A 57,210-nucleotide genomic window follows, 5' to 3' on the forward strand; every position below is an offset into this window, starting at 1 on the left:
TGGGCGCGCCGGTGGGGGATACCATCGTGCACACCAAGACGGCTGACAAGGTCGAGCGCCTGCCGGGCTTCCAGAAGGTCAAGCCGCAGGTCTATGCCGGCATGTTCCCGATCAGCTCCGATGACTACGAGGACTTCCGTGACGCGCTGCAGAAGCTGGCGCTCAACGATGCCTCGCTGGACTACGAGCCGGAGAACTCCGACGCGCTGGGCTTCGGTTTCCGTGTCGGTTTCCTCGGTACCCTGCACATGGAGATCATCCAGGAACGTCTGGAGCGCGAGTACAATCTCGACCTGCTGACCACCGCGCCGACGGTGATCTATGAGGTGCTGATGGACAACGGCGATGTGCTGCCGGTGTCCAACCCTTCCAAGCTTCCGGACATGGCCAACGTCGATGAGCTGCGCGAGCCGATCTGCCGCGCTACCATCCTCGTGCCACAGGAATACGTCGGCAACGTCATCACCGAGTGCGTCAATCGTCGTGGCGTTCAGCTCGACATGCAGTTCCTGGGTAGCCAGATCCAGCTGATCTATGAACTGCCGATGGCAGAAGTGGTGATGGACTTCTTCGATCGCCTCAAGTCCATTTCCAAGGGCTATGCGTCACTGGATTACAGTTTCGAGCGCTTCGAGGCGGCCAAGCTGGTGCGTCTGGACGTGTTGATCAACGGCGATCGCGTCGATGCACTGGCGGCGATCATCCACCGTGATCACGCCCATGGTCGCGGCCGTCTGCTGGTCGAGAAGATGAAAGAGCTGATTCCGCGTCAGATGTTCGATGTGGCGATCCAGGCTGCCGTCGGTGGGCAGGTCGTGGCACGCTCCACCGTCAAGGCGCTGCGCAAGAACGTGACAGCCAAATGTTACGGCGGCGACGTTAGCCGCAAGAAGAAGCTGCTCGAGAAGCAGAAAGCGGGCAAGAAGCGCATGAAGCAGGTCGGCCGGGTGGAAATCCCCCAGGACGCCTTCCTTGCCGTGCTCAAGATGAACGACTGAGGCAGGCCGCCGTCTGGCGGCTTGCCACCAAGATCCAGGGCAGACAGGGACAACGATGGATTTCTCGCTAGTATTGGTGATTGCCGTAGCGGTAGCCGGCGTGGTGTGGTTGATAGACCTGGTTGCCCTGCGCAGTGCGCGCAAGGCGCGTGTGGCCAAGGCCGAGGCCTCCGTCGAAGGAGAACTGGACGCTGGCACGCGTGAGAAGCTGGCTCGTGACCCGTGGCCGGTGGACTATGCCAAGTCCTTCTTTCCGGTGCTGCTGCTGGTGCTGGTGGTGCGCTCCTTCGCGTTCGAGCCGTTCCAGATCCCGTCCGGCTCAATGCTGCCGACGCTCAAGATCGGCGACTTCATCCTGGTCAACAAGTATGACTATGGCCTGCGCCTGCCGGTGGTCGACACCAAGGTGCTGGAAGTCGGCGAGCCGGAGCGTGGCGATGTGATGGTGTTCCGTTTCCCGGAAGATCCGTCCACCAACTTCATCAAGCGCGTCGTCGGCCTGCCGGGCGATACCATTCGCTATGAGGGCAAGCAGCTCTACGTGAATGGTGAGGCCATCGACAAGACATTGAATGCGCGCAACTCCAGTGAACAGTCCGGTGAAGACCTGCTGGATGAGACACTGGGGAAACACGCGCATCAAATCTACAATAACCCTCAGGACCCCGGTCCGCAGATGCGTGAGGTCCGGGTGCCGGAAGGCATGTACTTCGTGATGGGTGACAATCGTGATCACTCCAACGACAGCCGCTACTGGGGCTTCGTGCCGGAAGAGAACATCGTCGGCAAGGCGGTGGCGGTGTGGATGCACTGGAAAGAAGGGTTCCCTGACTTTTCCTCGGTACGCCTGATTCATTGATCAGTGCATTGACCGGGCCGCCGAGAGGCGGCCCGGTCGTGTCTGGCAGGGCCGCATTGGTCCGCCGGCCTCATCAGTGCGGATTTTCGACATGGGACGATGCGTCGTGCCTGCCATGTCAACCTGCTGTTCATCATGTCGGACCCGCGGCCACAAGCCTGCGGGCAGCGCGGCTGACGAATATCGGATTGGGATGGTGGCAATCGGCAACTCCTCAAGCCGCGTAGGCTTCGGGCATCGCGAGACATGTCGAAGACGACAGGCATCAGCCAGCATGACTGATGCACCATTCGACAGGACGCCCGCGGGCGTCAGCGACAAAAAGAGAGTAGGGAGACCTGTGAGTAGCCCGCTGAATGCCTTTGTAAAGCGTATCGGCCACACCTTCGAGGATGCGAGCCTGCTGGAACTGGCTCTGACCCATCGAAGCTATGGTGGCCAGAACAATGAGCGTCTCGAATTCCTTGGCGATTCCATCGTCAACTTCGTGATCGCCGAAGCGCTGTTCCTGCGCTTCCCCCAGGCCCGCGAAGGCCAGCTGTCACGCCTGCGTGCGCGCCTGGTCAAGGGTCAGACCCTCGCGGAGCTGGCGCGTGAATTCAATCTCGGCGAGAACCTGCGTCTTGGCTCCGGCGAGATGAAAAGCGGCGGTCACCGTCGCGAGTCCATTCTGGCCGATGCCGTGGAAGCCGTGATCGGTGCCATCTACCTGGACGCCGGCATGCAGGTGGCGCGTGAACACGTACTGCGCTGGTACGCCACCCGTCTTGAAGCGCTGAATCTTCAGGACACCCAGAAAGACCCCAAGACGCGTCTGCAGGAATTCCTGCAATCGCGTCAGGCGGCACTGCCGCGTTATGAGGTGACCAGCGTCGAAGGCGAAGCGCATTCGCAGACCTTCAGCGTCGATTGCCACGTCGAGATGATCGACACCAAGACCACAGGCGTCGGCTCCAGCCGTCGTCATGCTGAACAGCAGGCGGCCGAGTTCGCGCTGCAACTGCTCGAACCTGCCCGCGGAGGCCGCTCATGAGCCATACCCCAGAAGACAACGTCACCCCGAGCGGCGACGCCCCTGATCACTCCACTGATAACGGCGCCGGCACGCCGGATGCGCTCGAGGGCATGCTGGCGGCCGCCGGTGTCAGCGATCAGCCGCTGCCGGACACCCGCTGTGGCTTCGTCGCCATCGTCGGTCGCCCGAATGTCGGCAAGTCGACGCTGATGAACCACATCCTGGGCCAGAAGGTCTCGATCACCTCGCGTCGCCCGCAGACCACGCGTCACCAGGTGATGGGTATCCACACCGAAGAGGGCACCCAGTGTGTCTTCGTCGACACCCCGGGGATCCACATCATGCAGCGCGATCGCAACAAGGCGATCAATCGCTTCATGAACCAGGCCGCCACCCAGGCGCTGCGTGACGTCGATGCCGTCGTCTTCATCGTCGACCGCACCCGCTGGATGGAAGAAGACCAGATCGTGCTCGAGAAGCTGGCCCACGTGAAGGCGCCGGTGATCCTGGTGGTCAACAAGATCGATTGGCTCAAGGACAAGACCACCCTCGCGCCCTGGCTGCAGAGCCTGCAGGAACGTCGCGACTTCGCGGCCATCATTCCGATGTCGGCCAAGAACGGCACCAACATCGATCTGCTGCTCGAGAACGTGATGAAGCGTCTGCCGCAGGGCGAGCACATGTTCGCGGACGACCAGATCACCAACAAGAGCTCTCGCTTCCTGGCCTCCGAGCTGGTGCGCGAGAAGGTGATGCGTCAGCTGGGCGACGAACTGCCCTACCAGATGACCGTCGAGATCGAGGAATTCAAGACCGATCAGCGCGGCACCCTGCACATCAGCGCGCTGATGATGGTCGAGCGTCAGGGCCAGAAGAAGATCCTGATCGGCGAGAACGGTGAGCGCATCAAGAACATCGGGCGTGAAGCGCGCCTCGAGATGGAGCGTGCCTTCGACGCCAAGGTCATGCTGAACCTGTGGGTCAAGGTCAAGCGTGGCTGGTCGGATGACGAGCGTGCCCTGAAGAGTCTGGGTTACACCCACGACAAGGACTGACGATGCCGCGCGAGCGGTACGGGTGGTGGCGATCCAGAAGGTTCGCGACTGCCGTGTGCCGCTCGCCGCTGATCCGATGTCCTCGCGGTCTCTGCCGCGCACCGCCTGGCCCTGTCCAGGCGGTCTCGTTTCTTGCCAGCCCCTCTGTCAGTCCTTCTGCCAGCTTTTTTTGCCAAGCCACCGTCTGACGTGAGCCTGCCTGATGACGCCGCAACCGGCCTTCCTGCTGCATCGCAAGCCTTACCGTGAAACCAGTGCCATCATCGAATTGCTGACCCTCGAACACGGACGGGTGCGCGCGGTGGCGCGCGGCGTTCAGCGTCCGGGTAGCAAGGCGCGGGCGCGCCTTCAACCGTTCACTCCTCTGCATGTCACCTGGCGTGGCGAGAGTGATCTCAAGACCCTCAACCTGATGGAGACCGGCGGCAGCGCCAGCCTGCTGGCGGGCGAGGGGCTGCTGTGCGGGTTCTACGCCAATGAGCTTTTGACCCGCACCCTGCCGGTGGAAATGCCGGTGCCGGAGCTGTTCGCGCTCTACTCGTTGACGTTGGACGAGGTGGCTCTGCCCGCCAGGCGCGCGCCCGCGCTCAGGCGACTGGAATACAGCCTGCTGGAAGCGCTGGAGCAACTGCCACAGTTTCGCGCCCTGGATGACAGCCCCTTGATGCCGGACGTGCGCTATGACTATGTGGTCAGTGAACGACGCTTTCAGGCGCAGCCGCCAGGCGCCGCGGGCATCGAAGGGCGGGCCCTGAAGTTGCTGGCCAGCGAAGACTGGGGCCACGCAGGACTCGCCCGCGAGAGCCTGTGGCTGGCGCGGCGTGCGCTGGCGCCGCTGCTGGGGGATCGTCCGCTGCGTTCGCGCGAGTTGATGATGCAGCTGACGGCCAGGCGGCGTCAGAGTCGCGAGTCCGACTGATTCCATCAGGCGTGCCGGCACTGTCCGGCTGCGGGGTGACGCATGATAGTATTGCGCGACATGTCTTCGGCATGGCCTTCGTCGCCATGCCTGTTCTCTTGTTCATCGTTAGGAGCTGATCATGCATCCGCTGCGCATCCTGCTCGGGGTCAACATCGACCACATCGCCACACTGCGTCAGGCGCGTGGTACCCGCTATCCGGACCCGGTCCAGGCCGCGCTGGTCGCGGAAGAGGCGGGTGCCGACGGCATCACCGTGCACCTGCGTGAAGATCGTCGCCACATCCAGGAGCGCGACGTGCGCATTCTGGCCGAGGTGCTCAACACGCGCATGAACCTCGAGATGGCCATCAGCGAAGAGATGCTGGCGCTGGCCGAGGAAGTCCAGCCGGCCAATGTGTGTCTGGTGCCGGAAAAGCGCGAAGAGCTGACCACTGAAGGCGGGCTGGATGTCGCCGGTGATCTGGCGCGCATCACCGCCGCTTGTGAGCGTCTGGCAGCGGCGGGCTGTGAAGTCTCGCTGTTCATCGACCCGGAGCCTGAGCAGATCCGTGCCGCCTTCGAGGCCGGTGCGCCGGTCATCGAGCTGCATACCGGTGCCTATGCCGATGCCATGGGCGAGACGGCGCGTGTCGAGTTCGAGCGTATCGCGGCCGCCGCGGAGCTGGCCAACGAGCTGGGGCTGGTGGTCAATGCCGGGCACGGCCTCAACTATCACAACGTCGAGGCGATCGCGGGTATCTCGGGGCTCAATGAGCTGAACATCGGTCACGCGATCATCGCGCGCGCCATGTTCGTCGGTCTGAAGGAGGCCGTCATCGAGATGAAGCGTCTGTGTATCGCAGGCCAGGAAGCGGGCCTGATGGCCGCGCTGGATGCGCACGATCATGACCATGACCACGAACACGGTGATGACCATGAGCATGTGCAGGGCTCAGGCTGCTGCGGATGATCGTCGGCATAGGCACGGACATCGCGCGTATCGAGCGCTTCGAGGCAGGCATGGCACGCCATGGCGAGCGTTTTGCACGCCGATTGCTGGGGGAAGAGGAGCTGGCGCGCTTTGCCGATCACTCTCATCCGGCGGCTTTTCTGGCCAAGCGTTTCGCGGCCAAGGAAGCCTTCGTCAAGGCGCTGGGCACCGGCCTGCGCCAGGGCATGCGCTTCACCCAGATTCAGGTGGTCAACGACGCCCTGGGCAAGCCCTCGCTCAAGCTGTCTGACGAGGCGGAAGCCCTAACCGCGCGGGCGGGTATCCGCCATCTGCACCTGTCGATCAGTGATGAGCGTGATCAGGCCATCGCCTTCGTGGTCTTGGAGCGTTAGCCTCATTGCTCTCGCGCTGAATCGCCTATTCTGAATACGGCGCTCGCAACGACAACGCCACCCCTGCCTTGCGGCAGCGGGTGGCGTTGTCGTCTGTGCAGGACTGGTTTTTCAGCGCTGGTTTTTGGGCTGGGGCTCGCTTGTCTGTGGCTTGCTTGTCTGTGGCTTGCTTGTCTGTGGATTGTTTACCGATGACGAGCCTGTGGCGGATGGCTCAGCGGGTGCATTCGAGGGCGCGGAGGAGGACGAGGGGGAGGTCTCGACAGGAGACGCTGTCGGCGTCTCAGGCGTCTCACCCGCGGGGCTGGCCGGCTCAAGCGGCGCGGCGAGCAGGGCCTTGGCTTCATCGCTGTGTGACCACTGGATCAGGCTGTCGATGGCCGCGAACAGGGCCTCGACATCCTCTTCCAGCCGCGACAGGCCGCTGACGCGGATGCGGGTCTCCAGCGCTTCCACCAGCAGTGCCAGACGCGGCACGCCACAGTAGCGGCAGGCGCCGTTGAGATAATGCATGCCATCGATCATCGCCTCGTTGTCACGCGCCTGCCAGGCGCGACGGATCCTGGCCTCGCTCTCCGGCAGACTCTCGATCAACAGCCCCAGCATCTCCAGCGCCAGGGCCTCGCGGCCACCGGCCATCTCCACGCCCAGTGCCATGTCGACCACCGGCAGGTCGGCGTCCTGTTCCAGGCTGAGCTGGTGCTTTGCGGCAGAGTGGGGCAGCGGCGCTGCCGGCGGCGAGGACTCGGCCTGGCTGGCAGCGTCTTTCACTCCCGGCGGCAAGGCAGATGTCGCCGGACTGCGAGCAGGGCTGCGCGTTTGGCTACGGGCAGGGCTATGCGATTGGCTGGACGTGCGCGCTGCCTGCGGTGGCGGGTTCAGCGAAATGCCCAGATGACGACTGAGCAGGTTGGCCAGCAGTCCCTCGTCGATGGGCTTGATCAAGTAGTCATCCATGCCTTCCGCCAGCAGCTCTCGCCGCTCGTGTGCCAATGCATGGGCGGTGAGGGCGATCACCGGCAGGTGACGGTTGCCCTCGCGCTGTTGATGACGCAGTGCCTTGGTGGCTTCCAGTCCGTTCATGCCCGGCATCTGGATATCCATCAGGACGGCATCCACGACCTGCTCCTGAGCCAGGGCCAGCGCCTCTTCGCCACTCTGGGCCGCCAGGGTGTCCAGCCCCATGTCGGTCAACAGCTCCTCGGCCAACAGTCGGTTGGAGGGGTTGTCATCGACCACCATCACGCACTTGCGAGGCTGTGCGGACGTTCCCTGACTCGCAGGCTGTGCGGTGAGCTCAGGCCCCGAGCCGGCCGGTGGCGTCTTGGCAGGCGTGGCGGTCGGCTTGGCGGCTTGCGCCGTGCTTGAGTTCTGCTCGCGTGTGGTCGGCTCGAAGGAGGTGAAGGTGTCGCTGCGCGGCGCCTGAGTCGGGTCGCGGTGAGGTGAATGCAGCAGATTGGCCAGCTTGTGGCGCATCTGCAGGCGTGTGACCGGCTTGCTGACCACCTCATCGATACCGTACTGCTGCAGGTTCTCGGCGTCGGCGGGCAAAGGGGCATTCAACAGGCCCAGCACGCGACACGGCAGATGCTTGAGACGCGCGCTCCATTCATCCAGCCGCTTGAGATCACGGCTCTCCAGCGCGACTACCACCAGGTCCGGCTGCTCTTCGATGCCGACCAGCGTCAGTGACCAGCGGGTCAGCAGGTAACTCAGGGCGCGACGGGTGGCCGAGTGTGGCTCGATCAGACAGATGCGTTGATGATCGAACACGACTTCGCGCGGGCGCTCCTCGATGCTGCTGACCGCTACGGGGACGCTGAACAGGAAGGTGGAGCCGTGGCCGGGCAGGCTGTCGACCTGGATCTCGCCGCCCATCTGCTCGACCAGTCGCTTGGAGATCATCAGCCCGAGGCCTGTGCCGCCGAACTGGCGTGCCCGTGAAGGATCTCCCTGCGAGAAGGCCTGGAACAGACGATTGCGCTGGGCGCTATCCATGCCGATGCCGGTGTCTGCCACCGCGATCTTGAGGCGGGTGTTGCTGCCGGACAGGTCGTCCACCATCACGCGCACGATGACTTCGCCGCGCTCGGTGAACTTGACGGCATTGGCGACCAGATTCGTCACTACCTGCTTGATGCGCAGCGGGTCGCCCTCGAAGCGCTGCGGCACGTCGTCATAGACAAGCCCGAGCAGATGCAGATGCTTGCGATGGGCCTCCGGGGCGTGCATGGCGAGCACTTCCTCGATCAGCGGCTCGATGTCCATCTGTACCTTCTCGAGCTCAAGCTTGCCGGCTTCGATCTTGGAGAAGTCGAGAATGTCATTGATCAATGACATCAGGCTCGAGGAGGCATTCTGCATGTGGCCCAGCCAGTCGCGCTGGCGGTTGTCCAGATCACTGCGCCCCAGCAGGTTGCTGAAGCCGATGATGCCGTTGAGCGGCGTGCGGATCTCATGGCTCATGTTGGCCAGGAATTCCGACTTGATGCGGTTGGCTTCCAACGCCTTGCGGCGCGCCATGTCGAGCTCGATGTTCTTGATCTCGACGGTTTCCATTGATTCGTGCAGGTCCTGGGTGGTCTGTTCGATCTGGTCCTGCATGTCCTCGCGGGCACGCTTGAGCTGCTCGACGCTGCGATTGTAGTTCTCGGCCAGCTCGCTGAGGTCGTCATTGCCTGCCACCGGCAGCTGGCGGTGAGTCTCGCCGCGCGCCAGACAGGTCATGGCCTCGCCCAGCTCATGCAGCGGCTGCAGCATGCGGCGCGAGCCATGGAAGGCCAGCAGCAGCAGCGCCAGTCCGAAGACCAGGTTGGCCAGCCCGTAGCCGACAAGCAGCTGGTAGCGGTGCAGCACCAGGCGGGTGTCGGAGGCCTCCAGCACCAGCCACGACATCTGCTCGCCGCGTTGTGTCTCGCGCCACGGGTCGATGACCGGCATCACCATCACCAGCGAGTCCGGGTCCGAGGGGTAGGTCTGACTCTCGACCAGCGCGCTGGTTTCCGGGCGCTGGCTGGGGCCGAGATGCAACAGGGCGCCGCCGTTGGCGGTGCGCAGCGTCAGGGCGCGCACGTCGCGCTGGTCGATCAGCATCTGGGCCTGCTCATGCAGACGCTGGTCGTCAGCGGCGAGGGCGGCGTTGGCCATGCCCGGCATGATGGCCTGCATGCTGGCCTGCAGGCGCTCCATCATGGCCAGGCGCTCACCGCTGATCTCGCGGTCCACCGCATACAGGCTGAACATCAGGCTGGTGGCGAGGGGCAGCAGCAAGAGGGCAAGCTGGAATCGGGTACGAAGCAGCATGGCAATCCATCGTCAAAGGGCGAACGAGCATCAGCGGCAAGCATACCTCGCGCTCATGAGCGAAGCGATGGCGAGCGCCCTGACAGGGCTGGGCGGGAGCGATATACTGCGCGCATCATCTACACCCCGACGCGGCCCCCCGTTCGTCCTTGGTCCCGATGCCAGCGCCTGACCGCTGTCATTCGGCTGTCCGGGCGCGGCGTCTCTGGAGTCTGCCTCTCATGTCTCATCTCAGCGAAACCCCCGGTGACGCCATCCCTGGCGCGTCCGATTATCCCAGTCTTGCAGATGTCGTCGGCAACACGCCGCTGGTGCGCCTGACGCGCATCACCGCGGGCCGCAACAATGTGCTGCTGGCCAAGCTGGAGGGTCACAACCCCGCCGGCTCGGTCAAGGATCGTCCGGCGCTTTCCATGTTCGAGGAGGCGGAAGCGCGCGGCGAGATCGCGCCCGGCGATACCCTGATCGAAGCGACCTCCGGCAATACCGGCATCGCGCTGGCCATGACGGCGGCCATCAAGGGCTACCGCATGGTGCTGGTGATGCCGGCCAGTGCCTCCAGCGAGCGCAAGCAGGCGATGGGTGCCTACGGGGCCACGCTGATCGAAGCCGATGGCATGGAGCATGCGCGGGACCTGGCCGAGGGGATGATCGCGCGTGGCGAGGGCAAGGCGCTGGATCAGTTCGCCAACCAGGACAATCCGCTGTCGCATTACCGCACCACCGGGCCGGAACTCTGGCAGCAGACCCACGGACGCATCACGCACTTCGTGTCCTCGATGGGTACCACCGGCACCATCATGGGCACCTCGCGCTATCTGAAGGAGCAGAATCCGGCCATCGAGATCGTCGGCCTGCAGCCTGCCGAAGGCGCCAACATCGCGGGTATCCGCCGCTGGCCTGCCGAATATCTGCCGCGGATCTTCGATGCCTCACGCATCGACCGCACGCTGGATATCGGTCAGCACGAAGCCGAAGTCTGCATGCGTCGTCTGGCACGGGAAGAAGGCATTCTGGCCGGTGTCTCCTCCGGTGGTGCGCTGGCAGGCGCGCTCAAGCTTGCCGAGCAGGTCGAGAATGCGGTCATCGTGTTCATCGTCTGTGACCGGGGAGACCGCTATCTCTCGACAGGCCTCTATACCCAGGACGACGACATGACTCAGCAGGGCACGCCCCACAATGAAGCCGTCGCAGGGGAGTGTTCCTGATGGCGCTGCTCGGACAGAAGCGACCGGCGCGCAAGCCGACCCGTCGCGAGAAGGAAGTGGCCAGTCGTGGCACTCGCAATGCCAGCGACGCCGACAGCCAGTGGCTGACGGTCGACCGCCTCGCCCATGACGGGCGCGGCATTGCCCATGACGAGAGCGGCAAGACCCAGTTCATCGATCAGGCCCTGCCCGGCGAGCGTGTGACGCTGGCCATCCACCGCACGCACAAGCGCTTCAATGAGGCGCATGTGCGTGCACGTGACAACGCGGCTGACAGTCGCGTGACGCCGCCCTGCGCCTATTTCGGCAGCTGTGGTGGCTGTGACCTGCAGCATATGGCGCTGGATGCCCAACGCACCCATAAGGTGCAGGTGCTGGGCGAACATGCGACACGCAATGGCGTGACGCTGCCCGAGATTCAGCCGCTGGGCAACGATGAGAGCCGTTATCGCCGCCGCGCGCGTATCGGCGTTCGCGTGACCGATGCCGGCGAATTGCAGTTCGGCTTCCGGGGGCGCGGCAGCAACCAGCTGGTCGACATCACCTCCTGCAGCGTGCTGGTACCGGAGCTGGACCGCCTGCTCGCGCCGCTGCGTGAGCTGATCGAAAGCCTCGAGGCGCCCAAGCGTCTGGGCCATCTGGAGCTGACCGCTGCCGAAGGGCAGGTCATCGTGGTGGTGCGCCAGCTCAAGGCGGTGCCGCGTGATGCCGAGCGCTGGCAGGCCTTCGCCGAGCAGCACGGCCTGGTGGTCGGTTGGCGGGTCGGGCGTGATCCGGTGGTGCTGGAGTGGCTGTCGGGTACGCCGAATGCCTTGTATTCACTGAGTGTCGGCGCAACGACGCTGCGCCTTGCCTTCTCGCCGGGCGACTTCGTACAGGTCAACGCGGCGCTCAATCAGCGCCTGATCGACACCGCCTTCGAATGGCTGGGCGATGTCAGTGGTCTCAAGGTGATGGATCTCTACGCCGGTGTCGGCAACCTGACCCTGGCGGCTGCCGCGGCCGGCGCCAGTGAGGTGACAGGCATCGAGGGCAGTCAGGGCATGGTCGATCAGCTGAGGGTCAATGCTGAAGCCAACGGACTGGCTCAGGTGAGCGCACGTCGAGCGGACCTGAGCAAGGCCCTGCCATCACTCGAGGGTATCGACCTTCTGGTACTAGACCCGCCGCGTGATGGCGCTCAGCCTCTCTGCGAGGAGCTGGCACGTGATCTGCATGCTGGGAGGGTCAGCCGAGTGCCGCAGCGTGTGCTGTACATCGCCTGTGACCCGACCACGCTGATGCGTGATGCACGGCTGTTGCAGGACGCCGGTTATCGCGTCACGCGTGCCCTGATGGCGGACATGTTCGTTCACACGGCACATCTGGAATCGATGTTGCTGCTGGAACGGGCGGAAGACTGAGGCGGTGCCCTCGGGCACTGTCATCAAGATAGCAAGATATTCAAGGACATAGGGTCATGGTCAAGGTGCGCGAAGATCAGCCGCTGACCGATAGCGGTGGTGTGGACATCCCGGTGTGGGTCGCGCGACTGCGCGAGGAAGTCCCGTCGGTGAATGCCGAGGTCATGGTGCAGGCCTGTGAATTGGCGCTCAAGGTGGCACGCGAGGCGGACGCCCGCGGTGACAAGCCGTGGCGCGAGCCGCTGCGCAGTTTCCGTTTCAGTCTCGAGATGGCCGACATCCTGTCGGAACTCAAGCTTGACCAACCGGCGCTGGTCGCGGCCGTGCTCTATCGCGCGGTACGTGAAGGGCATCTGGGGCTTGAGGCCATCGAGAAGCATTTCGGCAAGGAAGTGGCCCGCCTGATCGATGGCGTGCTCAACATGGCCGCCATCAGTCAGCTGCAGGCGCCGAGTCATGGCATGGCGCAGCATGACCAGCAGGACAACCTGCGCAAGATGCTGGTGTCGATGATCGATGACGTGCGCATCGCGCTGATCAAGATCGCCGAACGTACCGTTGCCCTGCGTCACGTCAAGGATGCTCCGCGCGAGAAGCGCATGCGCGTGGCCAGCGAAGTCTTCGACATCTACGGGCCGCTGGCGCACCGTCTGGGCATCGGTCAGCTCAAGTGGGAGCTGGAGGACCTGTCCTTCCGCTACCGCGAGGAGGATGAATACAAGACCATCGCCAGGCAGCTGTCCGAGAAGCGCCTGGAGCGTGAGCACTACATCGCCGATCTGCTGGTCGAGTTGCGCACTCTGATGAGCGAGCAGGGCATCAAGCACTTCGATGTCGCGGGCCGCGCCAAGCACATCTACTCCATCTGGCGGAAGATGAAGATCAAGCGCATCGCCTTCTCCCAGGTGTATGACGTGCGCGCGGTGCGGATTCTGGTCGGCACCGTCAGCGATTGCTACACGGCGCTGGGGATCGTCCACTCGCGCTGGCACCACGTGCCGCATGAGTTTGACGACTATATCGCCAACCCCAAGAAGAATGGCTACCAGTCGCTGCACACTGCGGTGGTGGGGCCGAGCAACAAGGTCATCGAGATCCAGATCCGTACCTTCGACATGCACGAGGAGGCGGAGCTGGGCGTATGCGCCCACTGGCGTTACAAGGGCCACGATGTCGGTCACAAGAGTCGCAGTTACGAAGACAAGATCGCCTGGTTGCGTCAGGTGCTCGAATGGCAGGACGAAGTCGGCGAGAACGGCGGCCAGGAGGCGATCCGTCAGGGGCTTAGCTCCGACGTCGCGCCGGACCGCATCTACGTCTTCACACCGGAGGGGCATGTCATCGACCTGCCCAAGATCGCCACGCCGATCGACTTCGCCTACCGCGTGCATACCGAGGTCGGCCATCGCTGTCGGGGGGCCAAGGTCGACGGTCGCATCGTGCCGCTGACCTACAAGCTCAAGACCGGCCAGCAGGTCGAGATCCTGACGGCCACCAAGGGCGGCCCGAGCCGTGACTGGCTCAACCCGAATCTGGGCTATGTGCGCACCTCGCGTGCCCGCGCCAAGATCCAGACCTGGTTCAAGCTGCAGGCACGTGACCAGAACGTCGATGAGGGCAAGGCGCTGCTCGAGAAGGAATTCTCGCGGCTGGCGCTGGAGAATCTCGACCGTGACAAGCTGGCCAACGCCGTCAATTACCCGACGCGTGATGACATGTATGCCGCCATCGGCGCAGGCGATCTGCGCGTCGGCCAGGTACTGCATCAGGCCCAGCAGCTGTTCGGCGATACGGATGATCAGGAGCAACTCGAGCGTCTGCTGCGCCAGCGCAAGCCGCAGGGCAAGGAAAAGCCTGACGCCGTCATGGTACTGGGGGTCGGCAATCTGAAGACCACCATGGCCAACTGCTGTCACCCGGTACCGGGCGATCAGATCGCCGGTTTCATCACCCAGGGGCGCGGCGTGACCGTGCACCGTCAGGACTGCCCGAACCTGATCCAGCTGCGCTCGGATGAGCCGCGTCGCATCGTCGATGTCGACTGGGGCCAGCGTTCGCGCAACCAGTATCCGGTGGATATCGAGATCCAGGCCTGGGACCGCTCCGGCCTGCTGCGTGATGTCACCAACGTGCTGAGCGGTGACAAGGTCAATGTGCTGTCGGTGAACACGCGCACCGATCAGCTCGACAACATCGCCACGCTCAAGATCACGCTGGAAGTCGAGAATCTCGACGTGCTGGGGCGCGTATTCGCCCGAATCCAGCAGCTGCCCAACATCATCGACGTCAAGCGGCTGCGGGTCGGGGGCGACAAGGCATGAGTCGCCGATTTGATGCCAGTGTCGATGTCGCTGCAGGCAGGCACGCCGATACGCGCTACACCCTCGATGACCTGCTGACCCTGATGGCCGTGCTGCGTGACCCGCAGTACGGCTGCCCGTGGGACAGCCGCCAGGATTACGCGAGTCTGGTGCCGCACACCCTGGAGGAGGCCTATGAGGTCGCCGATGTCATCGAGCGCGCCGCGGCCGATGCCAGCGTGCTCGAGGAGCTGCCGGCTGAACTGGGTGACCTGCTGTTTCAGGGCGTCTTCTACGCCCAGATCGCCAGTGAGCAGCAACGCTTCGATTTCCACGACGTGATCCATGTGCTGACCGAGAAGATGCTGCACCGCCATCCTCATGTCTTCCCGGGTGGCACCCTCGCGTCGCGCCGTGAGGGCATCGCCACTCATGAGGTCGATGAAGGCTCGCTCAATGCCCAGTGGGAGTCGCTCAAGCAGCAGGAGTCCGCTGAAGCGCCTGCCAGCCAGACTGCCGGCGACAGCGTGCTGGATGGCGTGCCACTTGGCCTGCCGGCGCTGACGCGGGCGGCCAAGCTCTCGAAGAAGGCCGCGCGTTCAGGCTTTGACTGGCCGGACACGAGTGGCGTGCTGGCCAAGATCCGTGAGGAGCTCGGCGAAGTCGAGGAAGCGCTGGCCGAGGGTGATACGGCCCATGCGCGAGAGGAGGTCGGGGACCTGCTGTTCGCGGTGGTCAATCTCGCGCGTACCCTCAAGGCGGACCCGGAGCAGATGCTGCGCGCTACCAATGCGCGCTTCGAATCACGCTTCCGCCATGTGGAAGCCGCGATCGCCGGGCAAGGGCGCACACTGGGTGAGGCGTCGCTCGCCGAGATGGATGCGCATTGGGGTGAGGCCAAGCGCCGAGAGCGTGCGGCTGAGCAGGCGCGACAGGGCGAGGGGGCGCTGTCAGCCGCGCGCCCGGTGACGCCGCTGGTTCGGTGAGGGAGCGTCGTCGCAGCGTATTTGGCAAAGGGCATTTGGAAAAATGTAGTAAGTTTACGCGATAGTCGGATTGTGGAGCCGAGGCCCGCGGTCGTATGCTGAGGGGAAGCGATCAGGACGCGAGTCTTGTCCTGCTTTCCGGTCTGCTGCGCCGCGGGTCTTTCCGTTTTGCGCCAGTGTCTTCACCAGCGCCAGGCCGGTGCCTTCCCTCAGCCGGTTGTCATCAGGTGTCTTTGCGCAATGAGGGAATCTGATGTCAGCTATCTGACTGTGTGCCCCTGGCGACAGGGGAAGATGACCGCGGCAGCACCGTCACTCCCAAGGAGGGTTTCATGAGTCACGACTTGCATGAATCGTTGCGCGATAACGTGCGTATTCTCGGTGACAACCTCGGCCAGACCATCGCGGCCGACCTCGGCGATGACTTCGTCGCACGCATCGAGCGCATCCGCGCCCTGGCCAAACAGGGCCAGCAGGGCGATCAGGCCGCCCGTCATGAGCTGATCGACTATCTGCGTGATCTGCCGGATGGTGATCTGCTGCCCGTCACCCGGGCGTTCAACCAGTTTCTGAATCTTTCCAACATCGCCGAGCAGCACTACCGTGGCCGCTTCAAGCGCGTCGAGGATTATCGTCCCGGCAGCCAGCCGGACCTCGGCGAGCTGATCACGCGCATTCGCGAGCGGGGCTTCAGCGCGCAGAAGATCGTCGAGGAGCTCTCGGCGATGCGTGTCGAGCTGGTGCTGACGGCGCACCCGACGGAAGTCATCCGCCGCACCCTGATCCAGAAATACGATGCCATCGAGGGCTGTCTGACCCAGATGGAAGGCGCCTGTGATCGCCCGGAACAGGCGACCCTCGCGCGTGCACGCCTGACCGAGCTGATCAGTCAGGCCTGGCACACCGATGAGATTCGCCACGAGCGTCCTACGCCGGTGGATGAGGCCAAGTGGGGCTTTGCCACCATCGAGAACTCGCTGTGGCAAGCGGTACCGGACTTCCACCGTCAGCTTGACGAGATGACGCTGGACGCCGCCGGTGAGCGTCTGCCGCTGGACGCCGCGCCGATCTGCTTCGCCTCCTGGATGGGGGGGGACCGCGACGGCAACCCCAATGTCACCGCCAGCGTGACGCGGACCGTGCTGCTGCTGGGCCGCTGGATGGCAGCGGACCTCTATCTGCGCGATCTCGAACAGCTCAAGTCGGAGCTGTCGATGTGGAAGTGCACGGCCGCTCTGCGTGCCGAGGCCGGCGATGTGGCTGAGCCCTATCGCGAGATCCTGCGCCGCCTGATCCTGCGCATGGAAAGCACCCGTGACTGGGCCAAGGCGGGCCTGGACGGCAAGCGCCACGAAGGTGTCGACATCATCGAGACTCGTGAGCAGCTGTATACGCCGCTGCTGGCCTGCTACCGCTCACTGTGCGACGTGGGGCTGGACACCATCGCCAATGGTGCACTGCTCGACACCCTGCGTCGCGTGGCCTGTTTCGGTGTCACCCTGACCAAGCTCGATATCCGCCAGGAAAGCACGCGTCACGCGCAGGTCTTCGATGAACTGAGCCAGACGCTGGGGCTGGGCAGCTATTTCGAATGGGACGAGCAGCAGCGCTGTGACTTCCTCACCAAGGAGTTGGCTGGCCGTCGCCCGCTGATCCCGCGCCATTGGGAATGTTCCACCGACACGCGCGAGGTGCTGGACACCTTCAAGGTCATCGCGCGCGAGCATCGCGAGGCGCTGGGCACCTACATCATCTCGATGGCCGGCCAGGCCTCCGATGTGCTGGCGGTGGCACTGTTGATGAAGGAGATCGGCGGTGATGTGCGCCTGCCGATCGCGCCGCTGTTCGAGACGCTGGATGATCTGGACCGCTCCGGTCCGGTCATCGACACGCTGCTGGGCATGCCGATCTATCGCGAGCAGGCCGGTGACCGTCAGGAAGTGATGATCGGTTACTCCGACTCCGCCAAGGACGCCGGTCAGCTGGCGGCCGCCTGGGCACAGTACCGCGCCCAGGAAACGCTGGTGGAAGTCACCAAGCGCCACGGTGTCGAACTGACCCTGTTCCACGGCCGCGGTGGTACGGTCGGTCGTGGCGGCGGCCCGGCGCATGCGGCGATCCTGTCCCAGCCGCCGGGCTCGGTGACCGGCTCGCTGCGCGTCACCGAGCAGGGTGAGATGATTCGCTTCAAGTTCGGCCTGCCGGACATCGCCAGTCGCTCGATGGAGATCTATGTCTGCGCGGTGCTGGAAGCCAGCATGCTGCCGCCGCCGGCGCCCAAGCAGCAATGGCGCGACGAGATGGATCGCCTGGCCGGTATCGCGCACAAGGCCTATGTGGGCGTGGTGCGTGAAGACCCGAACTTCGTGCCGTACTTCCGCTCGGTAACGCCGGAAACCGCACTGGCACGCCTGCCGCTGGGTTCGCGCCCCGCCAAGCGTCGTCAGGATGGTGGCGTCGAGACGCTGCGTGCGATCCCGTGGATCTTCGCCTGGACCCAGATTCGTCTGATGCTGCCCGCCTGGCTGGGCAGTGGCGAGGCCTTCGCCACGCGCATGCAGGAAGAGGGCGGCCTGGAAGTGCTGCGCGAGATGATGAATGACTGGCCGTTCTTCTCCACCTACGTCGACATGCTGGAAATGCTGCTCTCCAAGGCCGATCTCTCGACGGCGGCCTACTACGAGCAGCGACTGGTCGATGAGCCAGCCCTGAAAGAGCTGGGACAATCATTGCGTGATCGTCTCGAGCGCCTGGAGAAGGTGGTGCTGGAGATCCGTGATCAGCAGGCTCTGCTTGAGCATATGCCGTTGATCCGTCAGGCCATCGATGTGCGCAACCCCTATATCGACCCATTGCATGGTCTGCAGGCCGAGCTGCTGCAGCGTAACCGTGACGCCGATGGTGCCATCTCTGCCGAGCTGTCACGCGCGCTGATGGTGACCATGGCCGGTATCTCCGCCGGTCTGCGCAACACCGGTTGATCCGGCTGGCTCTGTCGATTGGCGCCTTGGTGTGAAGGGTTAGCCAGAGCCTATCGCTAAAACTAGAAAGCCCCGTCAGGCATGCCTGACGGGGCTTTCTGTTATCTTTCGGCCAACGCTGAGTGCTGGTTTGCGCGCTGATCAGTGATCAGAGCTCAGCCGTCAGTGACATGAGTACAGCGACATGCGGGGCTGCCATGACTCACAGCAGGCCGCTGGCGCGTTCGCCCACCAGGGGCATCAGGAAGCGTTCGCGCTGCCAGTCCTCATCCTGATCGAGCGCCACCAGATGCAGCAGTTTGGTGAAGGCCGCTTCCAGCGTCATGTCGTCGCCTGACAGCACGCCGACGGTGGCCAGTCCTGCACCGGCCGCATAGTGACCGATAGTGACCGGCCCATGCGGACATTGACTGATACCGGCCAGCAACTTGCCTTCGCCGCGTGCATCGGCCAATACCTCCAACAGCTCGCTGTCTTCCGGCAGATTGCCGCTGCCCCACAGCTCCAGCACGGCGCCCTTGGCCTCCGGGCGCATCAACTGCACACGCACGCTCTCGGCGCTGATGCCGGGGTAGAGCGGCAGGCGAATGATGCTGTCCTTGCCGAGGCGGGCATAGTCGGGCAGCTCGAAGGCGGGGCCTTGGTCATCCATCAGGCGGCCGGGGTAGAGCACGACACGGTCATCGACCCATTCGCCCAGCAGTGGCGCATTGGGCGTGGTGAAGCCGCGGTGGTCCTGGGTGTACCACTTGCGGGTGCACACGCCACGCAGCAACTGTCCGCCGAAGGCGACCACGACTTCATTGAGGGTCGGCTGGGCGGCGGCGGTGAGCGCCAGCTCGACATTGCCCAGCGCGTCACTGTGCTCGGCTTCCAGCGGCAACTGTGCACCACTGACGATCACCGGACGCGCGGTGCCCTTGAGCTGGAAGGCGAGGCTGGAGGCCGTCCAGGCCAGAGTGTCGGTGCCCTGCAGCACGACGAAGCCATCGAAGCTGTCGTAGGCATCCGCGATCTGGCTGGCGATGGTGTGCCAGTCCGCCGGTGTCGCGGAAGAGGAGTCGATCAGCTGCGGAAACTCGCGCAGGGTGAAGGCGGGCAGGCGGCCACGACGGCTGGGGGGCAGTTGTTCCAATGCTGCGCGCAGGCGTGCATCGAAGTCACCGGCAGGTACCAGTCCTTGCTCACTTTCCACCATGCCCAGCGTGCCGCCGGTATACAGCACCAGGATGTGCGTCTCGGGAGTCATCGTATCCACCTGCCAGAAATGGGAAAGCCGGCATTGTAACGCATGCCGGCTTGCAGGGGAGCTGTCGAAGTCGGGCGTTCAGTCGCGATGTGCGGGGGGCTCAGCTGATATTGCCACCGCCGATGCGCGCATCCTCCTGATGGGACATGGCGCTGATGCACATCACCCGTACGCCTTCGAGCATGCTTTCAAGACTCATGGTCGGCAGGCGGCCATCGACACTCTGCTCGGGCAGCGCCGGGATATGCACGAAGCCGGAGCGGACGGGGCTATCCGCCAGATGACGCTGCACCCCATAGAACAGATGGTTGCAGACGAAGGTGCCTGCCGTGTAGGAGACGCTGGCGGGAAGACCCGCTGCCTGGAGGTCGTTGACCATCGCCTTGATCGGCAGGGTGGTGAAGCAGCCATCCGGTCCGCCAGCTTCGATGGGCTCATCCACCGGTTGGTGGCCGCCGTTGTCCTTGATGCGATAGTCATCCAGGTTGATGGCGACCCGCTCCGGGGTGATGGCGCAGCGACCACTGGCCTGGCCGAGCATGATCACGGTGTCAGGGGCGTGCTGGCCGATGGCCTCGATGACGCTGTCAATCGCGGCGTAGCGTGTCACCGGCACCCGGCAGGTGATGATCTCGAAGCGCTCATCGGGCTGGTCGTGCATGGCCAGTGTCTGGCCATCCAGTTGCTCGATGATCTTGAGGGCAGGATTGACGCTATCCGTGCCGAAGGGCTCGAAGCCGCAGAGTAGCAGACGACGCATGATGAAATTCCTTGGCTGGCATCGATCTCCGCGGGTCGCTGCTGGCGGTGATCGATGCGCGGGTAAGAGTGGGAGATCAGAAGGCCAGCAGCAGCATCAGGCTGATGTTGGCGGCCAGCATGACCAGCGCAGGCAGTATCTGTGCGCGAATGATGTGGTAGCGGTTATCCAGTTCCAGCAGGGCGGCCGGCACGATGTTGAAGTTGGCGGCCATGGGCGTCATCAGCGTGCCGCAGTAGCCGGACAGCATGCCCAGCACGCCGACGATGGCCGGATTGCCGCCATGCAGCGCGATGACCAGCGGATAGCCGATGCCGGAGGTGATGACCGCAAAGGCCGCGAAGCCGTTGCCCATCAGCATGGTGAACACGGCCATGCCGACGCAGTAGGCAATCACGCAGGCGATCAGGCTGGTGTCCGGCACCACGCTCGAGACCAGCCCGGCGATGGTCTGGCCGACGCCGGCCTGATCGAACAGCAGGCCAAGGGCGGCCAGGAATTGCGGCAGGATGGCGGCCCAGCCGATGGCATCTGCCAGACGGCGACCTTCCTGCATGCCGGTCGCCGGGCTCTCGCGCAGCAGCAGCAATGCCACAGCAAAGGCCAGTACCGTCGCGACGCCCAGGCCGACCAGCGCACTCTGGCCTGTCGTGAGGGTGTAAAGGAAGGTACCGACCGGAATCACCAGCGCGGGGATGAACAGGCGTGACCCGAGACGCTTGCGGCGTGCCTGACGCGCCTCATCGCTCAACTGGCCGTAGTTGCCGAACCCGAGCTGGCCGGTGGCGGCCAGCAGAGCCAGCGCCAGCATGGCAATACCGACCACGACATCGGGTAGCCACTGGCCAAATGCCAGGCTGATGCCGAAGATCATCCAGAAGGCACTGGTGCCGAGTCGGCGCGGATGATCACGATCGGTGAGCGTCAGGACGGCAAAGGCCATGATGGCGAAGCCGGTAATCAGGTAGAGAGCGTCGATACCGTTCATGAGTGGCTCTCCGTCGCAGAAGTGGTGAAGGTATCCTTGCCCGGTGTCGCGTTGGCCTGGCCGGAGGGCTGAGGGTATTCCTCGCGCAGCAGTTGATGTTCACGGCGAATGCGCGCGTCCAGCCGGCGGCAGAGCACGAAGACCACCACCAGCGACACCAGCGCGGTAGGAATGGCATACAGCGCCATGTCGGCCAGGCTGACGCTGGCGCCGCTCTTGTCGAGCACGCTCTTGATCAGCAACAACCCGCCGGAAGCCACGAAGATCAGCTGACTGAAGAAGTTGCCGAAGTTCTCGCTGACGGCATTCAGAACGCGTATGCGCTGGCTCAGGGCCTTGAAGCGTGGCGAGCTCAGAGCCTCTTCGGGGAGATCACGTTCGGCGGCGCCGACTGACATCGGGGCGACCAGCGGTCGGATCATCGCCGGGTGGCCACCGAGCTGCAGGCCGAAGGCGTTGGTCGCCTTGCGCAGCACCAGGTAGCTGAAGGAGATGCGCCCGGCGCTGGCGGCCCGCAGTTTCTGGACCAGATGCTCGGCCTGATCGCGCAGGCCATTGCGCTCGAGCAGCCCGATCACCGGCAGGGTGATGATGAACAGCGAGACGGCGCGGTTGTCGGTAAAGGCCTGACCGAGCGCGGCAAGAATTTCAGTCGGTGACATGCCGGCCACCAGGCCGGAGGAGAAGCCTGCCACCAGCACCACCAGCAGCGCATTGAGGCGCAGTGCCAGGCCGATGACGATGATGGCAACGCCGATCAATGACAGCATGAGGTGTCTCCCGAGCAGGGGGAGGACAATCGGATCCTTTCGAAGGACATGAGCCTGTGCCTCTGGGTGTGAGCTTGTTGTTATGCGGGGCTCGTTGCGAAGCGGGTCGAACATTGCCTGGCCGGTTGACCATTGCCGAGCAGTTCGACATGGCGAGCTGTTCGAACATGGCGGGGCGCAATGTTCGTTGCTTTACAAAGAGAGCTCAAAGGGTAGAGCGACACCAGAGGAATCCAAATGAGACATTCGGAATATATAAATTTCAACGACAAGTAGTATCGAGAAAATCTATCATTCAGATATGCATGACAGATAATATTGATGCCTTCGTGGGGCTTGCTTCACTCCATGAGGAGAAGATGTCAGCCGTCGACCACTGCAGTGCTGCCATCCACGCGCAGGCAGATACGGCGGCATCTGCCGACCTGGAAGCCAAGCATGGCGGCGCTCAGCAGGATCAGCGCGAACAGCGACGCGATCACGCGCAGATCGGCCGTGATTTCCAGCAGGATGCCGACGGCGAGTGGCCCGAGGGCCGCCAGCATGTAGCCGGTGCCTTGTGCCATGCCGGAGAGGGCACCCGCCAGGCGTGCATCGGAGGTGCGCAGCACCAGCAGCGTCAATGCCATCGAGAAGCTGCCCCCCTGGCCGAAACCGAGCAGCACGGCGAACAGCCAGCGCAGTGACAGCGGCCCGATCATCAGTCCCAGCAGGCCGATGGCGGTACAGGACAGCAGCAGCAGGATGGCGGGGCGCTGGTCGCGCCCCATGCGGCCGATCACGGGGGCCAGCAGGGCGGTAAGCACCTGTGCCATCACCGAGGCGGCCATCAGCCAGCCGGATTCGATATCGCTCAGACCGCGTTGCTGGAGCAGGAAAGGTAACCAGCCAAAGACGATATAGGCCAGGGAGGACTGGCAGCCCATGAAGAAGGTGACCTGACGGGCCAACGGCAGGTGCCACAGGCGAGGGGTGGCCTGCTGATGGCGGGTCATCTTCTCTGGCCACGGATGGGGCATGCTCAGGCGCCAGGCGGGAAGCGCGATCACCACAAGCAGTGCCCAGCAGGCCAATGAGGCTTGCCAGCTGTCGAGAAGATTGGCCAGTGGCACGCTGAGTCCTGCGGCCAGCGCAGCACCAAGGCATAGCGCCATGGTGTACACGCCGGTGAACAGGTCGGCTCGCTCAGGATGCTCACGCTTGACGATGGCAGGCAGCAGGGTGCCGGCGACGCCGATGCTGCCGCCACATAACAGGGTGCCGAGATACAGCAGCAGTGCCATGTCACTGGCTCGCATCCACAGGGCGGTGCCGAGAGTGACCAGGGCAAGGCTGAGGGTGCGCTCTACTCCCAGGCGGCGGGCCAGGCGCGGTGCCAGTGGGGCGAACAGCCCCAGGCAGACGACGGGCAGGGTGGTGAGAAGGCCCGCTGCCAGCGTGCTCAGGCCCAGGTCCTGGGTGATGCGATCCAGCAGGGGGGCCAGGGATGACAGCGCCGGACGCAGGTTCAGGGCGACCAGAATCAGGATGAGCAGGAAAAGGGATGCTGGCATTCGGCGCATGAGGAAACCTGAACGAGAGGACAAGTCTGTGAGAATACCGGCATATGCTCAAGCTGTCTTGCCGCGAGCCGACTTGCCTCGAACCGGTGTTCCTCCAGCAGGTCTTCCTCCAGTAGGTTTTCCTCGAGCCGGGCCCTGGACAGCAGAACGCCCGGCAATTGCCGAGCGTTCTACCTCGATGCATCTTTCTAGATGCATCTGTCTTGGCTCAATGTTCTGGTTTCGACGCGGCGCTTGTCAGTGCATTGGTTCTCAGTACTTTGGTTCTCAGTACTTGGGCTCCAGCTCCAGCTCGCGTGTCGCGCTATCGCCCCTGCGTGCTGCCGCGCGTTGACGCGTTGTGGCGGCATCGGCATGCACGTCGTGACCGCGGGGGGCGACATTGCGCCATGCGGGCGTCTTCTGCCGGCGCTCGGCATTGGCGCGTGCCGTATTGGAGACTGGCTGGCGACTCGCCTTGGCGCGAATCAGGGTCATGTCCTCGGTGCTCAGCAGCATGCCCTGGGGCGTGCGCTCAAGCACGAGGTGGCCGCGGAAATGCCAGCAGCGCATGGGGGTATGCGCGACACGATAGCGATGGCCGGCCACCTCCAGCGAGATGGCTTCCTTCGGCTGGCAGCCAAGGGGGTGCAGAGTCACTTCCTCCAGCAGCACCAGACGATTGAAGTCGTCCGGCTGAAGTACCTGATTGCCATCATGCATGCGAACCGGGAAGGCATGGTTGTCGCGCTGCAGCTCACGCCGCTTGTGACTGACGCTGCCGTTGCCTTCCACGATGCCGGCACCACACACATGTACGAGCTCGCCATCAATCTGTTTGATGACGAGGACCTCGACGTGGCGCTGCTTGAAAAGATGATCACGCAGTGAGCGTAATGGCATGGCTGAAATCCTCGTCTACACCATCCGTTGGCTGAGTATATCCGTCAGAGCCCGAGTCATCTCTCTGACCGACAGGCGCTTCCCTGCTGCCTGCCAAGTGATATCTCGCGCTGATAGTCACATCATACGCCGTTTGTGAGTATTTTTCCCGAATCAAGCACCAGTCTGGGGATATACCATCTTGTCAAGGCGCGGCTTGATGACGCCTCTATCAGCCAGATGACTGAGGACGCTACCTACTCTTGTCGAGTCACTCGTACTTGCCCAGCACAGCCCGGCAGATATCAGCGAAATTGCGTGCTTCCGGCGGGTGTTCCAGATCGAGCCCCAGGGCCTTGCCGACGCGGGAGGCGGCGACCAGACCGCGCACGCTGGGCTTGCCATCGTCGCCCTGCTCGGTCACCAGCAGGTGGGATTCGCCGCTCTGACGCAGTGTCTCGACCAGGTCCCCGACGCGGGCGCGCTTGAGCACGGCGAGAGGAATGCCCTGCAGCTCCGCGCGAGGTATCTGCACCATGTCGGTAGTGACTTCGTCGCGCTGGACATTGAAGCGGGTCATGGCGCGCATCACGACTCGGCCACCCTGCAGCTCACGCGAAGTCACCACGCCGGTGAAGGTGCCATCATGATCGTGGACCAGCAGCAGGCGTACCCCCGCCTGCTTCATGGTCGCCAGTGCCTGGCCGATGGAGGCGCTGCCCTGAATGCTGCGACCGGCGGTGATGGCAAAGTCCGTCACCAGCTCACTGGCTGGGCTATCCATGGTGATGTCGCCGATCGGCTGCAAGGGCAGACGAGCGGAGGTGACATGAGAGAGCGTTTCGACGTCGAGGGTGTGGTAAGCCGACGGTGCAATGGCATTCATGGACTGACTCCTGTAACCAGATGACGAGCATGTTCTGGGTACTGTGAGTCAGGTGAAGGCCAGGAGTTTCATGCACGATGGGTAACCTCAGGTTGCTACTGCCGCAACAGTGACGCGGATCTTGATCTATCAGATCAATCTTCGATGCTATCTGTGCGAGATAGGAAATGGATGGATTCCATTTCGGAAACAAAGGCCCCGGCAGGCCGGCACTGGCATGAGCCAGCAGTTTCCTTGCCGCTGACAGCAATGATGCCCACTGCACGAGGCGAGTGGACATCATTGAGCCGATTCAGGGAGTTATCCCTTCATCAGGGGGCTGGCGACACGCCCGGGCGCATTACACCCACTGCTTGAGGTCGCCGCGTACGGCATCCAGGAAGGTGATGAAGTCCGTCTGGCCATCGGTGTCGCAACGGTCCACCTTGCAGGCCAGCTTCATCTTGGTGCCGGCGACGATTTCGTCATACACCTCGAGCGTGAGTTTCTCGACGCTGGCATCGGCGGGCTCCTGCTCGCCATCCATCAGGCTGAACGTCGTCATCAGCGTGCCGCGAAGACGCGTGGTGCCGCCTTCGGCGACCACGCGACGCACCTTGAGCCAGCCTTCGCGCACCATGATCTCACCCTGTGCATCGCGTTGCTTGTAGATGGTGCGATAACATGCATTCTCGGAAACGCCCTTGGCGGCCATGCTTTCATAGGCCTTGATCATGCGCGTCGCCATGGTGCCAGCTTCGGCGATCTTGCGGCGGGCAGCACGATGTTCACGTTCCAGGCGGTCTTGCTTGGAGAAACGCTGCCACAGGTGGAAGTCGCGTGTCAGAGTGGTCGCGTCCATTACAGTCTCTCTTCTCTAAAAACGGCGGGGAAAAGTGGGTGACGGCTACTGCCATGTCCAGGCGCTGATGGTGTCACGAAGGCGGGCGATTGTCTGCCCGGTTCTTGTCTCAGACGTCGAGGAGGGCCCGAGTGCCAGGTGGTCCGGGTCATGCAGGCTGGCGGCGAGATGTCAGCATTGCCATGCTCAAGAGTACCATTCACTGGTCACGGACTTTTTCCAGTCCGGTCATCATCACGACTGAATCTAGGGCTTAAATCCTCTCTGAACTACTCTGCAAGTCACCCACAAGGCCCACATTGTGAGAATCTTCGACTGCTGATCCTCGAGATTGCTGATGCTTCACGCTCAGGCTCCTGCTACGTGAGCCACGCCGCCGTGATGGGATTGCCAGTCTCGCAGGCGACGTCGTCTGGTACACGTGGATCACATGCCTGACTGCGCTGCATGCCTTGAGGGGTGCGCAATGAATGTGACCGTCACGTTTCATACAGCAGCGTGAGATAGAATAGGCAGGTAAAATCATCAGGTAGCGCGCAGCGGAGGCACACGGGAAGTGCCGTAAATGAGGAAGGAATCATGGCGAAAGCAGATCGCCGTCGCAAACCGGGAAGTCGGCAGGGTGTATTGCGCACGGTAAACATGAAGTGGCGATGGCCAGCTCCAGCGGGGCTGGCTGAGCGGCACCTCGTGCTTTATCAGTTGTTCATGTGGATCTATATCAGTGCGCTCGGCTGCCAGCTGGGCTATTTCGCTCTGCTGGGCCTGCAGCCTTATCCGCAGCCGGTGGTGATCAATGTCATCGGCGTCCTGCTCAATGTCTTGGCCATCATGTTCCACCGCAAGGGGCACATGAATTCCGCGTTGCTGTTGCTGGTGGTGCCGATGTCAGCCAAGGCGGCATGGTGGGAATACCAGTTCGGCGCCGAGGGAGGCTTCGAGTATTTCCATATCGTCGCCATCTTCTTCATCTGTATCGCGTCCCTGTCACGCATTCAACGGCTATTGTTCAGTGGTGTCCTGCTGCTGTTCTATATCGGTGCCCAATACCTCACCAGCCCGGTCTATATCGTCTCTTACGAGTTCATGTCGTTGGCCAGCATCGTCAATCTGGTGATTTCCGTCACCTTCATCGCGGTGGTGGCCGTGCAGATCGGGTGGGAAGCTGAGCAGCGCGAGAAGCGCTACCGCCGTGACTTGCGCCACGACCAGTTGACGGGGGCGCTGTCTCGTTTTGCCTTGCTGGAAGAGGGGCCGCGTCTGCTGAGTCGTGGTGGTCTGGGAGTGCTGATGATCGATGTCGATCACTTCAAGGCCATCAATGATACCCAAGGGCATGCGATTGGTGATGAGGTGCTGATAGAGCTGACGCAACGGCTGCGTCACCACCTGCGCGGCAGTGATCAGTTGTGCCGCCAGGGGGGAGAGGAGTTCGTGGCCCTGTGTCCGACGGAGGACAGAGAAGGGCTCGAGCACGCAGCCGAACGCTTGCTGCTCTCGATCAACAGTCGTGCCTTCACGCTGAGCAACGGCCAGCTGCTGCGGGTCACCATCAGTATCGGGGTGGCCCAGGGCGGACCGGCCGCTTGCGCGGAATCACTGTTGCCGGATCTGCTGCAGCGTGCCGATCAGGCCATGTACCGCGCCAAGCGCGAAGGGCGCGATCGGGTGGTCACCGCCTGGGATGCGTCCGATCACGGCGCAGCCAGTCTCGATCAGGTCGAGTCGTCTGATCATGACTACCGCCCCGACCACGGCCACAACCTCGACAGGCTGGCCATGCCTGACATGCCGCCACTGGACACTCCGGGCGATGGGGCAGGCGAAGCGGACTCGACCTCCAGCCGTCCTGATGACAGTCACCATGACGATGTGCAGGCCGCCGATGAGGTCTATCAGTGGAAGCGCTGACGCAAGGCTGATGGCTTTGCCATTTCACCTCATTGGGCGTGATATCCGTGAGTGATCCACGCTCTCACCAAGCGGAGAAACAAGTTGATGATGGATTCCTGTGGCAGCGTTTCACGCCGGGTGTCGCGCCGGCTCTTGCGGGGACTGCTGGTGACGGCGTTGATAAGCGGTATGCCGCTTGCGGCGGTTCAGGCGGAGGAGTCGTCGAATGCTGCAGCGTCTTCGAGTGACGGTCAGGCGCCCCGGGCGCAAGTGATTGCCGACCCGGCGACGCCCTCTCTGCCGCCTGCCGCCAAGGCCAGCAACAGCATCTTTCGTTGTATGCAGGCGGGGGTGCCCACCTGGCAGCAGCAGCCTTGTCAGCAGGGCGATGCCCCCGTCACGCTGGATGATTCGCTGACGGTGGTGCCCGCCGCTGACGTGGTAGAAGAGACTTCAGGCGAAGACCCGGCCGCACAGCGCCTGGCGCGTGAGAAGGAGCGTGCCCTGGCTGCACGTGAGGAGAGTCAGCGTCAGTACCGCATCCGTTCAGCGCTGGATGATGGCTATCTGGTGCAGGGCATGAGCGAGGCTCAGGCCATCTCGTTGCTGGGCAAGCCCAGTGATATCAGCGAGACGATCGCCGATGACACGTCCTGCCGTCTGCTGAATTGGTGGGAAGATGTCCGTGTGCAGTTCTGCAACGATGAAGCCGTGTCCATCACGGCCAATCAGCGGGACTGAGTGACTTGCGGTCTGGGCCCTGTTCGTTCCGTCCCCCTCACATAGCCCTGTTCGTTCTGTCCGACTCGTATAGTCCGAGTCAGCGCCAAGGCGGTGAGCGGGGTTTTCTCGCCGCATGCCTACTTGTCAAGAAATTGCTAATATAAGGCATGATCTAGCGTAAAAACCGGATTTTCCACGTCCGATGTTGCGAAATGGCGACGACCGGGTGGTGAAGTTGCCACATTACCGAGTTTATCGAACAGTGTTAGATTACTCTCCGAACGCAGCGGCAAGCCCCCCAGGTGTCATCCAGGGGCATGGCTGACTGGCCGACGAGCCAGGCTGCAACACTATTCGGTGAGGAGAACACGCATGAACAAGTCCATCCTGATTGGCGCGATCGTTGCTGCACTGGGCATTGGCGGTGGAGTGGCGATCGGCAGCTATACGGCCAGCAACTCAGGCCCTGAATATGCCGATATCGTGGCGGTGGATGCCGTGACGGAAACCGTGAGCACTCCGCGCGAGGTCTGTCACAACGAGACCGTGACGCATCAGGCGCCCAGCAAGGACACCCATAATGTCGTCGGCACGGCCGTCGGTGCGATCGTCGGCGGTGTGGTGGGCAATCAGTTTGGCGGTGGCAATGGCAAGAAGGTGTTGACAGCCGCGGGTGCCGTGGGCGGCGGTTATGCCGGCAACCAGATACAGAGCCAGATGAAGAAGGGCGATACCTACACCACGACCGAGCAGCGCTGCGAAACGGTGCAGGACGCGTCAGACAAGGTGGTCGGCTACGACGTCAAGGTCGACATGGGGGACGAGACCCGCACCGTGCGTCTCGAGGACAAGCCGGACGTGAAGCGCTTCGAGATCCGTGATGGTGAGCTGGTGCTGCCCCAGCAAGGCTGAGGCCAGATAGCCCCCAGACACGAAGCCCCCCGACGGAATCCGCCGGGGGGCTTCTTTTTGGACATCCAGCTTTCTGGGTATCTTACCGTGCTCTTTTCTCTTAGACCGTCGGGTCGTCAGCTGGCATCCGCCGTGGCGGGCAGTGCCTTGGCGATCTCACGCGCCAACTGCTCGCCGGTCACACGCCAGCCTTCGCCCAGACTATTGACCAGCGCTGGATAGCCGTCATCCGTCAGGGGAGTCAGCGTCTGGATGTCGCCTTCCTCCAGTACGCTGCCATCCACGCCGCGCAGGCGCCAGCGACCGGTGATGACGGACTGGCCATCATGGCGGCCGATGAAGCGATCCAGGCTTACGCTCAGGCGTGCGCCCTTGAGGCCGCTCAGGCTGGTATCCGCGATACGGTACTGGCTCAGCGGCTGGGCGGGGCTGGCCTTGAGCTGCGTCAGCAGCTGGCGGGTCAGCATGTCCTGCAGATCATCGGCCCACAGGTTCTGGCTGGCCTGTACCAGCGTGATGTCGTCTGTCTGATAGACCAGACTGCCGCCTTCCAGGTAGCTGGCCAGTTGCACCGGCATCACTTCCAGCAGGGGGGCATCTGCGGCAACACTGCGCTGGGCGGCACTCGCTTGGGTCGTTTGTGGCAGCAGGTAAGCGCCACCAGTGGCGGCGGTCGTGCAACCCGCCAGTGTGCCGAGCATCAACAGACCTGCCACCAGGCCGCCGAAGCGGCCCTTGTGCGACATTGAAGTGCGCGGCGAGGCAGACGCGCTGCAGGCTTGTGGCATGGCTGCCGTTCGGGTCGAGAGACTCATGGCTGTCGTCATCATTGGGCCCTTGGAATCGGATCGCGAGTGGTCGGCTTGTCGAAGATCAGGCTGGAGGGATTCTTCTCCAGCGTATCGAGCAGCGGTTCTGCCTTCTTGAGCACACGGTCCAGTCGTTCGAGATCGCCTTCCAGCTTGCGGTAGGCGGAAGAATCCGGCGTCAGGCCATCCAGGGTGCGATTGAGGTTGTCGATGCTGGTGCTGATATCGCTCGGCAGCTTCTGCACCTCGTCGGAACCCAACAGGGCATCGACATGGCCGGCGGTCTTGTCGAGACGCTTCACCAGGCTCTCTGAGGCCGACAGGGTCTTGTTGAGATTGCCCAGAACCGGCTCGATGTCCAGGCCATTGAGCTTGTCGAGCAGCGCATTGAGCTTGGCTTCCATCTGAGCTAGACCGCCGGAGACACTCGGCATGACCTCGATATCATCGAAGGTATCGGCCTTGTAGGGCGGCGGACTGTCATAGAAGTCGAGATCGACGAACAGCGCGCCGGTCAGCAGGTTGCCGGATTTCAGCGTCGCGCGCATGCCCCGCTTGAAGAGGCGCTCGAGGCGCTTCTTCCACTGCACCACGCCTTCATCATCCACTTGCCCCTCAAGGCGTTCGGGTTCGATGCGAATCAGCACCGGAATCTCGAAGCTCGACAGCGTCCGCACGCGCTGGTGGGTCAGGCGATAGGGCACGCTGACCACGGTGCCGAGGCGTACGCCGCGGTATTCCACCGGCGCGCCGCGCGACAGGCCACGCACGGTATCGTCGACCATGATCACGTAGTCGATGGCCTGATGGAAGCTGCCTTCACGGGCCTCTTCCTGGTCGGAATACAGCGTGAAGGACGTGTTCTCCACCACAGGGCGGCCACGCGGCAGGTCTTCGGGAATGCCGAAGGCGACGCCACCGCTCAGTACGCTTTCCAGTGACCCGACATCGACCTGCAAGCCCTGGGAATCCAGGCGCAGGCTGACCCCGCTGGTGGACCAGAAGCGCGTGGTGGAGGTCACCAGCTCGTTGTAAGGCGAGTCGATGTAGAGGGTGTAGTGCATCTCCTTCTCGCTGGGGCGGAACTCGCTGGATTCCACGCGCCCGACCACGAAGCCTTCGTAGGTGACGGGGTCGCCGTCCGAGAGCACGCTGCCATCGTTGCTGGTGAGGTCGATACGCAGCCCCTTGGCGTCCTGCGTCGTCACCGGCGGTTGCTCCAGCGCCACGAAGTAGTCCTCCTCATCACGACTGTCACCAGGCTGGAGCTGGATATAGGCACCTGACAGCACGGTGTTGAGGCCACTGATCCCCTCGCGACCGATGCGCGGTTTCACGACCCAGAGCCGCGAGTCGGCATTGAGCATGCGCTCGCTGTCCTTGGACATGCGCGCGGTGACGATGGTCTTGTCGAGGTTGTCCGACAGGCGCACGGATTCGACCTTGCCGACTTCGACGTTGCGGGTCTTGATCAGTGTCTTGCCCGCTTCGATGCCTTCCGCCGTCTCCATTTCGATCGTGATCAGCGGGCCACGGCTGGCGTAGTTGTGCCACACCATCCAGGCGCCGATCAGAAGAGCCACGATCGGGACTATCCAGATCGGAGAAAGGCGGCGTCGACTTTCACGACGTGCGCGAGAATCATCACTCATAAGTCATCCTGTGAGTCGGCAGCAGAAGGGGGATTGCGGGAGGCATTCGGGGTCGTGAATGGCGTCGTGAACGGAGGCGTGGCCTGCGAGGATGAGGCAAGAGACGCGGAGCCCGTCAGCGGTGTCAGCGGCAGATCACCGAACAGCGTGTTCGCCATCATTTTCTTCTCCGTCTCGGTGTCCCAGACAAGGCGCGGGTCGAAGCTCAACGCCGACAGCATCGTCAGCACCACCACGCAGGCAAAGGACAATGCCGCAGGCCCGGGGTGCACCGACATCAGCGCACCCAGCTGGATCAACGCGGCCAGCAGCGCCACCACGAAGACATCGACCATCGACCAGCGCCCGATATATTCGGTGATGCGGTACAGGGTCACCCGCGCTCGCGCATGTTGCACCTCGGGGCGCTGGGCGCTGATGCACAACCAGGCGATGGCGATCATCTTCGAGGCCGGCACCAGGATGCTGGCGATGAAGATGACCATCGCGATGGGCCAGTCGCCATGTGACCAGAGCACCACGATGCCACCGGCGATCGTCTGTGGGTCGTTTTCCCCGAGGCTGACCGTGGTCATGATCGGGAAGACATTGGCGGGGATGTACAGAATCGCCGCCGCGATCAGCCACGCCCAGGTGCGCTGAAGGCTCTGCGTCTTGCGCTGATGGACAGGGTCGCCACAGCGGCGACAGTGGGTGTGCGACTCCCGTTCGCCGCAGGCGTTGATCAGACCGCAGCTATGGCAACTGGCCAGTCCCTGCAAGGCGGCACCGATTCCCGGCAGCGTGCCGCTGGGGGCGGCTGGCTCGCCCGCCAGCGCGAACCACATGCGGTCCCCATCGATGCTGGCCAGCGTCTTGGTCATCAGCAGGGCGAAGGCGCAGAATGCCCAGAAGGAGGGCCCGAAGCTGATATCGGCCATGCCGGCGATCTTGACCAGGCTCACCATCACGCCGACCAGAAACACATCTGCCATCATCCACGGGCGCAGGTGGCTCAGGGTGCGCGCAATGCCGCGAATGCCCGGCAAGGGCAGTTTCAGCCCGATGGCCGCATGGGTGTAGATGACGCCAAGCAGGTAGAGCGCCGGCAACATCACGATGGTCAGGATCAGCAGCACGGCCAGAGAAGGATAGGACTCGGCCGTCAGGGCGGCTGGTGTATCGATCAGGCTTAGACTTGCCGAGATGCCACTGGTGGCAAAGGCGATGAACTCGAAGGGCAGCGTCAGCACCAGCATCACCAGGCACGCCATCGCCAGTGCCAGTGTGCGTTGCACGGCATGGGCGTGGCGCTGGGCGAACAGATGATCGCAACGCGGGCAGCGGGCGCGCTCGCCGGCCTTGAGCGCCGGCAATGCCACGACGAGGTCGCAGCACTCGCAGGCACGCATTCGCCGCCGTGATACGCCTGATGTGACAGGCGCGAACACCTGTGGCGGATCACGGGTTTCAAAGGTACGCCGGGTGTAGCGGCGCAGGGCAGCAAGGGGACGAGGCATGTCGCTCCAGCGGGATCGGGTGGTGTATAGCTGTGCCGTGCGTGTTCGGGCCATGCGTAGAGGCTTTGTCAGCCGCGGCTCGAACACGCCTGCGGCTGCGCTCTTGGGGAAGCGCTCTCGGGAATGCGCCGTCAGCTGGTCTGGCCTCATGCACACGCGGATCTGCGAAGATATAGGAGCTGTGAAAGCACCAGGCCTGCACAGGCAAACAGTGTTCGAGAGTAGCATGATGCCGCAAAAGGCTGATGGCACTCAATGCTTGCCGCGTGAGCGCGCCTTTCTTGCCAGGCCATAAACAGGCACGCCGCCCGGAGAGGGCGGCGTGCAGGGCCGTCACGCAATGTGACAGCAATGAGGCTTCTGTCGTGATCAGGGATCAGACAAGGTCATCCTCCTGGCGGGCCGCTTCGTGGGCTCGCTTGAGGTCCTTCGGCTCACCGAAGAGGCGGCGCACGACCACATAGCAGACCGGCACCAGGAAGATCGCCAGCACCGTGGCCGAGATCATCCCGCCGATCACGCCGTTGCCGATGGCGTGACGGCTGGCGGCACCCGCACCCGTCGAGATGGCCAGTGGTACGGCACCCAGGGTGAAGGCCAGCGAGGTCATCAGGATCGGGCGTAGACGCATGCGCACCGCTTCCATGGTGGCATCGATCAGCGAGCGACCCTGCACTTCAAGGTCCTTGGCGAATTCGACGATCAGGATCGCGTTCTTGGCCGAAAGCCCGATGGTCGTCACCAGGCCGACCTGGAAGTAGACGTCATTGTCGAGTCCGCGCATCCAGGTGGCGAGCAGGGCACCCAGTACCCCCAGCGGTACCACCAGCATGACGGAGAACGGAATGCTCCAGCTCTCATACAGCGCGGCCAGACACAGGAAGACGAAGACCAGCGAGATGGCATACAGATACGGTGCCATGCCGCCACTCTGGGATTCCTGCAGCGAGATGCCGGTCCATTCCAGCGCGACGCCATTGTTGAGCTGGCTGACCATCTCTTCCATGGCCTGCATGGCCTCACCGGTGGAATAACCCGGTGCCGCCTGCCCCAGCAGTTCCATCGAGGAGACGCCGTTGTAGCGTTCCAGCTGCGGCGACCCGTAGGTCCACTCGCCGTTGATGAAGGCGCTCAGCGGCACCATCTCGCCGGAGGTGTTGCGTACGTACCACTTCTTGAGGTCTTCCGGCTGCATGCGGGCACTGGCTTCCGCCTGCACATAGACCTTCTTGGTGCGGCCGTTGTCGAGGAAGTCATTGACGTAGGTCGAGCCCCACGCCGTGGAAAGCGTCGAGTAGACCTCTGACAGCGAGACACCCATCGCCGTCGCCTTGAGTTCGTCGATGTTGAGCGTGAACTGCGGGCTGTCTTCCAGGCCATTGGGGCGCAGGCCGGTCACGGCCGGATTCTGGCCCGCCATGCCCAGCAGCTGATTGCGCGCGTCGGTCAATGCCTTGTGGCCGATGCCGCCACGGTCGACCAGCATCATGTCGAAGCCGCTGGCGTTGCCCAGCTCCATGATCGGCGGCGGGTTGATGGCGAAGACCAGGGCTTCCTTCAAGGTGCTGAAGTAGCTCTGTGCTTCACTGACCACGCTGAAGGAATCGCTCTCGCGCTCATCCCACGGCTTCAGGTTGATGAAAGCCAGGCCCATGTTCTGACCGCGACCGGCGAAGCTGAAGCCGGCGACGTCGAACATTTCCTGAACCGCATCTTCCTGATCGACCAGGAAGTGATGCTCGACCTTTTCCAGCGTCTCGAGCGTCTGCTCCTGAGTAGAGCCCACCGGCAGGATGACCTGGTTGAACAGATAGCCCTGATCCTCATCCGGCAGGAAGCCGGTCGAGATGCGCGTGAATACCACGCCACAGCCGACGACGATCAATGCATAGACCAGCATCGAGCGACCGGTGCGCTTGAGCATGCCGCCAACGCCTTTCTGGTAACGCGCGTTGGAGCGATCGAAGACCCGGTTGAAGAGGCCGAAGAAGCCGGTGGTCTTCTCCTTGGTCGGCTTGAGCAGGGTAGCGCACAGGGCCGGCGTCAGGATCAATGCCACCAGTACGGACAGCGTCATCGCCGAGACGATGGTCACCGAGAACTGACGGAAGATCGCACCGGTGGTGCCGGGGAAGAAGGCCATCGGAATGAACACGGATGACAGCACCAGGCCGATACCCACCAGTGCGCCGGTGATCTGGCCCATCGACTTGCGAGTCGCTTCCAGTGGCGAGAGCTTCTCTTCGTGCATGACGCGTTCAACGTTTTCCACCACCACGATCGCATCGTCGACCAATAGCCCGATGGCGAGCACCATGGCGAACATCGTCAAGGTATTGATGGAGAAGCCCAGCACTTCCAGCACCCCGAAGGTGCCCAGCAGCACGACCGGTACCGCGATGGTCGGAATCAGGGTGGCTCGGAAGTTCTGCAGGAACAGCAGCATCACCAGGAAGACCAGTGCCACGGCTTCCAGTAGTGTCATCACCACTTCTTCGATGGAAATCTTGACGAAGGGCGAGGTGTCGTACGGGACCTTGAAGCTCATGCCCGGCGGGAAGTAGGCGGACAGTTCATCGAGGCGGTCCTTGACGGCCTGGACGGTGTCCAGCGCGTTGGCGCCCGAGGCCAGCTTGATCCCCAGGCCTGCAGCAGGCTTGCCGTTGTAGCGGCTGACGGTGCTGTAGGTCTCGGCGCCTTTCTCGACGCGGCCGACGTCACGCAGATAGACCTGAGAGCCATCTTCCTGGGTCTTGAGCAGGATGTTGCCGAACTGCTCCGGGGTTTCAAACAGGGTCTGCGCCACGATGGTGGCGTTGAGCTGCTGGCCTTCTTCCGCCGGCAGATTGCCCAGCTGGCCCGAGGCAATCTGGTTGTTCTGCGTGCTGATGGCCGTGGTGACGTCGCTGGTGGTCAGCTTGAAGTTGTTGAGCTTTTGCGGGTCGAGCCAGACTCGCATGGCCCCCGGCGCGCCGAACAGCTGTGTTTCGCCGACGCCCTGGACACGCGAGACCTCATCCTGGATGTCGGAGGCGACATAGTCGGTCAATTGCTGCTTGGTCATGCTGCCGTCGTCAGAGACGAAGGCCGCGACCATCAGGAAGCTGCCGGAGGACTTGGTGACCGAGACACCCTGGTTCTGTACGGATTGCGGCAGACGCGGAGTGGCCAGCTGCAGCTTGTTCTGTACCTGAACCTGAGCGATGTCGGGGTCGGTGCCGGTGTCAAAGCTCAGCTCGATGCTGGCGTTGCCCTGGGAGTCCGAGGTCGAGCTCATGTACAGCAGATTGTCGATGCCGTTCATCTGCTGCTCGATGACCTGGGTCACCGTGTCTTCCACCGTCTGGGCAGAGGCACCGGAGTAGGTGGCCTGAATGGTGATGCTGGTAGGGGCCAGCGAGGGGTACTGCTCGATCGGTAGCTTGAGGATACTGAAGATCCCCCCCAGCATCACGATGATGGCGAGCACCCAGGCAAAGATAGGGCGATCGATGAAAAATCTGGCCATGACGTTTGAGGCTCCTGGAACGTCGTTCGGGACGGTCGCCAGTCACACGAGAAGCGTCTCTCGTCTGGCTGGCGACAGTGGCGCGAAAAGCGGGGGCAGGCTTACTGGCTATCGCCGGTCCTGGTCTGTTCACTTTCCGAGGAGTCGCTGCTGGCAGCAGTCCGCGACTGAGGTGCGGCGTTCTGGTCAGTGCCTGTCTCATCCGAGGCGATCTCGACCGTGGCACCCGGCTTGATCTTCTGCAGACCGCTGACGATGACCTTGTCATTGCTGTCGAGGCCGCTGGTCACCAGCCACTGATTGTCGATGGCCTGACCGATCACGACCTGCTTGGCCTCGACCTTGTTCTCGGCATTGACTGTCATCACGCTGGCCTGGCCCGTGCTGTCACGGCTCACGGCCTTCTGCGGAATCAGGATGGCATCCTTGGCGACAGCTTCGGTCAGGCGGGCACGCACGAACATGCCCGGCAGCAGCAGCTCATCTTCGTTGGGGAACAGTGCGCGCAGCGTGACCATGCCGGTCCCCTGGTCGACAGTGACATCCGCGAACTGCAGCTTGCCCTTGGCGCCGTAGACGCTGCCGTCTTCCATCACCAGCTCGACTTCCGTCTGGACCGGAGCGGTGGCGGCATCGCGATTCTCGCCCAGCTCACGCTTGAGACGCAGCACTTCGGTGGCGGACTGGGTCAGATCGACATAGATGGGGTCCAGCTGCTGGACGGTGGCCAGGCTGGTTTCCTGGCTGGCCGTGACCAGCGCGCCCTTGGTGACGTTGGACTTGCCGATACGACCACTGATCGGTGAGGTGACCTTGGTGTAATCCAGGTTGATCTGCGCGCTGGATACCGCGGCCTTGGCCGAGGCGACATCGGCACGGTCTTCGCCGACGGTGGCCACGGCATCGTCGTAATCCTGCTGGCTGACCATCTTGCGCGCGACGAGGTTCTTGAAGCGCTTGGCCTTGAGGCTCGAGGTGTTGAGGCTGGCCTCGGCACGCGCCAGGCTCGCCTTGGCGCTCTCGACATCGGCGCGATAGGTGCGCGAATCGATGTGATAGAGCACCTGACCTTCCTCGACGTCACTGCCTTCGGTGAAGTCGCGCGATTCGATGATGCCGCCGACCTGCGGACGCACTTCCGCGATCTGATAGGCACGCGTGCGGCCCGGAAGTTCGGTGGTGAGTGGTACATCCTGGGCAGTGACGGTGACGACATCGACCTGAGCGGCCTGGCTGGCGCCTGCGGCGGGGCCTTGGCCAGCCTCCTCCTTGTCGCCGCTACAGCCGGCCAGCAGGGCACCGACCAGCAGCAGGCTTGCCGGAAGCAGGCCGAGGCGTCGGGCATTGAAAGCCAATGGGTGTCTCTGCAAGCGGGATTGACTGGGGGAAGTCGGGGCCATGGAGCGTCCTTTACGAAATTCAGGGGCTGAAGTGCACCATTATCGCCACATTGTGACTCACCGCAGGTGCGGCGCGTCAAAGCAACGATGTCATGAAGAGGAAGATATTTAGCCCGCTATTCTATCGGAATGGCGAGGCGACTGTATGGTTGTTTTGTGCAGTTATTGCGCACCCTGTTGCAACAGTTTGTTGCCATGTGAGCTGCATTCTGAACGTCATGGAGGGGGATGCAAGACGATGCAATTCGCTTGCCATGCCCGCAGGCGTGCACATGTCTCGCCTCACACAGGGGGCGTGCGCAAGTCAGGTGGGGCTAGGACAGTGATGGTGCATCAATATGCGCAAATTCTGAATAAGTTATCAGATCGAAGTGTCTGAATGATGAACTCCCCGGCCCTGTGCGCAAACGCATGTTGCCAGCACAGGGCGGATCAGCGGATCAGCGGATCAGCGTGAGGCCCGGAGAGCGGGAGGGTGAAAGAGCGGAAGCGCTGAGGATCTGAAGCACTATGGGATGAAGCGTAGGGCAGCCTCTCGAGTCATCTGGCGCGAGCAGCGCAACCGCAAGAGGGCGCGGCAGGGACGGGTGACCAGGGGCGGAACGCCGTGAATTGCACCACCAATGGGGCAAGGCTTGCGCGGTCCTCCGGCAGCTGTGGTTGGCGCAGCAGGCGCAGGCAGGGGCGATCAGCGAAGGCCTCCTCCAGTCTGGCGGCCCAGCGTTGCTGCTGTTCTCGCCAGGTCGCGACCCAGTCAGCCTGCGGCTCGTGGGTCGCTGAGAGAGTCTTGCCAGCCTCTTGCGCGGCGGGTTCCGGCAGGCACTGATTGATGATCAAGCCGCCGACGGCCAGGCCATGAGCTTCCAGCGCCTCTCGTGTTCGAGTTGTCTCCAGACACGGCAGCTTCTCTGGCGTGCTGACCAGAATCACGCGCGCCCGGCGGGTATCGCTCAAGCGCTCACGCAATGCTGCGTAGCGCGTACGGCGTTGCTCCAGCGCCTCGCTGATCGGGTCTTCCGGCGCTTCTTCGCCTGGCGTCTCTGACGCCTGCTGACTGTCCAGCCACAGGCTGCGTTCGGCGACGGCACGCCTGCGCTGACCCAGCATGCCCTCCAGCCAGCCGCCCAGTACTTCGGGCAGGCTGAGCAGGCGAATGGTATGCCCGCTGGGAGCCGTATCGAACAGGATGTGTCGATACGATGAGCTGTCCGGTGTCAGTGGGGTAGGCGGAGCAAGGATGATCCCGACCAGCGCATCGAAGAGTGCCGCTTCACTGGTGCCGGGAGCGTGGCGTGACAGTTCGAGCTGGCGCATCACCGTGGCACTGCGCTCGCCACTCACCAGGGGGGCGGTCCGCTGGCGGACCGCCTCCAGGTAGCGCTCGCATTCCCGCTCGGGGTCCAGTTCCATCACGTCGAGTCGCAGCGCGATGTTGCAGGGCTTGCCACCGACAGCACCGAACAGATCGCCGAGATTGTGCGCGGGGTCCGTCGATATCAGTAGGGTCGCTTCGCCTTTCTCCGCCAGTGCCAGCGCCTGCGCGGCCGCGCAGCTGGTCTTGCCGACACCGCCCTTGCCACCGAAGAACCAGATCTCGGGGGGCTCCGATTTCCCGGCTTGCCCCGGCGCTCGGCCAGGCTGAGGAGTGTGAGTCTCGTAAGTCTCGCGAGCCGCTGACGGCTGAGTGCCTGCCCAGACAGCCGTATCTTTCGCCGTGCGGGATGCCACGCGTTTCCAGAGCCTGCTCAACAGCACTTGATGCCCTCCAGCGGTGAATGCTCAAGCCCCTGACGCAAGTGCCAGTCATGCATGCGTTCCAGCATCAGTGGCAGCATCTCCAGCGAGACGGCCGGCGCCGGATTGGGGATGCCCATCAGCTCCGCGAAGCTCATCATCATGAAGATGTCTTCCTCCTCACGGGCAAGCTGCGCCAGATCGCGCTGCTGGTTGACGCGCAGCATGGCCTCCCAGCCATCCCGCAGCTGAATGGCGCCTGTCAGCAGGCGCCTTGTCAGACTCGGCAGGCGTGGTGATGACGCCAACAGGGTATCGTCATCAGCTCTCATGAGCGCTCACCCGGGCGGGAGACGTCAGGCTGCGGCTGGCCTCGAGCAGAATCCACAGCGCAAACACCATGATAAGGCTGCCGAAGGTGAACAACAGCCATTGTGGGTCGTTGCTGCCCATGCCCGACCAATCCAGCACCACCTGTTGCACCATCGCCCACAGCGTCATGATCATCAGGAAGACCATCGGGGCCAGGGTATAGATGACAGGGCGGCCCTGACGCTTGAGCCACACCGACACCAGCATCAGCGAGATGCCCGCCAGCAGCTGGTTGCTGGTGCCGAACAGTGGCCACAGCAGGTAACCGCCGGAGCCGAAGCCCTTGGGCCCCTGCGGCAGGATGACCAGCGCGGCACTGGCGATGACGGCGATGCTGGTGGCGACATGCTTGTGGCTGAGTGCCGGCATGCCGTATTCGCTGCCCAGTTCCGCGATGATGTAGCGCATCAGCCGTACGGCGGAGTCCAGTGTCGTGGCCGCGAAGCTGACCACGATAACCGCGACCAGCGTACTGCCGACATTGGCGGGCAGGCCGAGATGCGAGATCAACTGACCGGAGCCCTGCACGAAGCTGGAGAGGCCGTTGGCACCGGCGGCAGCGAAGCTTGAATAGGTCGCGCTGAAATCGGCCTGGGTGGCGAACAGGGTCGCCACCGCGATGATGGAAATCAGCGCCAGCATGCCTTCGCCCAGCGCGCCGGAGTAACCGATCAGGCGCGCATCCGGTTCATGGGACAGCTGCTTGGAGGTGGTGCCGGAGGCGACCAGCCCGTGGAAACCCGAGATGGCGCCGCAGGCGATGGTGATGAACAGCAGCGGGTAGAAGGACATCTCGGCCTCGGCGTTGAAGGCCGGCGCCGTCAGCTGCGGGCCACCCACGGCCAGCCCCAGATACAACAGTACCAGCCCGACCACCAACTGGTGCGAGTTGATGGTGTCGCGTGGCTGCAGCAGCTTCCAGACCGGCAGCACCGAGGCGACATAGACATAGGCCATGAGTGCGATGATCCACACCAGGAAGGCGCTGGCGATGGGGGAGAGGCCAAACAGCAGAGTGCCATCCTCGCCACCGGCCATGGTGGTGAAGGCACCCGCCAGGTCGATCTGCAGGAACTCGAACTGACCCGCCAGCAGCGCGGCGGCATACATCACCATCAGCGCGAGCAGTGAGGGAATCAGCATCTTGCCGCCGCGACGATAGACGCGATGGCCGATCCATACCGCCAGCGGAATCTGGATCAGCACCGACATCACGCTGGCCGGGAAGTTGATGAACAGGTTGGCGATCACCCAGGCGAACACCGCGTTCAGCATCAGGACCAAGATCAGGATGATGAACAGGAACAGCAATTTGGCGCGCTTGCCGATCAGCTTGTCCGCCAGGGTGCCGACGGACTGGCCGCGATGTCGCGCCGACAGCGTCAAGGTGCCGAAATCATGCACGCCTGCCGCGAACAGACTGCCCAGCACGACCCACAGCACCGCCGGCAGCCAGCCCCAGTAGACCGCGATGGCCGGCCCGACGATGGGCGCCGCACCAGCGACAGAGGTGAAATGGTGCCCCCACAGTACCCAGCGATTGGTTGGCAGGTAGTCGGTGTCATCGCGCAGCGCATGGGCCGGCGTCACAAAATTCGGGTCGAGGCGGAAGATGCGATCGGCCAGAAAGCGGGAATAGAAGCGATAGCCGATGGCGAAGGCAACGCAACCGAACAGGGCAAGCCAGATGGCGTTCATGGCAGATTCCGAGTGGCGTAGTGATGGATCGAGTAGGGCGTGCTGGCGTATGTCAGGTGTCTGGTCACGTGCCGGAGGGCTCTCAACACGCTGGTGCAGATCGGCGTGACGCTAACATCGATAAATGCGCATATAACTTCGCCATTGGTCGCCCCGACGCGCGCCGACATGTCGCCAGCAAACCGGCAGGACATTGCTGAATCGCCGCCTTCCTGCGTGGACTGAACGCAGAAGCGCTCCATTGCCTTGTGCTCAGGCGGTATCACGCGCGGGGTAGCCGTTTTTGCCTTGCTCTGCCTTGCGACCAAGGAGTATCAGTGGGTTGATCCACGCGACCTTGTGTTCCGCCAAGCTCTTCTATACTCGAAGCAAGTCGGAGCACGGGGAGCCGCTCAGCGCCGTCATCTGGGTGAGGCTCTCGATAACAATGATAAGGAGGCGCCGATGTCATGGATCGCGGAATGCCTTTCCCGTGTCACCAGGCCAATGCATCTGCGCTTGCGGCGTACAGTGACGACCCTGTCACTGACGACCTTGTCACTGACAGGCCTTTCCCCTTCGGTGCTGGCAGTCGAGTACAACATGCCGGTCGGGGTCACCGCGGTCAGCCGCGAGATCCACTCGCTGCACATGATCATCTTCTGGATCTGTGTGGTCATCGGCATCGCGGTGTTCGGCGTGATGGGCTACGCGATGATCAAGCACCGCAAGTCACGTGGCGCGGTATCGGCAAGCTTTCATGAAAATACCCGCATCGAGATTCTGTGGACCGCCATTCCGCTGTTGATCCTGGTGGTGATGGCGGTGCCTGCCACCGCCACGCTCAAGGACATGTACGACGCCTCCGAGTCGGCGCTGGACGTGAAGATCACCGGCCATCAGTGGCGCTGGCAGTACGAGTATCTGGGCGAGGATGTCGCCTTCACCTCAAGCCTCGCGACCCCACGCGAGCAGATCAACAATACCGCCGCCAAGGGCGAGCATTACCTGCTGGAAGTCGACAACCCGCTGGTGTTGCCCATCAATCGCAAGGTGCGCTTCCTGACCACCTCTGCCGATGTCATCCACTCCTGGTGGGTGCCGGACTTCGGCGTCAAGAAAGACGCCATCCCCGGCTTCATCAATGAGGCCTGGACGCGTATCGAGACCCCCGGCACCTATCGTGGCCAGTGCACCGAGCTGTGCGGCAAGGACCATGGCTTCATGCCGGTGGTCGTAGAGGCGTTGCCGGAGGACGAGTTCGATGAGTGGCTGATCGCGCGCAAGGCCGAAGCCGAGGCCGCGCTCAACGATGCCGGTCGTGACTGGAGTCTCGAGGAGCTGATGGAGAAGGGCGAGAAGACCTACGCCACCATCTGCGCCTCCTGTCATCAGCCGGACGGCCAGGGCATGCCGCCGGCGTTCCCCTCGCTGGTAGGCAGTGCCATCGTCACCCAGGACATGCAGGCGCACATCGATATCGTGGTCAACGGCAAGGCGGGCACGCCCATGGCGGCCTTCGCCGATGTGCTGAGCCCGGTCGAGCTGGCGGCTGTCATCACCTATGAGCGCAACGCCTGGGGCAACGATACCGGCGAGCTGGTGCAGCCAGCCGTCATCAAGGAACAGCTGTCTCAATAGCGTGCAAGCGACGCATTCAGGAGGTGTGTCATGGCCAGTGAACAGCCACGCAAGGCAGTACTTCAGGCCAGCGAGAGCGAGGGGGCCACCGCAGGCGGCGCTCATGTGGGCGAGGGCCACGGCAGCGCGCCGCGCGGCATGCTGCGCTGGCTGCTGACCACCAATCACAAGGATATCGGCACCCTCTATCTGATCTTCTCGCTGAGCATGCTGTTCATCGGCGGCATCATGGCGCTGGTGATCCGCACCGAGCTGTTCCAGCCCGGCCTGCAGATGGTGCAGCCGGAGTTCTTCAACCAGATGACCACCATGCATGGGTTGATCATGGTGTTCGGCGCCATCATGCCGGCCTTCACCGGGCTGGCCAACTGGATGATTCCGCTGCAGATCGGCGCGCCCGACATGGCGCTGCCGCGCCTCAACAACTTCAGCTTCTGGCTGTTGCCGGTCGCCTTCCTGTTGCTGCTCTCCACCCTGCTGATGGAGGGCGGTGGCCCCAACTTCGGCTGGACCTTCTACGCGCCGCTGTCCACCACCTATGCGCCGCCTTCGACCAGCTTCTTCATCTTCTCGCTGCACATCGCCGGCATCAGCTCGATTCTCGGCGCCATCAACATCATCGCCACCATCCTCAATCTGCGTGCCCCGGGCATGCGCCTGATGGACATGCCGCTGTTCGTCTGGACCTGGCTGATCACCGCCTTCCTGCTGATCGCGGTGATGCCGGTGCTGGCGGGCGCCATCACCATGATGCTGTTCGACATCAACTTCGGCACCAGCTACTTCAATGCCGCCGGTGGCGGCGACCCGGTGCTGTTCCAGCATCTGTTCTGGTTCTTCGGGCATCCCGAGGTCTACATCATGATCCTGCCGGCCTTCGGCATCGTGTCCGCCATCGTGCCGACCTTCTCGCGCAAGCGGCTGTTCGGTTACGCCTCGATGGTCTACGCCACCGGCTCCATCGCGATCATGTCCTTCCTGGTCTGGGCGCATCACATGTTCGCCGTCGGCCTGCCATTGGTGGCGGAGCTGTTCTTCATGTACACGACGATGCTGATCGCGGTGCCTACCGGCGTGAAGGTCTTCAACTGGATCGCCACCATGTTCCGCGGCTCCTTAAGCTTCGAGCCCCCGATGCTGTTTGCGATCGCCTTCATCGTCCAGTTCACCATCGGCGGCTTCTCGGGCCTGATGCTGGCCATCGCCCCGGCGGATTTCCAGTACCACGACACCTACTTCGTGGTGGCGCATTTCCACTATGTGCTGGTGCCCGGCGCGCTGTTCGCGATTCTCGCCGGAGCCTACTACTGGCTGCCCAAGTGGACCGGCTTCTATCCCCACGAGGGGCTCTCCAAGTGGCATTTCTGGCTCTCGGTCATCGGCGTCAACCTGACCTTCTTCCCGATGCACTTCTCGGGGCTGGCCGGTATGCCGCGCCGCATTCCGGATTACGCGCTGCAATTCGCCGACTTCAACATGCTGTCCAGCATCGGCGCCTTCCTGTTCGGTATCTCGCAGCTGCTGTTCCTGGTCGTGATCGTCAAGTGCGCGCGCGGCGGCGTCAGGGCGCCGGCGTGTGCCTGGGAGGGCGCGGTGGACCTGGAATGGAGCCTGCCGAGCCCGGCGCCGCTGCATACCTTCGAGATTCCTCCGCAGACCCGCGATGGCCAGATCATCCGCTGAGCGATGGACAGCGGCCAGGAGAGTGACATGCCCTCACGCGATCACGCAGCACAGCAACAGGCAGTGGCACGTACCGTGCGGCGCACGCTGCTGGCGCTGGTCGCGATGCTGGGCTTCGCCTTCGCGCTGGTGCCGCTCTATGACGTCTTCTGCAATCTCACCGGCCTCAATGGCAAGGCCGCCAGTCAGGCCAGGGCCGCAGTGGCGATGGAGATCGACGAGAGACGCTGGGTGTCGGTGCGCTTCATCACCCAGCAGGGGCAGGGTCTGCCGTGGACACTCGAGGCGCTGGATGAACAGTTCCGCATCCATCCCGGTGGCCAGTACAGCGCGCGCTTCGTGTTCACCAATCACGCCGATCATCCGGTGCGTGGCCGCGCGGTTCCCAGTGTCAGCCCTGCCGAGGGCTCACTGCATTTGCGCAAGATCATGTGCTTCTGCTTCCAGGAGCAGACGCTGGCAGCAGGCGAGCGGCGCGAGCTGCCGCTGGTCTTTCAGGTCGACCCTGACCTCCCGGAGGGCATTCGTGATCTGACCCTGGCCTACACGCTCTATCCGGTCACGACACCGTCATCCGCGGGGGACGATGGTGCAGAGCATTCTGCAGGAGGTGAAACATGAGCAGTGGCAGCTATTACGTCCCGGCCCATAGTGCCTGGCCCATCTTCGGCGTGCTGGCGGTGGGCGGCATGATGATCGGCACCGGAATCTGGATGGTGTACGGCAGCGCCGCCTGGTTGTCAGGCATCGGTCTGCTGGCCGTGGTGCTGGTGATGGCGGGCTGGTTCCGGGATGTGGTGCGCGAGTCGATGGGCGGCCTCTACGATGATCAGATGGACCGCTCGTTCCGCTGGGGCATGGCCTGGTTCATCTTCTCGGAATTGATGTTCTTCGCGGCCTTCTTCGGGGCGCTGTTCTATCTGCGAACCTTCGCGCTGCCTTGGCTCGATGGTGAGGGCGCCAAGGGAGTGACGGCGCTGCTGTGGCCGGACTTCACTGCCAGCTGGCCCCTGATGACGCCGCCGGATGCCAGCATCGCCGGGCCCAGAGAACTGCTGTCGCCCTGGCAGCTGCCGCTGGCCAACACGCTGTTGCTGGTCAGTTCCAGCGTCACGCTGACGGTGGCGCATGAAGCGCTGAAGATGGAGTTTCGGCGCACCGCGCGCAACTGGCTGGCGGGCACCGTGGTACTGGGGCTGTGCTTTCTGACCCTGCAGGGCATCGAATACTACGAGGCCTGGCACCACCTGGGGCTGACGCTGCAGGCGGGGGTCTATGGCGGTACCTTCTTCCTGCTGACCGGTTTTCATGGTCTGCACGTCACCATCGGCACCCTGATTCTGATCGTGATGCTGGTGCGCGTGATACGCGGCCACTTCTCGAGTGAACGTCACTTCGCCTTCGAAGCGGCTGCCTGGTACTGGCACTTCGTCGATGCGGTGTGGATCGGTCTGTTCCTGTTCGTCTATGTGTTCTGACAGCACGCGGCGTGATGTCAGTCCAGCATTCCGGTGGAGAAGCCAATGACCAGCAGAATCACCAGACACACTGCCAGGCCAACCCGCCATTTGAGAGAGGTCAGCAGGCGTCGACTGCGGCTGCCATCGCGCAGCAGAAAACCGGCGCCGGCGACCAGGCTTGCCAGCATGCCGATAAAGACCAGTGCGATCAGCGATTTGAGCAGCATGTCACCTCCCCGGGCGCAGACAGTGGCGGGCGAGCAGGGCGCGCCACTCGCTTGTGACAGTCGAGCTCATCCGGCAGACAAGCGCAAGTCAGCGCCAGCGGCGCAGGTGTCATCCACAGCGGCGCAGGCGTCTGCAACGGCGGCGACGCAGGAGCACCAGGTCGGACGCGGCTGGTGGCTGTTCTGGGGATGCCTGATCGTGCTCGGCCTGTGCCTGTGCAGCTGGCAGGTGATGCGTGGCCAGGCGCGTGCCCAGCATCTGGAGGATACCGCCAGCGCGCCGGAGCTGGTGATGCCGACGGCACCGCCCGCCAGTGCCAGCCTGATCGAGCTGCGCGGCGAGTGGCTCGCGGAACACAGCCTGCTGCTGGACAACCGCACGCTGGACAAGCGCCATGGCGTGGCGGTGCTCACGCCCTTCCGAACGCTGGATGGCCGCTGGTGGCTGGTGGAGCGTGGCTTCGTGGCATCGCCGGCCCCGCGTAGCGACCCGGAGTTCACGACCCCGACAGGCTCCGGGGTGATCAGTGGTCGCTGGCAGTGGTTGAACGGTCAGGGCACCAGCGGTGGCCCACTGTTCGGCCCCAACCGCGAGGGGCAGCGTCTGCAGCAGGTCGATCTGAGCGCCTGGCAGGCGCTGGGCACACCGGCCTTTGCGGGTGTCCTGCACCAGACGAGCGGGGAGGGGCGATTCCTGCCCTGGTGGCAGCCGAGCAACATGACGCCGGAGCGCCATTACGCCTATGCGCTGCAGTGGCTGGGGCTCAGCCTGGGGGCGGCGGTGGTCATGATTCTGGGTGCGCGCCGTCAACGCCACTCCGCGCTACGTCAGCGCCAGGCCTAGCGCCCGGTGCTTGTGTCTTGAGTCTGTTGTCCGCACACCCGGGCAAGCAGGGAAGCCGTCGTCAGGAGGAGAGCGATGACACACGTGATGCGACAGCGTCTGAAACTCGTGGCCTTGCTGGGGCTGTTGTCCGCCCCGCTGCCCTTGGCGTGGGCCATGCTGAGCGCACAGGTCGGGATCCCCGAGGGGCGGGTGGCAAACGGTGCCTTGCTGCCAAAGGTCAAGCCGCTTACGGACTGGTCGCTCGACTACCTCGTGACAGAAAACGCCACTGACAACGTCACTGAAAACGCCACAGGAAACGCGACTGACAGCGCTGTTGGCGCGAAGGAGGCCCCCGGCATGCCGCCGCTGGCCGCCCGAGGCGCGGATGAGCAGCGTTTCTGGCTCAGCTGGCCGGAGCCGAACCAGCCGCAGCTGGCCGCGGCGCAGGCCGAGCGCTGGTGGCGCCTGCATCGCGCACTTGGCAAGGAGGCGCCGCGCCTGGGCCGTCTGGTGGTGGCTGAAAAGGCCTTTGTGCATCCCCAGGTGCCGGGCGAGCAACGGGCGCTCGGGCACTGGCCGTCGCCAAACGATGCCACTTCTGCGCCGCACCAGTTGCGCCTGATCGACCCTCACGGGCAGGTCGTGGTCGCCTACGGGCCCGAGATCACCCCGCAGGCCGTGATGAAGGATGTGCGCCGGCTGCTCAAGCGTAATCCGGTCGCGCCTCGCTAGGCCGGGCCTCGCTAAGCCAGACCTCGCCAGGTCGGGCCTAGCCAGGCCGGGAGTGATCTTCTTTCGCTTCACCAGGGAGATATGCCATGTCTCGCCTCGCCATACAGAAGCGCCATCCACCGCGGGCCTGCGCCGCCTCGCGGGTTCGCCAACGAGGGGCGGCGTTGCTGCCCCGTCCGTCATTTCTGCGTCATGTCACCGCGGATGAAGCCTCAGCCACGCAGGCCTTCTTGATGAGGACGCCTGAGCTGACATCTGATCTGGTGCATGGCCCTGCCGTCCGGCAGGCGGCGAGCCGATGGGTAACGGCACGCCTGTGGCGCAGCAGTCAGCATCTGGTCGCCAGCATGCTGGGCCTGGTAATCCTGGTGATCGGGTTGGGAGCCTGGACGCGGCTGGTGGACGCCGGACTGGGGTGTCCCGATTGGCCGGGTTGTTATGGCGCTCTGGTCGTGCCGGATGCCCGGACCGCGAGTCTGCACAGCCCGCATCATCCGCTCGAAGGCTACAAGGCGTGGGCGGAGATGATCCATCGCTATGCGGCGAGCCTGCTCGGGCTTGCGGCGATCGCATTGCTCGCGCTGGGCTGGCGGATTCGCCGTCGCGAGGTGCGTCAGACGCAGGTCCTCGAGGGTGGCAGTGGTCAGGCAAAGGCTGCTGATCACTGGGGCACGCAGGCAAGCACTCGTTTTCCGATGGCCGGCTGCTGGCTGTTGTTGGGCATGTTGTTGGTTCAGGGCGCGTTCGGGGCCTTTACCGTGACGTTGAAGCTGTGGCCGCAGGTGGTGACGCTGCATCTGCTGGGCGGCCTGAGCGTGTTGAGCCTATTGCTGTTGCTGTGGCTATCACTTAGACGGCGGGCGGCGCACCTCAAGGTGACGGCTGAGCAACAGAATGCGGACGCTGATGCAAGGCACATCCGGCGTCAGCCCTGGCTGGCTACTCTGGCTGCGGCTCTGCTGCTGGGGCAGCTGGCCCTGGGAGGCTGGACCTCCAGCAATTATGCTGGGCTTGCCTGTGAAGGTTTCCCGTCCTGCAATGGTGCCGCCTGGCCGGCGATGGACTGGGGAGAGGGCTTCCACCTGACCCAGGATGTCGGCCCCAGCTATCTGCATGGGCAGCTACATGGTGAGGCGCGCACTGCCATCCATATGGCGCACCGTGGCGGGGCCGTGCTACTGGGGGCGGTGCTGTTGGCGCTGTATTGGCGCCAGCGCCGCCACTTGCCGGGACGGACGACAGCGTACGACAACCCCTGGCGCTGGGCGCTGGGGTGTTGGCTGGTGCAGGCAGGCCTGGGAATCGCCAATGTGCTGTGGTGGTTGCCGCTGGATCTGGCGCTGGCGCATACCCTGGGGGCCGTCGCGCTGACGCTGGCGATGGTATGGGCGCTGGATCAGATGCGCCAGGCGACTCGTCGCAAGCGGGCACCCGTCTCGCAGGCGCTGGCCTGATGAGAGGCGAAACGAGGGGCTCCCAAGCGCGTGATCGCGCCCACCAGACCGCAAGAGGCCGCTCATGAGAGCGGCCTCTTGCGGTCTGTGTCGTATCAGCCTGTGTATTGTCAGGCCGCGCTACCGAAGCGCTCCTGCAGGTAGGCATTGATGGTGTCGGATTCGTATATCCACTCTTCGCGACCATCGTCATGAGTGATCAGCAGGCACGGCACCTTGACGCGGCCGCCACCCTGTTCGAGGGCCTGGCGGTGAGTGGCATTGTGCTGGGTGTCGCGCTGCTCGACATTCAGGTTCAGCTGATGCATGCGCTTGCGCACCTTGATGCAGAACGGGCAGGTCGAGAATTGATACAGCGCCAGCTTGGCCGTCTCGGCGTCCACCTCGGCCTGCTGGGCGGGGCTGCGCTCGAGCGCGCTGCCGCGGGTCAGCTTCTCGCTGAGCAGCATGAAGGGAGCCAGCACCAGACGCAGGGTGCGGAAGAACAGGCGGATGATGGAGCGCATGGCAGAACCTCATGGGACGTGCGGGTATCGACGCCAGTGCCGCAGGGCGGGTGGCGAATTCACAATGGGGCCATTCTAGAGCTCAGCGGCCTCGGCGTCTTCCCCATGCGCGTTGCGGATGTGCGTCAGCAGGGACTGTCGCAACCAGCGGTGCCCGGGGTCCTGCGCGTGGCTGGCATGCCAGATCAAGCGGTAGCTGAGCGCGGGCAGTCGCATCGGTAGCTCAAGGATCGCCAGCCCATGCAGCTCGCTGCTGGCCTGGGCAAAGCTTCTGGGTGCACAGAATACCAGCTCACTGTGCGCGACGATGCTCAGGGCATCGCGGAAATCCGGCACCAGCACGCTGATGCGGCGTGGTGCGCCGTGCTGTTCCAGGCGCTCATCCAGCGACCAGCGTGAGCGCCCCTCGCAGGTGGCCTGCACATGACTCAATGCCGCGAATTCGTTCAGCGTCATCGGTGTCTGGCGCCGCGTGAGCGGATGATCACGTCGCACCAGAATCACATGGTCGTCGCGCCACAGCAGGCGTGATTGGAAGCCAGCGGGGAGGGCTGGCGGCTCGCCCGGGGTCTCGGCACTATGATCGTGTCCGGCAAGCCCGATATCCAGCTGGCCCTTTTCCATCAGGCTCAGGCAATCGGCCTGCCAGCGGCTGATCTCGAGGCTGCCATGCGGCAGCGCATCGGTCAGTGCCCTCGTGCAGGATGGCATCAGGGTCGCCCAGGCGCTTTCCAGCACCGCCAGCTGAAAGCGTCGCTGGCTGGTGGCGGGGGTGAAGGTGGCAGGGGCGCTCAGATTCTCGAGACGCGGGAGCAGCTCGGCCAGCTCACCACGCAAGGACAGAGCACGCGCCGTGGGGCGCAGACCATGGCGTTCGCGAATGAAAAGGGCGTCATCAAACATCACGCGCAGGCGTGCCAGACTCTTGCTGACGGCAGACTGCGAGAGGTGCAGACGGCCCGCCGCGCGCGTCACGCTGCACTCTTCCAGCAATACCTGCAGCACCTGTAGCAGATTGAGGTCGATGCGCGTGTTGAAGGGCGTGGCCGCTGGTGCTGAGCCCGAAGACGCAGACAGCGAAGACGCGGCTGAAGACTGGGCGGCAACCGGCCTTGCGGGTGTCTGCGGAGCTGTCGCGCTCATGAGTTTCTCCAGTGGAATATCAGGCCTGAAATAATATCATTTTTCTTCATAAGTCGCAGGCGCTAGGCTCTGCGGATTCTTGATGGCCCCTCTGTCGGGCCGCCCTTGGCTTCTGACTCTCGAGATTATCCATGTCCGTGTCCTCCTCTGCTGCCGCAAGGCCCATGCCCAACGCACGACTATTGCTGTTGTTGCTGGTCGGCTGCGTGATGTTCTCGCCGCTGGCGATCGATATCTATCTGCCCTCATTGCCGGCGATGGCGCGTGAATTCGCTCAGCCCACCGATGTGATGCAGATGACAGTGACGCTGTTTCTGGGCGCTGTGGGGGTCGGGCAGATTCTGGTCGGCCCGTTGACGGACCTCTACGGACGGCGTCCGGCGCTCTTGGGTGGCGCGACGGTCTATCTCGTCGGCGCGATGGTCGCCGTGCTGGCCCAGGACATCAGCATGCTGTATCTCGGGCGTATCCTGCAGGGGCTGGGGGCATGCGCCACGGTGACGGTGGCCTTCGCGGCCGTGCGTGATTGCTACACGCCGGAGCAGGGCGCCAGAATGTACAGCTATCTCAATGGTGCGCTGTGCATCATTCCGGCGCTGGCGCCGGTGCTGGGCGGCCTGCTGGCGGTGCAGTTCGGCTGGCGCTCCAACTTCCTGTTCATGGCCGCCTTCGCGCTATGCGTCGGCCTGATGGCGTGGAAGAGCTTTGGCGAGACGCGTCCTGCCACGACGGTCGTGGAGCGTCCGCTGTACAACTGGGCGCGCTATCGCCCCGTGATGACCAGCTGGCGCTTCCTGTATCAGGCACTGGTCGCGATGGCCGCGATGAGCGCCATCCTGCTGTATGTGTCGTCGTCCTCCGAACTGCTGGTCGAGCGCCTCGGTCACTCCGAGCTGGTCTTCAGTGCCCTGTTCGGCGGCAATGCCGTGATCAATATCATCACCTTCTTCTTCGCACCGCGCGTGATCACGCGCCTCGGCCGTCAGCCCACCGTGCGTCTGGGGCTGGCGATCATCCTGCTCTCCGGCCTGATGCAGGGCGCAGCCTTCGCCTGGCTGCCACTGTCTGCCGCTGCCTTCATGGTGCCGGTGGCAGTGCTGTCGGTCGGCTTCTCTCTGGCACTCGGGGCGGCATCAAGCCTGGCGCTGGAGGCCTTCGCTGAGCGTGCCGGCACTGCGGCGGCGCTGCTCGGCAGCATCCAGCTCGGCGGTTCGGCAGTAGTGGCAACGGCGCTGCTCAATACGCCGCTCGCCCCTCAGCAGGGCCTGCTGCTCATCAGCGTGGTGATGGTGCTGCCGTTTTTGCTGTTGGGCGCGCGACGTCAGCCGGGCGTCTAGTCGTCAGGACTGGCCGGTGCGGCTGATGGGCATGAAGGACTTGCTGGCTGACAATCGCGGCGGGTCACAGGGCCGAGATGGTTCATTGAAGGCCCCCGACCAGAGTATGCTTGTCGCTCGATCCGCATGTCGCCAAGGAGGCACCATGGAATCAGCGGCGCGTGTGCGCGTGATACTCAACGGGGACAAGGCTCAGCAGCCGGAGCTGCGTGAGGCCATCTTCGCTCAGCGTGAGCGTATGGCAGGGCTTGAAGTGCGGTTGACCTTCGAGGGAAATGACGTCGCGAGGCTGGTGAGCGAGGCAGTCGATGAAGGCGTCACGCGGCTGGTCGTTGGCGGCGGTGACGGCACCCTCAACCTGATCACCAATGCATTGATGCAGCATCCACTCGCGAGGCGCCCGGAAGTCGCGATCCTGCCGTTGGGCACCGCCAATGATCTGGCGACCTCGCTCGGCATCCCCGAGCCGGTGACGGAATCGCTGGCGCTGGCCTGTGAAGGGGAAGCACGGGCTGTGGATGTGGTGCAGCTGGATGATGCCTACTTCCTCAACATGGCCTCGGCGGGCTTCGGTGCCGAGGTGACGCGTTCGACGCCCGGGGGCCTCAAGAAGCTGTTCGGTGGCGGGGCCTATTCACTGATGGGCGTGCTCAAGGCATGGGACTTCCGTCCCTATCGTGGCAGCGTGACCCTCAACGGGGTGGAGGAGGAGCTGGCGTTGTTCGTGCTGGCGATCGGCAATGGTCGTCAGGCGGGCGGCGGTCAGGAGCTGGCGCCTCGGGCGCTGCTCGATGATGGCTGCTTCGATGTGCTGGTGATTCGCGACTTCCCCATCGCGCGTGTGGGTGAGGTGATCGAGGAGCTGGAGTCGCTCCCTGACAACGGCCATTTCGTGCGGTATGTGCGTACTGATTCGCTGCACTATCGTGGTGGGTCGCTACCGGTGAATCTCGATGGCGAGAGCTATCTGATCGAGAACAGCGAATTCCAGCTGATTCCCGGCGCTCTGCGTCTGGTCGCCCCGCAGGACGCCGCCCTGCTGACACACTCATGAGCCCGCAGTTGAGCCATTGAGCGCTGGCTGAGCCATGAGAGCTGGCTGAGCCATGAGAGCTGGCTGGTACACGAGCGCAGTCTGAGGTTTACTCAGGCTGCGCTCGTTGCGTTGGTGGCAGCGTGTTCTTCCAATCTCTCGGCCGCGCAAGGCGGGAGTCAGGACCTCAGGGAGTGATTGCATGGTCGGTTTGGCGGCATGGCATATCTGGGTCATCCTCGCGTTGGCTCTGGCGGGGCTTGAGTTGCTGGGGGCGCAGTTCGTGTTGCTGGCACTGGGTGTCAGTGCCCTCGGGGGCGCTCTGGCGGCAGGGCTGGGGGCGGGGCTAAACATCCAGTTGATCAGCGTCGCGATCACGGCTCTGGTGCTGGTGCCGCTGTTCGTGCGCAAGATCCATCCCTATCTGTTGCCCAAGACGCCCTACGGCACCCTGGGCAGCGGCGCGGAGACTGGGCAGCTGGCCAAGGTGATCATCGGCAACGGTGGCAAACCTGCCGTACGCGTGTCAGGCAATGAGTATCCGCTACGCTGGGAGGGGGAGACACCGCCGGCAGCGGGGGACACGGTCAGGATCGTCAGCGTCGAAGGCATCACCGTCTGTGTCGAACCTGTCTCGAAGGAATCGGTCTCGAAGTAGTCTGTCTCGAAGTAGTCTATCTCGAAGGAAACTGCACAAAGACGCCATGAGATCGCGGCTCGACGGCGCGGTCGTGGTGGCAGCGGGTCAAGCGTGATCGGATATCTTACAAGGGCTTGCGGATACGGCCCAGTTCAAGGGAGTTGAGCAATATGATTATCAGTCCGGGACTCATCATCATTCTTTTCATACTGGCGCTGGTGGTAATCCTGCTGGCCAAGGGATTGATGATTGTCCAGCAGTCGGAAGCCGTCGTCATCGAACGCCTCGGCAGCTACAGTCGCACACTGGAATCCGGCGTGAATCTGGTGATTCCATTCATCGACAAACCGCGCTCCATCACCATTCGTCGTTATCGTGAGGTCAAGGGTGACAACCTGCCGTTGGTGGTGGAAGAGACGCGCATCGATCGCCGTGAGACGGTAATGGACTTCCCCGGCCAGAGCGTGGTGACGACGGACAACGTCACCGTGACCGTCAACGGGGCACTCTACTTCCAGATCGTCGATCCCAAGCGCGCCGTCTATGAAGTCGAGAACTTTACCCAGGCTGTCGAAGTCCTGGCCAAGACCAGCCTGCGCTCCGAGATCGGTCGCATGGAGCTCGACAAGCTCTTCGAGAGTCGCAAGGAGGTCAACGACGCCTTGCAGATCACCATGGATGAGGTCGGTGACAAGTGGGGCGTCAAGGTGACGCGCGTCGAGATCCAGGACATCAGCATGCCCGAGGAAGTCGAGGATGCGATGCGGCTGCAGATGGCGGCCGAGCGCAAGCGTCGCGCCACGGTGACCGAGGCCAATGGCCAGCGCGAAGCCGCCATCGCGACCGCCGAGGGCGAGAAGCAGTCTTCGGTGCTGCGCGCCGAGGGTGACAAGCAGGCCGCGATTCTGCGCGCCGAAGGTGAGCGTCAGGCCATCTATCAGCTGCGCGATGCCATCGGTGCGCAAGACCCGCAGCTGGTGGTCGGCTACATGCTGGGCCAGAAATATCTGCAGGTCCTGCCGGACATGGCGAGGGAAGGTGATCGCGTCTTCATCCCCTATGAGGCTTCTGCCTTGCTGGGTGCCATGGGCAGTTTCCGCGAGCTTGCCACTGAAGTCGGCGAGCCCACCAACGCCAGCAATGAAGGGCTGAGACGCGCCCGTCAGATGATGACAGGCGAAGCGGGCCTGGGCTGAGTGTATTGTGCCGAGCAGTGAGTGGCAGTAGGCTGCCGCTCCACTGAATATTCACCGCATCTGGAGCAAGACGATGACAGCAATGACTACCGATCATGAGCGCTTCCTGCAGGCCGCCATTGAAGAGGCGGAAAAGGGTTATGCGGCAGGCGGCGTGCCGATCGGCTCGGTACTGGTCCATGATGGCAAGATCATCGGTCGTGGCCACAATCAGCGCCAGCAGAAGGGCAGCACGGTATTGCATGGCGAAATGGATGCATTGGAGAACGCCGGTCGCCTGCCGGCCAGCGTCTATCGTGAAGCCGTGCTCTACACCACGCTGTCACCGTGCCCGATGTGCAGTGGTGCCATCCAGCTCTACGGTATCCCGCATGTCGTGGTCGGTGAAAACCACACCTTCATGGGCGCGGAAGACCACCTGCGTGGTCTGGGAGTCAAGGTCGATGTCGTCGACAACGCGCGCTGCCGCGAATTGATGGCGACCTTCATTCGCGAGCAGCCGGACGTCTGGAACGAAGACATCGGCGAGTGATCACGGCGCGGTTGTTGGTGGTAGCTGATGTAAAATGGTGTTCGTTAACACTATTCTGCTGTGAAAAGAGCGAAATGCTTGAAAAGCTGTCGGTCTGGCACCATGTCTTGAATATCAGGCGCCAAGCAACGCTTTCGCTTGCATGACTACACGACCTTTGTTGCAATGCCACTTGCAGGAAACAGGGGCTGGCAACTCCCCACCTATCATGGAGAAGACGATGAAACTCAAGCAATGGATGATTCCCGCACTGGCCGCTGGCCTGTCTCTGGCCATCGCTGGTTGCGATAACGGCGATACTGACCAAGCTGCCCAGAACGCCGAGACTTCTGCCGAACAGAGCGCCGA

47 protein-coding genes and 1 pseudogene (2 of these 48 running past the window's edge) are annotated in these 57,210 nt (G+C 63.3%); 28 read left to right on the plus strand and 20 right to left on the minus strand.

The window, feature by feature from the left end:
* The 7 genes from lepA to acpS all read left to right on the plus strand — a co-directional run.
* Positions 1-998, plus strand: the 3' portion of a protein-coding gene (gene lepA, locus AC5WNI_RS04685) for a translation elongation factor 4 (protein ID WP_175088176.1). 823 nt of this gene lie to the left of the window's left edge; only the last 998 of its 1,821 coding nucleotides appear in the window; its start codon lies off the left edge, out of view; the stop codon is at positions 996-998.
* A 55-nt stretch (positions 999-1,053) separates the two neighbouring features.
* Complete coding sequence (gene lepB / locus AC5WNI_RS04690) at positions 1,054-1,857, plus strand: signal peptidase I (protein ID WP_175088175.1); 804 nt, start codon at positions 1,054-1,056, stop codon at positions 1,855-1,857.
* A gap of 340 nt (positions 1,858-2,197) precedes the next feature.
* On the plus strand, positions 2,198-2,890 hold the full coding sequence (gene rnc / locus AC5WNI_RS04695; protein WP_043331866.1) for a ribonuclease III: 693 nt from the start codon (positions 2,198-2,200) through the stop codon (positions 2,888-2,890).
* A 92-nt stretch (positions 2,891-2,982) separates the two neighbouring features.
* The gene (gene era, locus AC5WNI_RS04700) at positions 2,983-3,927 is read left to right on the plus strand and encodes a GTPase Era (protein ID WP_052384345.1); all 945 of its coding nucleotides are present in this window, start codon (positions 2,983-2,985) and stop codon (positions 3,925-3,927) included.
* A gap of 202 nt (positions 3,928-4,129) precedes the next feature.
* Positions 4,130-4,846, plus strand: a complete 717-nt coding sequence (gene recO, locus AC5WNI_RS04705; protein ID WP_175088174.1) for a DNA repair protein RecO — start codon at positions 4,130-4,132, stop codon at positions 4,844-4,846.
* Positions 4,847-4,967: 121 nt separating this feature from the next.
* On the plus strand, positions 4,968-5,798 hold the full coding sequence (gene pdxJ / locus AC5WNI_RS04710) for a pyridoxine 5'-phosphate synthase (protein ID WP_495928842.1): 831 nt from the start codon (positions 4,968-4,970) through the stop codon (positions 5,796-5,798).
* A complete protein-coding gene (gene acpS, locus AC5WNI_RS04715; RefSeq protein WP_175088172.1) occupies positions 5,795-6,172 on the plus strand; it encodes a holo-ACP synthase in 378 nt (125 codons plus the stop codon). The genes pdxJ and acpS overlap by 4 nt, the downstream gene beginning before the upstream one ends.
* Before the next feature lie 111 nt (positions 6,173-6,283).
* Here acpS and AC5WNI_RS04720 read toward each other — a convergent pair whose 3' ends face one another.
* On the minus strand, positions 6,284-9,475 hold the full coding sequence (locus tag AC5WNI_RS04720; RefSeq protein WP_495928843.1) for a response regulator: 3,192 nt from the start codon (positions 9,473-9,475) through the stop codon (positions 6,284-6,286).
* Between the two features lie 221 nt (positions 9,476-9,696).
* Here AC5WNI_RS04720 and cysM point away from each other — a divergent pair, with 221 nt between their 5' ends.
* The 5 genes from cysM (at position 9,697) to ppc (ending at position 18,353) form a co-directional block, all read left to right on the plus strand.
* Positions 9,697-10,683, plus strand: a complete 987-nt coding sequence (gene cysM / locus AC5WNI_RS04725) for a cysteine synthase CysM (protein WP_285460197.1) — start codon at positions 9,697-9,699, stop codon at positions 10,681-10,683.
* A complete protein-coding gene (rlmD, locus tag AC5WNI_RS04730; RefSeq protein ID WP_285460198.1) occupies positions 10,683-12,086 on the plus strand; it encodes a 23S rRNA (uracil(1939)-C(5))-methyltransferase RlmD in 1,404 nt (467 codons plus the stop codon). Before cysM ends, rlmD begins: the two co-directional genes overlap by 1 nt.
* Before the next feature lie 56 nt (positions 12,087-12,142).
* The gene (gene relA, locus AC5WNI_RS04735) at positions 12,143-14,407 is read left to right on the plus strand and encodes a GTP diphosphokinase (RefSeq protein WP_285460199.1); all 2,265 of its coding nucleotides are present in this window, start codon (positions 12,143-12,145) and stop codon (positions 14,405-14,407) included.
* A complete protein-coding gene (gene mazG, locus AC5WNI_RS04740) occupies positions 14,404-15,372 on the plus strand; it encodes a nucleoside triphosphate pyrophosphohydrolase (RefSeq protein WP_285460200.1) in 969 nt (322 codons plus the stop codon). Before relA ends, mazG begins: the two co-directional genes overlap by 4 nt.
* Before the next feature lie 332 nt (positions 15,373-15,704).
* Complete coding sequence (ppc, locus tag AC5WNI_RS04745) at positions 15,705-18,353, plus strand: phosphoenolpyruvate carboxylase (protein WP_175088167.1); 2,649 nt, start codon at positions 15,705-15,707, stop codon at positions 18,351-18,353.
* A 310-nt stretch (positions 18,354-18,663) separates the two neighbouring features.
* Here ppc and AC5WNI_RS04750 read toward each other — a convergent pair.
* The 8 genes and pseudogenes from AC5WNI_RS04750 to AC5WNI_RS04785 all read right to left on the minus strand — a co-directional run.
* Positions 18,664-19,602 (minus strand): annotated as a pseudogene (locus AC5WNI_RS04750) (asparaginase); the annotation flags it as partial.
* Positions 19,603-19,702: 100 nt separating this feature from the next.
* A complete protein-coding gene (gene pcp / locus AC5WNI_RS04755; protein ID WP_175088165.1) occupies positions 19,703-20,362 on the minus strand; it encodes a pyroglutamyl-peptidase I in 660 nt (219 codons plus the stop codon).
* A gap of 76 nt (positions 20,363-20,438) precedes the next feature.
* On the minus strand, positions 20,439-21,350 hold the full coding sequence (locus AC5WNI_RS04760; RefSeq protein ID WP_285460203.1) for a DUF979 domain-containing protein: 912 nt from the start codon (positions 21,348-21,350) through the stop codon (positions 20,439-20,441).
* Positions 21,347-22,120 carry a DUF969 domain-containing protein gene (locus tag AC5WNI_RS04765; RefSeq protein ID WP_166019316.1) on the minus strand — a complete coding sequence of 258 codons (774 nt, stop codon included), beginning with the start codon at positions 22,118-22,120 and terminating at the stop codon, positions 21,347-21,349. The genes AC5WNI_RS04760 and AC5WNI_RS04765 overlap by 4 nt, the downstream gene beginning before the upstream one ends.
* A 362-nt stretch (positions 22,121-22,482) precedes the next feature.
* The gene (locus AC5WNI_RS04770; RefSeq protein WP_495928846.1) at positions 22,483-23,673 is read right to left on the minus strand and encodes an MFS transporter; all 1,191 of its coding nucleotides are present in this window, start codon (positions 23,671-23,673) and stop codon (positions 22,483-22,485) included.
* Positions 23,674-23,949: 276 nt separating this feature from the next.
* The gene (locus AC5WNI_RS04775) at positions 23,950-24,564 is read right to left on the minus strand and encodes a hypothetical protein (RefSeq protein ID WP_175088162.1); all 615 of its coding nucleotides are present in this window, start codon (positions 24,562-24,564) and stop codon (positions 23,950-23,952) included.
* A 250-nt stretch (positions 24,565-24,814) separates the two neighbouring features.
* On the minus strand, positions 24,815-25,429 hold the full coding sequence (locus tag AC5WNI_RS04780) for a CBS domain-containing protein (RefSeq protein WP_175088161.1): 615 nt from the start codon (positions 25,427-25,429) through the stop codon (positions 24,815-24,817).
* Positions 25,430-25,769: 340 nt separating this feature from the next.
* Positions 25,770-26,270, minus strand: coding sequence for a hypothetical protein (locus tag AC5WNI_RS04785; RefSeq protein ID WP_175088160.1), 501 nt, complete (start codon positions 26,268-26,270; stop codon positions 25,770-25,772).
* Positions 26,271-26,978: 708 nt separating this feature from the next.
* Between AC5WNI_RS04785 and AC5WNI_RS04790 the strand changes: the two genes are divergently transcribed.
* From AC5WNI_RS04790 to AC5WNI_RS04800, 3 genes are all read left to right on the plus strand, one after another.
* Complete coding sequence (locus tag AC5WNI_RS04790; protein ID WP_175088159.1) at positions 26,979-28,181, plus strand: GGDEF domain-containing protein; 1,203 nt, start codon at positions 26,979-26,981, stop codon at positions 28,179-28,181.
* Positions 28,182-28,268: 87 nt separating this feature from the next.
* Positions 28,269-28,904: a flagellar basal body L-ring protein FlgH gene (locus tag AC5WNI_RS04795; protein ID WP_282627810.1), complete on the plus strand. Its 636-nt coding sequence runs from the start codon at positions 28,269-28,271 to the stop codon at positions 28,902-28,904.
* Between the two features lie 354 nt (positions 28,905-29,258).
* Positions 29,259-29,798 (plus strand): glycine zipper 2TM domain-containing protein, encoded by a 540-nt coding sequence (locus AC5WNI_RS04800; protein ID WP_175088157.1) that lies wholly within the window; start codon positions 29,259-29,261, stop codon positions 29,796-29,798.
* 116 nt (positions 29,799-29,914) lie between these two features.
* Here the strand turns inward: AC5WNI_RS04800 and AC5WNI_RS04805 are convergent, their stop codons facing one another.
* From AC5WNI_RS04805 to AC5WNI_RS04840, 8 genes are all read right to left on the minus strand, one after another.
* The gene (locus AC5WNI_RS04805; protein WP_175088156.1) at positions 29,915-30,613 is read right to left on the minus strand and encodes a PqiC family protein; all 699 of its coding nucleotides are present in this window, start codon (positions 30,611-30,613) and stop codon (positions 29,915-29,917) included.
* Positions 30,614-30,624: 11 nt separating this feature from the next.
* Positions 30,625-32,259, minus strand: a complete 1,635-nt coding sequence (pqiB, locus tag AC5WNI_RS04810; protein WP_175088155.1) for an intermembrane transport protein PqiB — start codon at positions 32,257-32,259, stop codon at positions 30,625-30,627.
* Positions 32,256-33,758, minus strand: a complete 1,503-nt coding sequence (locus tag AC5WNI_RS04815) for a paraquat-inducible protein A (RefSeq protein WP_175088154.1) — start codon at positions 33,756-33,758, stop codon at positions 32,256-32,258. The genes pqiB and AC5WNI_RS04815 overlap by 4 nt, the downstream gene beginning before the upstream one ends.
* Before the next feature lie 376 nt (positions 33,759-34,134).
* Complete coding sequence (locus tag AC5WNI_RS04820; RefSeq protein ID WP_495928851.1) at positions 34,135-37,266, minus strand: efflux RND transporter permease subunit; 3,132 nt, start codon at positions 37,264-37,266, stop codon at positions 34,135-34,137.
* Positions 37,267-37,367: 101 nt separating this feature from the next.
* A complete protein-coding gene (locus tag AC5WNI_RS04825; RefSeq protein ID WP_175088152.1) occupies positions 37,368-38,666 on the minus strand; it encodes an efflux RND transporter periplasmic adaptor subunit in 1,299 nt (432 codons plus the stop codon).
* 540 nt (positions 38,667-39,206) lie between these two features.
* On the minus strand, positions 39,207-40,394 hold the full coding sequence (locus AC5WNI_RS04830; protein WP_175088151.1) for an ArsA family ATPase: 1,188 nt from the start codon (positions 40,392-40,394) through the stop codon (positions 39,207-39,209).
* A 17-nt stretch (positions 40,395-40,411) separates the two neighbouring features.
* Complete coding sequence (locus AC5WNI_RS04835) at positions 40,412-40,732, minus strand: cory-CC-star protein (protein WP_217485768.1); 321 nt, start codon at positions 40,730-40,732, stop codon at positions 40,412-40,414.
* Positions 40,722-42,470 (minus strand): carbon starvation CstA family protein, encoded by a 1,749-nt coding sequence (locus AC5WNI_RS04840; protein ID WP_175088150.1) that lies wholly within the window; start codon positions 42,468-42,470, stop codon positions 40,722-40,724. Before AC5WNI_RS04840 ends, AC5WNI_RS04835 begins: the two co-directional genes overlap by 11 nt.
* A 444-nt stretch (positions 42,471-42,914) precedes the next feature.
* Here AC5WNI_RS04840 and coxB point away from each other — a divergent pair, with 444 nt between their 5' ends.
* Genes coxB through AC5WNI_RS04860 form a run of 4 tightly spaced genes read left to right on the plus strand, consistent with a single transcriptional unit; the run spans position 42,915 to position 47,251 of the window.
* Positions 42,915-44,090, plus strand: coding sequence for a cytochrome c oxidase subunit II (coxB, locus tag AC5WNI_RS04845; RefSeq protein ID WP_254626936.1), 1,176 nt, complete (start codon positions 42,915-42,917; stop codon positions 44,088-44,090).
* Positions 44,091-44,120: 30 nt separating this feature from the next.
* On the plus strand, positions 44,121-45,773 hold the full coding sequence (gene ctaD / locus AC5WNI_RS04850; RefSeq protein WP_495928854.1) for a cytochrome c oxidase subunit I: 1,653 nt from the start codon (positions 44,121-44,123) through the stop codon (positions 45,771-45,773).
* Between the two features lie 27 nt (positions 45,774-45,800).
* Positions 45,801-46,394, plus strand: coding sequence for a cytochrome c oxidase assembly protein (locus tag AC5WNI_RS04855; protein ID WP_285460209.1), 594 nt, complete (start codon positions 45,801-45,803; stop codon positions 46,392-46,394).
* Positions 46,391-47,251, plus strand: a complete 861-nt coding sequence (locus tag AC5WNI_RS04860; RefSeq protein WP_175088147.1) for a cytochrome c oxidase subunit 3 — start codon at positions 46,391-46,393, stop codon at positions 47,249-47,251. Before AC5WNI_RS04855 ends, AC5WNI_RS04860 begins: the two co-directional genes overlap by 4 nt.
* 17 nt (positions 47,252-47,268) lie before the next feature.
* On the opposite strand, the gene AC5WNI_RS04865 is transcribed toward AC5WNI_RS04860, so the two are convergent.
* Positions 47,269-47,460, minus strand: coding sequence for a DUF2909 domain-containing protein (locus tag AC5WNI_RS04865; protein WP_043337068.1), 192 nt, complete (start codon positions 47,458-47,460; stop codon positions 47,269-47,271).
* Between AC5WNI_RS04865 and AC5WNI_RS04870 the strand changes: the two genes are divergently transcribed.
* The 3 genes from AC5WNI_RS04870 (at position 47,459) to AC5WNI_RS04880 (ending at position 50,475) form a co-directional block, all read left to right on the plus strand.
* Positions 47,459-48,304 (plus strand): SURF1 family protein, encoded by an 846-nt coding sequence (locus tag AC5WNI_RS04870; RefSeq protein ID WP_175088146.1) that lies wholly within the window; start codon positions 47,459-47,461, stop codon positions 48,302-48,304. The two genes, AC5WNI_RS04865 and AC5WNI_RS04870, sit on opposite strands and share 2 nt — an antisense overlap.
* A gap of 75 nt (positions 48,305-48,379) precedes the next feature.
* The gene (locus tag AC5WNI_RS04875) at positions 48,380-49,021 is read left to right on the plus strand and encodes a redox-active disulfide-containing membrane protein (protein ID WP_175088145.1); all 642 of its coding nucleotides are present in this window, start codon (positions 48,380-48,382) and stop codon (positions 49,019-49,021) included.
* 347 nt (positions 49,022-49,368) lie between these two features.
* Positions 49,369-50,475: a COX15/CtaA family protein gene (locus tag AC5WNI_RS04880; protein WP_254626959.1), complete on the plus strand. Its 1,107-nt coding sequence runs from the start codon at positions 49,369-49,371 to the stop codon at positions 50,473-50,475.
* 110 nt (positions 50,476-50,585) lie between these two features.
* Here AC5WNI_RS04880 and AC5WNI_RS04885 read toward each other — a convergent pair whose 3' ends face one another.
* Both AC5WNI_RS04885 and AC5WNI_RS04890 read right to left on the minus strand, forming a co-directional pair.
* Positions 50,586-50,981: a glutaredoxin family protein gene (locus tag AC5WNI_RS04885; protein ID WP_175088144.1), complete on the minus strand. Its 396-nt coding sequence runs from the start codon at positions 50,979-50,981 to the stop codon at positions 50,586-50,588.
* Between the two features lie 75 nt (positions 50,982-51,056).
* Complete coding sequence (locus AC5WNI_RS04890; RefSeq protein WP_495928856.1) at positions 51,057-52,124, minus strand: LysR family transcriptional regulator; 1,068 nt, start codon at positions 52,122-52,124, stop codon at positions 51,057-51,059.
* Positions 52,125-52,255: 131 nt separating this feature from the next.
* Between AC5WNI_RS04890 and AC5WNI_RS04895 the strand changes: the two genes are divergently transcribed.
* The 6 genes from AC5WNI_RS04895 to AC5WNI_RS04920 all read left to right on the plus strand — a co-directional run.
* The gene (locus AC5WNI_RS04895; RefSeq protein WP_368448476.1) at positions 52,256-53,461 is read left to right on the plus strand and encodes a multidrug effflux MFS transporter; all 1,206 of its coding nucleotides are present in this window, start codon (positions 52,256-52,258) and stop codon (positions 53,459-53,461) included.
* 145 nt (positions 53,462-53,606) lie between these two features.
* Positions 53,607-54,515, plus strand: a complete 909-nt coding sequence (gene yegS, locus AC5WNI_RS04900) for a lipid kinase YegS (protein WP_175088141.1) — start codon at positions 53,607-53,609, stop codon at positions 54,513-54,515.
* Positions 54,516-54,696: 181 nt separating this feature from the next.
* The gene (locus AC5WNI_RS04905; RefSeq protein WP_175088140.1) at positions 54,697-55,152 is read left to right on the plus strand and encodes an NfeD family protein; all 456 of its coding nucleotides are present in this window, start codon (positions 54,697-54,699) and stop codon (positions 55,150-55,152) included.
* A 152-nt stretch (positions 55,153-55,304) separates the two neighbouring features.
* A complete protein-coding gene (locus AC5WNI_RS04910) occupies positions 55,305-56,330 on the plus strand; it encodes an SPFH domain-containing protein (protein ID WP_175088139.1) in 1,026 nt (341 codons plus the stop codon).
* 73 nt (positions 56,331-56,403) lie between these two features.
* Positions 56,404-56,862 carry a nucleoside deaminase gene (locus AC5WNI_RS04915; RefSeq protein WP_438940905.1) on the plus strand — a complete coding sequence of 153 codons (459 nt, stop codon included), beginning with the start codon at positions 56,404-56,406 and terminating at the stop codon, positions 56,860-56,862.
* 220 nt (positions 56,863-57,082) lie between these two features.
* A protein-coding gene (locus AC5WNI_RS04920; protein ID WP_175088138.1) for a hypothetical protein crosses the window boundary here: on the plus strand, positions 57,083-57,210 show its 5' portion. Its footprint extends 454 nt past the window's final position; 128 of the gene's 582 nt are visible here — the first part of the coding sequence; it begins with the start codon at positions 57,083-57,085; its stop codon lies off the right edge, out of view.

This window comes from Cobetia sp. PDI-12MA (assembly GCF_059507695.1).

What these genes read in the sequence shown, in the direction of transcription:
- AC5WNI_RS04895 (WP_368448476.1), top strand. Translation starts at nt 52,256, where the DNA reads ATGTCCGTGTCCTCCTCTGCTGCCGCAAGGCCCATGCCCAACGCACGA.
- cysM (WP_285460197.1), top strand. Translation starts at nt 9,697, where the DNA reads ATGTCTCATCTCAGCGAAACCCCCGGTGACGCCATCCCTGGCGCGTCC.
- coxB (WP_254626936.1), top strand. Translation starts at nt 42,915, where the DNA reads ATGTCATGGATCGCGGAATGCCTTTCCCGTGTCACCAGGCCAATGCAT.
- lepB (WP_175088175.1), top strand. Translation starts at nt 1,054, where the DNA reads ATGGATTTCTCGCTAGTATTGGTGATTGCCGTAGCGGTAGCCGGCGTG.
- AC5WNI_RS04785 (WP_175088160.1), bottom strand. Translation starts at nt 26,270, where the DNA reads ATGGACGCGACCACTCTGACACGCGACTTCCACCTGTGGCAGCGTTTC.
- ppc (WP_175088167.1), top strand. Translation starts at nt 15,705, where the DNA reads ATGAGTCACGACTTGCATGAATCGTTGCGCGATAACGTGCGTATTCTC.
- pcp (WP_175088165.1), bottom strand. Translation starts at nt 20,362, where the DNA reads ATGCGTCGTCTGCTACTCTGCGGCTTCGAGCCCTTCGGCACGGATAGC.
- AC5WNI_RS04855 (WP_285460209.1), top strand. Translation starts at nt 45,801, where the DNA reads ATGCCCTCACGCGATCACGCAGCACAGCAACAGGCAGTGGCACGTACC.
- relA (WP_285460199.1), top strand. Translation starts at nt 12,143, where the DNA reads ATGGTCAAGGTGCGCGAAGATCAGCCGCTGACCGATAGCGGTGGTGTG.
- AC5WNI_RS04870 (WP_175088146.1), top strand. Translation starts at nt 47,459, where the DNA reads ATGTCACCTCCCCGGGCGCAGACAGTGGCGGGCGAGCAGGGCGCGCCA.
- rlmD (WP_285460198.1), top strand. Translation starts at nt 10,683, where the DNA reads ATGGCGCTGCTCGGACAGAAGCGACCGGCGCGCAAGCCGACCCGTCGC.
- AC5WNI_RS04805 (WP_175088156.1), bottom strand. Translation starts at nt 30,613, where the DNA reads ATGAGTCTCTCGACCCGAACGGCAGCCATGCCACAAGCCTGCAGCGCG.
- AC5WNI_RS04800 (WP_175088157.1), top strand. Translation starts at nt 29,259, where the DNA reads ATGAACAAGTCCATCCTGATTGGCGCGATCGTTGCTGCACTGGGCATT.
- yegS (WP_175088141.1), top strand. Translation starts at nt 53,607, where the DNA reads ATGGAATCAGCGGCGCGTGTGCGCGTGATACTCAACGGGGACAAGGCT.
- acpS (WP_175088172.1), top strand. Translation starts at nt 5,795, where the DNA reads ATGATCGTCGGCATAGGCACGGACATCGCGCGTATCGAGCGCTTCGAG.
- AC5WNI_RS04765 (WP_166019316.1), bottom strand. Translation starts at nt 22,120, where the DNA reads ATGCTGTCATTGATCGGCGTTGCCATCATCGTCATCGGCCTGGCACTG.
- AC5WNI_RS04825 (WP_175088152.1), bottom strand. Translation starts at nt 38,666, where the DNA reads ATGGCCCCGACTTCCCCCAGTCAATCCCGCTTGCAGAGACACCCATTG.
- AC5WNI_RS04790 (WP_175088159.1), top strand. Translation starts at nt 26,979, where the DNA reads ATGTGGATCTATATCAGTGCGCTCGGCTGCCAGCTGGGCTATTTCGCT.
- recO (WP_175088174.1), top strand. Translation starts at nt 4,130, where the DNA reads ATGACGCCGCAACCGGCCTTCCTGCTGCATCGCAAGCCTTACCGTGAA.
- AC5WNI_RS04775 (WP_175088162.1), bottom strand. Translation starts at nt 24,564, where the DNA reads ATGCCATTACGCTCACTGCGTGATCATCTTTTCAAGCAGCGCCACGTC.
- pdxJ (WP_495928842.1), top strand. Translation starts at nt 4,968, where the DNA reads ATGCATCCGCTGCGCATCCTGCTCGGGGTCAACATCGACCACATCGCC.
- AC5WNI_RS04885 (WP_175088144.1), bottom strand. Translation starts at nt 50,981, where the DNA reads ATGCGCTCCATCATCCGCCTGTTCTTCCGCACCCTGCGTCTGGTGCTG.
- AC5WNI_RS04875 (WP_175088145.1), top strand. Translation starts at nt 48,380, where the DNA reads ATGACACACGTGATGCGACAGCGTCTGAAACTCGTGGCCTTGCTGGGG.
- AC5WNI_RS04795 (WP_282627810.1), top strand. Translation starts at nt 28,269, where the DNA reads ATGATGGATTCCTGTGGCAGCGTTTCACGCCGGGTGTCGCGCCGGCTC.
- mazG (WP_285460200.1), top strand. Translation starts at nt 14,404, where the DNA reads ATGAGTCGCCGATTTGATGCCAGTGTCGATGTCGCTGCAGGCAGGCAC.
- AC5WNI_RS04770 (WP_495928846.1), bottom strand. Translation starts at nt 23,673, where the DNA reads ATGCCAGCATCCCTTTTCCTGCTCATCCTGATTCTGGTCGCCCTGAAC.
- AC5WNI_RS04840 (WP_175088150.1), bottom strand. Translation starts at nt 42,470, where the DNA reads ATGAACGCCATCTGGCTTGCCCTGTTCGGTTGCGTTGCCTTCGCCATC.
- pqiB (WP_175088155.1), bottom strand. Translation starts at nt 32,259, where the DNA reads ATGAGTGATGATTCTCGCGCACGTCGTGAAAGTCGACGCCGCCTTTCT.
- AC5WNI_RS04865 (WP_043337068.1), bottom strand. Translation starts at nt 47,460, where the DNA reads ATGCTGCTCAAATCGCTGATCGCACTGGTCTTTATCGGCATGCTGGCA.
- AC5WNI_RS04860 (WP_175088147.1), top strand. Translation starts at nt 46,391, where the DNA reads ATGAGCAGTGGCAGCTATTACGTCCCGGCCCATAGTGCCTGGCCCATC.
- AC5WNI_RS04890 (WP_495928856.1), bottom strand. Translation starts at nt 52,124, where the DNA reads ATGAGCGCGACAGCTCCGCAGACACCCGCAAGGCCGGTTGCCGCCCAG.
- AC5WNI_RS04835 (WP_217485768.1), bottom strand. Translation starts at nt 40,732, where the DNA reads ATGAGAGCTGATGACGATACCCTGTTGGCGTCATCACCACGCCTGCCG.
- era (WP_052384345.1), top strand. Translation starts at nt 2,983, where the DNA reads ATGCTGGCGGCCGCCGGTGTCAGCGATCAGCCGCTGCCGGACACCCGC.
- AC5WNI_RS04910 (WP_175088139.1), top strand. Translation starts at nt 55,305, where the DNA reads ATGATTATCAGTCCGGGACTCATCATCATTCTTTTCATACTGGCGCTG.
- AC5WNI_RS04720 (WP_495928843.1), bottom strand. Translation starts at nt 9,475, where the DNA reads ATGCTGCTTCGTACCCGATTCCAGCTTGCCCTCTTGCTGCTGCCCCTC.
- AC5WNI_RS04880 (WP_254626959.1), top strand. Translation starts at nt 49,369, where the DNA reads ATGCTGGGCCTGGTAATCCTGGTGATCGGGTTGGGAGCCTGGACGCGG.
- AC5WNI_RS04815 (WP_175088154.1), bottom strand. Translation starts at nt 33,758, where the DNA reads ATGCCTCGTCCCCTTGCTGCCCTGCGCCGCTACACCCGGCGTACCTTT.
- AC5WNI_RS04820 (WP_495928851.1), bottom strand. Translation starts at nt 37,266, where the DNA reads ATGGCCAGATTTTTCATCGATCGCCCTATCTTTGCCTGGGTGCTCGCC.
- AC5WNI_RS04905 (WP_175088140.1), top strand. Translation starts at nt 54,697, where the DNA reads ATGGTCGGTTTGGCGGCATGGCATATCTGGGTCATCCTCGCGTTGGCT.
- ctaD (WP_495928854.1), top strand. Translation starts at nt 44,121, where the DNA reads ATGGCCAGTGAACAGCCACGCAAGGCAGTACTTCAGGCCAGCGAGAGC.
- AC5WNI_RS04915 (WP_438940905.1), top strand. Translation starts at nt 56,404, where the DNA reads ATGACAGCAATGACTACCGATCATGAGCGCTTCCTGCAGGCCGCCATT.
- AC5WNI_RS04780 (WP_175088161.1), bottom strand. Translation starts at nt 25,429, where the DNA reads ATGAATGCCATTGCACCGTCGGCTTACCACACCCTCGACGTCGAAACG.
- AC5WNI_RS04760 (WP_285460203.1), bottom strand. Translation starts at nt 21,350, where the DNA reads ATGAACGGTATCGACGCTCTCTACCTGATTACCGGCTTCGCCATCATG.